Annotated in this window: 48 protein-coding genes (2 of these 48 only partly in view); 28 read left to right on the forward strand and 20 right to left on the reverse strand. The window is 66.4% G+C overall.

Annotated elements, in window-relative coordinates; genetic code table 11:
- The 10 genes from AB4089_RS03265 to AB4089_RS03310 form a co-directional block, all read right to left on the reverse strand.
- Positions 1-128 carry the 5' portion of a Flp family type IVb pilin gene (locus tag AB4089_RS03265; RefSeq protein WP_441407860.1) on the reverse strand. The gene continues 112 nt to the left of window position 1, outside the view, so 128 of the gene's 240 nt are visible here — the first part of the coding sequence; it begins with the start codon at positions 126-128; its stop codon lies off the left edge, out of view.
- A gap of 267 nt (positions 129-395) precedes the next feature.
- Entirely contained in the window at positions 396-1,793 is a 1,398-nt protein-coding gene (locus AB4089_RS03270) for a pilus assembly protein TadG-related protein (protein WP_441407861.1), read from the reverse strand.
- 53 nt (positions 1,794-1,846) lie between these two features.
- Positions 1,847-2,362: a TadE/TadG family type IV pilus assembly protein gene (locus tag AB4089_RS03275; RefSeq protein WP_441407862.1), complete on the reverse strand. Its 516-nt coding sequence runs from the start codon at positions 2,360-2,362 to the stop codon at positions 1,847-1,849.
- Positions 2,363-2,415: 53 nt separating this feature from the next.
- Positions 2,416-3,306: a type II secretion system F family protein gene (locus AB4089_RS03280; RefSeq protein ID WP_441407863.1), complete on the reverse strand. Its 891-nt coding sequence runs from the start codon at positions 3,304-3,306 to the stop codon at positions 2,416-2,418.
- Between the two features lie 11 nt (positions 3,307-3,317).
- Entirely contained in the window at positions 3,318-4,265 is a 948-nt protein-coding gene (locus tag AB4089_RS03285; protein ID WP_441407864.1) for a type II secretion system F family protein, read from the reverse strand.
- Positions 4,262-5,602 carry a CpaF family protein gene (locus AB4089_RS03290; protein ID WP_441407942.1) on the reverse strand — a complete coding sequence of 447 codons (1,341 nt, stop codon included), beginning with the start codon at positions 5,600-5,602 and terminating at the stop codon, positions 4,262-4,264. Before AB4089_RS03290 ends, AB4089_RS03285 begins: the two co-directional genes overlap by 4 nt.
- A 98-nt stretch (positions 5,603-5,700) precedes the next feature.
- Positions 5,701-6,897, reverse strand: coding sequence for an AAA family ATPase (locus AB4089_RS03295; protein ID WP_441407865.1), 1,197 nt, complete (start codon positions 6,895-6,897; stop codon positions 5,701-5,703).
- Entirely contained in the window at positions 6,894-7,409 is a 516-nt protein-coding gene (locus AB4089_RS03300; protein ID WP_441407866.1) for an RcpC/CpaB family pilus assembly protein, read from the reverse strand. The genes AB4089_RS03295 and AB4089_RS03300 overlap by 4 nt, the downstream gene beginning before the upstream one ends.
- A gap of 579 nt (positions 7,410-7,988) precedes the next feature.
- Positions 7,989-8,183, reverse strand: coding sequence for a Flp family type IVb pilin (locus AB4089_RS03305; RefSeq protein WP_441407867.1), 195 nt, complete (start codon positions 8,181-8,183; stop codon positions 7,989-7,991).
- A 268-nt stretch (positions 8,184-8,451) separates the two neighbouring features.
- A complete protein-coding gene (locus AB4089_RS03310) occupies positions 8,452-9,153 on the reverse strand; it encodes a prepilin peptidase (protein WP_441407868.1) in 702 nt (233 codons plus the stop codon).
- Between the two features lie 320 nt (positions 9,154-9,473).
- Between AB4089_RS03310 and rplM the strand changes: the two genes are divergently transcribed.
- Both rplM and rpsI read left to right on the forward strand, forming a co-directional pair.
- On the forward strand, positions 9,474-9,917 hold the full coding sequence (gene rplM / locus AB4089_RS03315) for a 50S ribosomal protein L13 (RefSeq protein ID WP_015937805.1): 444 nt from the start codon (positions 9,474-9,476) through the stop codon (positions 9,915-9,917).
- A 36-nt stretch (positions 9,918-9,953) separates the two neighbouring features.
- Entirely contained in the window at positions 9,954-10,463 is a 510-nt protein-coding gene (rpsI, locus tag AB4089_RS03320; RefSeq protein WP_018773707.1) for a 30S ribosomal protein S9, read from the forward strand.
- 65 nt (positions 10,464-10,528) lie between these two features.
- Here rpsI and AB4089_RS03325 read toward each other — a convergent pair whose 3' ends face one another.
- The gene (locus AB4089_RS03325) at positions 10,529-12,451 is read right to left on the reverse strand and encodes a glycosyltransferase family 39 protein (RefSeq protein WP_441407869.1); all 1,923 of its coding nucleotides are present in this window, start codon (positions 12,449-12,451) and stop codon (positions 10,529-10,531) included.
- Positions 12,448-13,665: a glycosyltransferase gene (locus AB4089_RS03330; protein WP_441407870.1), complete on the reverse strand. Its 1,218-nt coding sequence runs from the start codon at positions 13,663-13,665 to the stop codon at positions 12,448-12,450. The genes AB4089_RS03325 and AB4089_RS03330 overlap by 4 nt, the downstream gene beginning before the upstream one ends.
- 226 nt (positions 13,666-13,891) lie before the next feature.
- Here AB4089_RS03330 and AB4089_RS03335 point away from each other — a divergent pair, with 226 nt between their 5' ends.
- Together AB4089_RS03335 and glmM are read left to right on the forward strand one after the other, a co-directional pair.
- Positions 13,892-15,031, forward strand: a complete 1,140-nt coding sequence (locus AB4089_RS03335; RefSeq protein WP_441407871.1) for a hypothetical protein — start codon at positions 13,892-13,894, stop codon at positions 15,029-15,031.
- 188 nt (positions 15,032-15,219) lie between these two features.
- Positions 15,220-16,581 (forward strand): phosphoglucosamine mutase, encoded by a 1,362-nt coding sequence (gene glmM / locus AB4089_RS03340; protein WP_441407872.1) that lies wholly within the window; start codon positions 15,220-15,222, stop codon positions 16,579-16,581.
- A 220-nt stretch (positions 16,582-16,801) separates the two neighbouring features.
- Here glmM and AB4089_RS03345 read toward each other — a convergent pair whose 3' ends face one another.
- Complete coding sequence (locus tag AB4089_RS03345) at positions 16,802-17,371, reverse strand: M15 family metallopeptidase (protein ID WP_441407873.1); 570 nt, start codon at positions 17,369-17,371, stop codon at positions 16,802-16,804.
- On the opposite strand from AB4089_RS03345, the gene AB4089_RS03350 reads away from it, so the two are divergent.
- Positions 17,361-17,627: a hypothetical protein gene (locus tag AB4089_RS03350; protein WP_441407874.1), complete on the forward strand. Its 267-nt coding sequence runs from the start codon at positions 17,361-17,363 to the stop codon at positions 17,625-17,627. The genes AB4089_RS03345 and AB4089_RS03350 overlap by 11 nt on opposite strands.
- A gap of 142 nt (positions 17,628-17,769) precedes the next feature.
- On the opposite strand, the gene coaA is transcribed toward AB4089_RS03350, so the two are convergent.
- Positions 17,770-18,735, reverse strand: a complete 966-nt coding sequence (gene coaA / locus AB4089_RS03355) for a type I pantothenate kinase (protein WP_441407875.1) — start codon at positions 18,733-18,735, stop codon at positions 17,770-17,772.
- Positions 18,736-18,915: 180 nt separating this feature from the next.
- Between coaA and glmS the strand changes: the two genes are divergently transcribed.
- The 8 genes from glmS (at position 18,916) to AB4089_RS03395 (ending at position 31,775) form a co-directional block, all read left to right on the forward strand.
- Positions 18,916-20,808, forward strand: coding sequence for a glutamine--fructose-6-phosphate transaminase (isomerizing) (gene glmS, locus AB4089_RS03360; RefSeq protein ID WP_441407876.1), 1,893 nt, complete (start codon positions 18,916-18,918; stop codon positions 20,806-20,808).
- Positions 20,809-20,812: 4 nt separating this feature from the next.
- Positions 20,813-21,160: a holo-ACP synthase gene (locus AB4089_RS03365; protein WP_011692749.1), complete on the forward strand. Its 348-nt coding sequence runs from the start codon at positions 20,813-20,815 to the stop codon at positions 21,158-21,160.
- 68 nt (positions 21,161-21,228) lie between these two features.
- The gene (locus tag AB4089_RS03370; protein WP_441407877.1) at positions 21,229-22,770 is read left to right on the forward strand and encodes an NAD(P)H-hydrate epimerase; all 1,542 of its coding nucleotides are present in this window, start codon (positions 21,229-21,231) and stop codon (positions 22,768-22,770) included.
- Between the two features lie 88 nt (positions 22,771-22,858).
- The gene (glgX, locus tag AB4089_RS03375; RefSeq protein WP_441407878.1) at positions 22,859-25,321 is read left to right on the forward strand and encodes a glycogen debranching protein GlgX; all 2,463 of its coding nucleotides are present in this window, start codon (positions 22,859-22,861) and stop codon (positions 25,319-25,321) included.
- Entirely contained in the window at positions 25,318-27,642 is a 2,325-nt protein-coding gene (gene treY, locus AB4089_RS03380) for a malto-oligosyltrehalose synthase (protein WP_441407879.1), read from the forward strand. The genes glgX and treY overlap by 4 nt, the downstream gene beginning before the upstream one ends.
- A gap of 45 nt (positions 27,643-27,687) precedes the next feature.
- Positions 27,688-29,460 carry a malto-oligosyltrehalose trehalohydrolase gene (treZ, locus tag AB4089_RS03385; RefSeq protein ID WP_441407880.1) on the forward strand — a complete coding sequence of 591 codons (1,773 nt, stop codon included), beginning with the start codon at positions 27,688-27,690 and terminating at the stop codon, positions 29,458-29,460.
- A gap of 27 nt (positions 29,461-29,487) precedes the next feature.
- Positions 29,488-30,525 (forward strand): L-glyceraldehyde 3-phosphate reductase, encoded by a 1,038-nt coding sequence (gene mgrA / locus AB4089_RS03390; protein WP_441407881.1) that lies wholly within the window; start codon positions 29,488-29,490, stop codon positions 30,523-30,525.
- A gap of 164 nt (positions 30,526-30,689) precedes the next feature.
- Positions 30,690-31,775, forward strand: coding sequence for an inositol-3-phosphate synthase (locus tag AB4089_RS03395; RefSeq protein WP_441407882.1), 1,086 nt, complete (start codon positions 30,690-30,692; stop codon positions 31,773-31,775).
- A 108-nt stretch (positions 31,776-31,883) separates the two neighbouring features.
- Here AB4089_RS03395 and AB4089_RS03400 read toward each other — a convergent pair whose 3' ends face one another.
- The 3 genes from AB4089_RS03400 to mshA form a co-directional block, all read right to left on the reverse strand.
- Positions 31,884-32,801: a DUF559 domain-containing protein gene (locus tag AB4089_RS03400; protein ID WP_441407883.1), complete on the reverse strand. Its 918-nt coding sequence runs from the start codon at positions 32,799-32,801 to the stop codon at positions 31,884-31,886.
- Positions 32,802-32,933: 132 nt separating this feature from the next.
- A complete protein-coding gene (locus AB4089_RS03405; RefSeq protein ID WP_441407884.1) occupies positions 32,934-34,646 on the reverse strand; it encodes a formate--tetrahydrofolate ligase in 1,713 nt (570 codons plus the stop codon).
- Positions 34,647-34,723: 77 nt separating this feature from the next.
- Complete coding sequence (mshA, locus tag AB4089_RS03410) at positions 34,724-35,989, reverse strand: D-inositol-3-phosphate glycosyltransferase (RefSeq protein WP_441407885.1); 1,266 nt, start codon at positions 35,987-35,989, stop codon at positions 34,724-34,726.
- A 156-nt stretch (positions 35,990-36,145) separates the two neighbouring features.
- Here mshA and AB4089_RS03415 point away from each other — a divergent pair, with 156 nt between their 5' ends.
- Positions 36,146-36,742: a GNAT family N-acetyltransferase gene (locus AB4089_RS03415; RefSeq protein WP_441407886.1), complete on the forward strand. Its 597-nt coding sequence runs from the start codon at positions 36,146-36,148 to the stop codon at positions 36,740-36,742.
- A 59-nt stretch (positions 36,743-36,801) separates the two neighbouring features.
- On the opposite strand, the gene AB4089_RS03420 is transcribed toward AB4089_RS03415, so the two are convergent.
- Positions 36,802-38,223 (reverse strand): family 4 glycosyl hydrolase, encoded by a 1,422-nt coding sequence (locus AB4089_RS03420; protein ID WP_441407887.1) that lies wholly within the window; start codon positions 38,221-38,223, stop codon positions 36,802-36,804.
- 81 nt (positions 38,224-38,304) lie between these two features.
- On the opposite strand from AB4089_RS03420, the gene AB4089_RS03425 reads away from it, so the two are divergent.
- The 6 genes from AB4089_RS03425 to tsaD all read left to right on the forward strand — a co-directional run bounded on the left by AB4089_RS03425 (position 38,305) and on the right by tsaD (position 44,063).
- Positions 38,305-39,396 (forward strand): carbohydrate kinase family protein, encoded by a 1,092-nt coding sequence (locus tag AB4089_RS03425; protein ID WP_441407888.1) that lies wholly within the window; start codon positions 38,305-38,307, stop codon positions 39,394-39,396.
- A gap of 456 nt (positions 39,397-39,852) precedes the next feature.
- Entirely contained in the window at positions 39,853-41,073 is a 1,221-nt protein-coding gene (alr, locus tag AB4089_RS03430) for an alanine racemase (protein ID WP_441407889.1), read from the forward strand.
- Positions 41,070-41,759, forward strand: coding sequence for a tRNA (adenosine(37)-N6)-threonylcarbamoyltransferase complex ATPase subunit type 1 TsaE (gene tsaE / locus AB4089_RS03435; protein WP_441407890.1), 690 nt, complete (start codon positions 41,070-41,072; stop codon positions 41,757-41,759). Before alr ends, tsaE begins: the two co-directional genes overlap by 4 nt.
- Positions 41,759-42,430, forward strand: a complete 672-nt coding sequence (gene tsaB / locus AB4089_RS03440) for a tRNA (adenosine(37)-N6)-threonylcarbamoyltransferase complex dimerization subunit type 1 TsaB (RefSeq protein WP_441407891.1) — start codon at positions 41,759-41,761, stop codon at positions 42,428-42,430. The genes tsaE and tsaB overlap by 1 nt, the downstream gene beginning before the upstream one ends.
- Before the next feature lie 53 nt (positions 42,431-42,483).
- Positions 42,484-42,951, forward strand: coding sequence for a ribosomal protein S18-alanine N-acetyltransferase (gene rimI, locus AB4089_RS03445; RefSeq protein ID WP_441407943.1), 468 nt, complete (start codon positions 42,484-42,486; stop codon positions 42,949-42,951).
- Positions 42,948-44,063 (forward strand): tRNA (adenosine(37)-N6)-threonylcarbamoyltransferase complex transferase subunit TsaD, encoded by a 1,116-nt coding sequence (tsaD, locus tag AB4089_RS03450; protein WP_441407892.1) that lies wholly within the window; start codon positions 42,948-42,950, stop codon positions 44,061-44,063. Before rimI ends, tsaD begins: the two co-directional genes overlap by 4 nt.
- A gap of 69 nt (positions 44,064-44,132) precedes the next feature.
- Here the strand turns inward: tsaD and AB4089_RS03455 are convergent, their stop codons facing one another.
- Positions 44,133-45,284 carry a glutamate--cysteine ligase gene (locus tag AB4089_RS03455; RefSeq protein ID WP_441407893.1) on the reverse strand — a complete coding sequence of 384 codons (1,152 nt, stop codon included), beginning with the start codon at positions 45,282-45,284 and terminating at the stop codon, positions 44,133-44,135.
- 296 nt (positions 45,285-45,580) lie between these two features.
- Between AB4089_RS03455 and AB4089_RS03460 the strand changes: the two genes are divergently transcribed.
- The gene (locus AB4089_RS03460) at positions 45,581-46,414 is read left to right on the forward strand and encodes a shikimate 5-dehydrogenase (RefSeq protein WP_441407894.1); all 834 of its coding nucleotides are present in this window, start codon (positions 45,581-45,583) and stop codon (positions 46,412-46,414) included.
- Between the two features lie 44 nt (positions 46,415-46,458).
- Here AB4089_RS03460 and AB4089_RS03465 read toward each other — a convergent pair whose 3' ends face one another.
- Positions 46,459-47,691: a THUMP-like domain-containing protein gene (locus AB4089_RS03465; RefSeq protein WP_441407895.1), complete on the reverse strand. Its 1,233-nt coding sequence runs from the start codon at positions 47,689-47,691 to the stop codon at positions 46,459-46,461.
- A 66-nt stretch (positions 47,692-47,757) separates the two neighbouring features.
- On the opposite strand from AB4089_RS03465, the gene AB4089_RS03470 reads away from it, so the two are divergent.
- The 7 genes from AB4089_RS03470 to AB4089_RS03500 all read left to right on the forward strand — a co-directional run.
- Entirely contained in the window at positions 47,758-48,192 is a 435-nt protein-coding gene (locus AB4089_RS03470; RefSeq protein ID WP_441407896.1) for a hypothetical protein, read from the forward strand.
- Between the two features lie 451 nt (positions 48,193-48,643).
- Positions 48,644-48,940, forward strand: coding sequence for a co-chaperone GroES (groES, locus tag AB4089_RS03475; protein ID WP_028275747.1), 297 nt, complete (start codon positions 48,644-48,646; stop codon positions 48,938-48,940).
- Positions 48,941-49,020: 80 nt separating this feature from the next.
- Positions 49,021-50,631, forward strand: coding sequence for a chaperonin GroEL (gene groL / locus AB4089_RS03480; protein WP_223980133.1), 1,611 nt, complete (start codon positions 49,021-49,023; stop codon positions 50,629-50,631).
- Positions 50,632-50,883: 252 nt separating this feature from the next.
- The gene (locus AB4089_RS03485; RefSeq protein WP_441407897.1) at positions 50,884-52,971 is read left to right on the forward strand and encodes an acyltransferase family protein; all 2,088 of its coding nucleotides are present in this window, start codon (positions 50,884-50,886) and stop codon (positions 52,969-52,971) included.
- A gap of 257 nt (positions 52,972-53,228) precedes the next feature.
- Positions 53,229-55,313 (forward strand): acyltransferase family protein, encoded by a 2,085-nt coding sequence (locus AB4089_RS03490; protein WP_441407898.1) that lies wholly within the window; start codon positions 53,229-53,231, stop codon positions 55,311-55,313.
- Positions 55,314-55,527: 214 nt separating this feature from the next.
- Positions 55,528-57,039, forward strand: a complete 1,512-nt coding sequence (guaB, locus tag AB4089_RS03495; protein WP_441407899.1) for an IMP dehydrogenase — start codon at positions 55,528-55,530, stop codon at positions 57,037-57,039.
- A gap of 153 nt (positions 57,040-57,192) precedes the next feature.
- Positions 57,193-57,671: the beginning of an ABC transporter ATP-binding protein gene (locus tag AB4089_RS03500; protein ID WP_441407900.1), read on the forward strand. Its footprint extends 1,372 nt past the window's final position; 479 of the gene's 1,851 nt are visible here — the first part of the coding sequence; the start codon lies at positions 57,193-57,195; the stop codon falls past the right edge of the window.

A 57,671-nucleotide genomic window follows, 5' to 3' on the forward strand; every position in this document is an offset into this window, starting at 1 on the left:
CCGAGGAGCGTCACGGCGACGATGATGACGACGGCGATGAGGGAGACCATAATGCCGTATTCGACGGCGGTGGCGCCTCGCTGATCTCGGCGAAGGCGGGCTGCGAAGCTGGAGAAAATGGAACGCATTGGTGACTCCTGAGCGAGTTGGGAGGCTGGTCCTGCRCCAGCGCTGAGAGGAACTTAGCAATCGACGACACGCCGAGGATTCGTGCTTGACGCATCCTGTGCCAAGGCTTCCCAAACTGCACGTTTCCTGTACATTCCCTGCGCTCATCTTGCGCTGGGCGCGCCGAAGGACCCCCTTGGCTCTGGTCCAAGGGGGTCCGGTATCTGGGCTGTCAGCCGAGGTCGGCGGCCTCCAGCAGGCGGCTGGCCGACAGGCCAGCCGAACACTCAGTCTGGGATTCGCATCAACCTGGAGTGGGCGCTGATCGCATTGATTGCTGAGACAAAGATTGGTCCAAGGTCCGCTCCGTCTGCGGCGCAGAAGAAGTAATCTCCATCAGAGTTCTCAGCAGCTGTTTGCGCCGCCGTCCCGCAGGCATTGCTGGCGCTGGGGACCCCCGAGGACTTCTCGGAGGCAGCGGAGGCGAGGACATCGCGCACGTACGCTGAGCTGCTACCCCCGCATCGGGCGGAAGTCGCCGCGTTGTACGCGACCGTGATGATCAGGATTCCCCTCGCCTTGGCGTCGGCCGCGACGGCCTTCAGGTTGCTGCAGGCAGTTGGACCGTCGGAGTTCTTGATGTCGCCGGAGACGCCCACGGAGGTGTCGCCCCCGCTGCCGGTCTCGTTCGGTTGGCCGTCTGTCTCCAGGATGATGGCCTTGCGGGGCGTCCCTGCACGTGCCGGCAGACTCGTCAGGTTGTTGGCGTCCAAGCCAAGCAGATACCGGGCCGCGGCTTTCATCGGCGAGGCGAGGTAAGTGCCGGTGCTCGATGAAGGCAGGCATTGAACACCCTTGACGAGCGGGCTGCTGTTGTTGAGCAAGGGCGGCGCGCCTGAAGTGGTGTAGTCATTCGAGAACGGTACGGACATCCATGTGCCACTCGTAACCAAGCTCGAGGCGGTGGTGCTACAGCCGGACGTGGAGCTGCTGGGGCCGATGGTGCCCAGGGCCACGTACTGCTGTTCCTTCGTCATGGTGGTGAGTGTGCTCTGAATGGCGGCCTTCATGTTGGCGAGGTCAGTGGTGCTCATACTGCTGGTCCGGTCAGCGACCAGGGCGATATCCATGGGGTTCGGGACCAGGGTGCCGCACGAGCCCTTGCACGCGTTGGCGGCAAGCGAGCCGGTGTTGCCGGTATTGACCCCTATCGCTGGCGCGAACAGGTAGGGGACGTCTTTGTCATCGGTCACGGTGATTGTGTTGCAGGTCCGGCCGCCGCCCGTGATGCACGGGATCGCACAGATCGTCTCGTTGCATTTGGCCCCGGCGGTGGTTCCCGGATTGCAGACTCCGGGGACTTGACCGCTGGCCACGGTCTTGGAGGCGCCGGTGGAGGCGACCACGCACCAGAACGTGACCGCGGGGTCCGCCTGGGCATCGTTGGCCTTGGCATAGGCGACCGCGGCGTTCCGGGCGGCGACGGGGTCGTCCGGGAGCGAGGTCGCACCAGCGAGCGCGGCAGCATCCAAGGCGTTGCTAAGCTGCTGGTGCTCGTACACCAACCGGCCGACGTCGAGAGCCATGGCCAGCACCCCAAAGAGCACGGGAACCAGCAAGGCAAAGAGGACCGCTGTTGCTCCCCGTTCTCTGGACTTACCGTCCCGAGGATCCACCCTGCTCATTCGCTTCTCGTCTCGCTCGGTATTCAGTTCGGGATCGTGCCGCGACTCTGGCGCTACGGAGTGCATGACCCACCTGCCCAGTTCTGTGCCCCGGACGTCACGGGCACGGTCCCTTCCATTTTCATGACGGCCTTGGCCTCGAAGACCCCCGTCAGAGCCCAGGCGTAGAAGCCCGACAAAGACGACTGCGGGTAACGCAGGCAGACGACCATGACGCCGGGGGCGCCTCCGGACGTGTCCACGACGAACTTCACCTGGAGTTTGGCATTGTCCAGTTCGCGTCCCCGGGCATTGTTGGCGGACGCGATGACGTTGCCTTCGGTCACCCCCTGTCGGGCGCTCTCACGTGCGGCGGCCTGCAAGTTGATGCTTTGGCCGAAAGCCATCCCAAAGTCGATCACCCCAAGCAGCATGGACAGGAGCAAAGGAACAACGAGGGCGAATTCAACTGCTGCCGCCCCCCGCTGGCGATCAGACCGATTCCGGCGATTTGCGGTCCGCAGCTTGAAACGCTCGGCCGTGCCGCGCCGGCTGTCTCGCCGTGGTTGGAAAATCCTTAACAAACTCATGGCCCCTCGCTGTTCCGGTTAAGACCTCTAATGAATTGGGGAAGAACCCTGCGCTAGAAAGCGCCAGTGAAGTTCTTCATGACGCTGATGACGGCGGGACCGATGATGACGATGAAGAGCACTGGAAGGATGCAGAACATAAGTGGAAACAGCACCTTCACTGGCAGCTTCATGGCCTTTTCTTCCGCACGCTGACGTCGCTTGATGCGCATCTGCTTCGCCTGGGTACGGAGGATAGTGGCGAGGGCGATTCCGTATTGGTCCGCCTGCACCACGGAGCGGACGAAACTCCGGAGATCCGGTGAGCCGGCCCTTTCGGACATGGCAAGGTAGGCATCTTTTCGGCTTCGCCCGACCTGCATGTCCTGAAGAGTGCGGACGAGTTCTTCGGCCAACGGACCCTTGCCGTTGTGGCCGGCACGCGCCATCGCCGCTTCGAATCCCAAACCGGCCTCCACCGAGATCAGCATCTGGTCAAGGGTGTTGGGCAATTCCAGTTCAATGGCCTTTTGGCGCTCCGCGCCGCGGCCATGGACGAGGATGTCCGGAACGAAATAGGCAAGCACCGGCAGCAACATCAAGACCAGAACGGTGATACCGGTCGGCGACTTTGCAGCGAACAGCAAGCTGACGAATGCTGCCACGAGTGCCAGCGCCGGCTTGGCGATCAGAAGGCGCTCCAGGGGCATGGCAGCGGGACGGCCCGCCTTCGCCAGGAGTTTGTCCAGCCACCCCGCATATCCCTTGGGCGTCACTCGCACACCGAAGCCCATCAGACCCTTCGATCCGGCCGAGGCTGTGCCTTCCTCCACGAAGCGGACGCCCCGCCCAAGGTTGCTTCGGACGGCAGCCAGACCTTGACGGTCAACAGAGATGAATGACCAGACCATCGCAGAAATTGGGACGATGATAAGCCCGATAATTAGCCACGCCGTTACACTCATGACGATCCTTCCTAGAACTTGATCTTTACGACGCGGCTCAGCCACCAGGAACCAACGGCGAGCAGTACCACGGAGAGGCCGATCATTACCCAGCCAAGGAAATTCGTGTACAAGGCGCCCATGTAGGTCGGACTGGCTACGCTCAGATAGAGGAACATTCCCACGGGAAGGGCTACCAAGATGTACGCGGAGATTTTTCCTTCGGCGCTCAGAGACTGAACCTGCCCCTTGATCTCGGATCGCTCCCGGATGGTTTCTCCCACCTGATCGAGAACCTCAGCCAGGTCACCGCCCACCTCGCGGTGGATTTCGATTGCTTGGCCAGTCCAGTCGAAATCATCGCTTTTGAGGCGATGGGCGGCATCAATCATCGAATCCTTCAAGTCGCGGCCCAGCCTTGTTTCATTAACCAACCTGGCAAATTCCTCGGAGGTTGGGGAGTCGGCCTCCTGTGACACGGCATCGACTGAACGCAAGAGGCTATGTCCAGCCCGCAGCCCTCCGGCCAGCATCTGCAACGTGTCCCCAAGCTGATCTTCAAATTTTGCCCGTCGGCGGCTGGCCATGATGTTGAGGACGACCATTGCGATGAACGGGGTGAGGACCGTGAGCAGGAGCCCAATGAAGATGCCCCCCAGGAGGAACCCAACGAGGCCCACCGTGACGCCAACGCAGCAAACCAGAAGGACGAAATCAGCCTGCCGAAGGCGCAGTCCTGCCCGCTCCAGGGATTCCTTTGTGCCGAAGCTGGCATTCCGGCCGACGCGGCGGTCCACGAACGCCAGCGTAGTGTCCGTCATGCGAGTCAGAAATGACGGCTCGTCGACGACGCCTGGCCGCCGCCGGGACAAGGCGATGCCGGACCTGCCTGCACCAAGCGTCGAAAACAGCAAGATGGCCAGCGCCACAAGACACAGCCCAATGCCAAACGCGAAATATAAAGGGTTTGTTGTGTTCACCTGTAGCCACCCCCTTGGGGAACGCTTCCGAATACGGCTGGTGACAAATGGATACCAAGCTCGGCAAAGTGGTCGGCGAACCGGGGCCTCACCCCGGTAGCCCTCGGGCTTCCGAGGAACCGGCCGTCGGCATCCATCCCGGCGCTGTAGTCGAAGATGAAGGCATCCTGGAGCGTGACGATGTCCCCTTCCATTCCCTGAACTTCCGTGACGTGTGTGACGCGGCGGGTCCCGTCCCGGAGACGGGAGATGTGGACGATGAGGTTGACGGCCGACGCGATCTGTTCCCGAATTGCTTTAAGGGGCAGGTCCATTCCAGCCATGAGCACCAGGGTTTCAAGGCGAGCGATTGCATCCCGGGGCGAGTTGGCGTGCACGGTGGAGATCGAACCATCGTGGCCCGTGTTCATGGCCTGCAGCATATCGAGCGACTCACCGCCGCGGACTTCGCCGATGACAATCCGGTCCGGGCGCATGCGAAGCGAATTTCGGACCAGCTCCCTGATTGAGACCTCGCCCTTGCCTTCAATGTTGCGCGGCCGGCTTTCAAGCCTTACCACGTGCTCCTGCTGCAGCTGGAGTTCCACGGCGTCTTCGATGGTGACGATGCGTTCATCAGCCGGCAGGAACGACGACAGGACATTCAGGAGGGTGGTCTTCCCTGTGCCAGTACCTCCTGAGACCAGGATGTTGAGCCGGGCAAGGACGCATGCCTGTAAGAGTTCCGCCATTTCCGGGGACAGGGTCCCGAACGAAATGAGGTTATCGACAGTCAGGGGTACCTGCCCAAACTTTCGAATCGTCAGCGAAGATCCGTTGACGGCGAGCGGGGGGATTATCGCGTTGACACGCGATCCGTCGGAAAGCCGGGCGTCCACCATGGGAGATGACTCGTCGATCCGCCGCCCAACCTTCGTGACGATGCGTTCGATAATCCTGCGCAGGTGTTCTTCCGAACTGAACCTTGCATTGGTCAGGGATAGTTTGCCGTCACGTTCTACGTAGACCTTGTCCGGCCCGTTGACCATGACTTCCGTGACTGCCGCGTCATTCAGGAACTTCTGCAGCGGCCCTAGTCCCAGGACGTCGTCGATAATTTCCTGGACAAGGCGGTGCCTTTCCGGCGCCGTCAATGGAATCTCATCTTCTTCTACAATGGCCCGGAGCTCGTCTTTGACGTACTTCTGAAGTTCGGATTCGTCCAGGGCGGCATCGGTGATACGGCTGCCCATGCGTTCGTACAGGGCGGCGCCCGCGCGATCTTTGACGGCGTTCAAGGCATCGTTTGCCTCCGCGGCGGCTCTGTGTTCCGTTACTGTGACCGGCGAGTCGACCATTTCTGCTGCGCCGCCTGCCCACGGGCCGCTGGCATCGCGGTGCTTGCCGGTAGATTCTGTGGCTACTCCCCGGAGGGATTCCAAACGCTCGGCGAGGTTCATTGGACTACAGCCCTTCTACTAACGTTCTTGTGGGGATGCGGCTCCAAGTCGGTGCTGAACCTTTCCACAAGTCGACGAAGCCCCTTTGTGAACGGATCCCTGGCCCCCTCCTGCAACAGCGGAATGCCTTTGTTCGTGGAATATGGCACGGCGCGCGACCGCGGTAGAACCACATCCACGGGACCGCCTATGACGGCTTCAACGTCGCTCAAGGTGAGCCCGGACCGCCGATCCGCGAAATTGAGGATCAAGTGGCGGTGTTCTGGAACGAGGTCGAGTTCGTCCAGGACGTTGAATCCTGCACGAAGTCCCCGGATGCTGGGTATGTCCATTCCGCAGACCCACACCGCATCTGTGGCCAGCTCCAACGTCGCCAGTACGTGTTCGCCGAGTCCGGGTGCCGAATCCACGATGACGAAACGGAATTCGTTGGATAGCTGGCTCAACAGGCGCCCGACCTGTTCACCGGATATTTGATCGGCTTCCGTTGGGTTGAGCGGAGCGCAAAGCGCGTAAATGCCTGACGAGTGGAGAGTCAGGTACGACTTCAGCACCACGCTGTCCTGGACGGCAGCGCCAACTACTGCGTCAGCCAGCGTCCTTTCGGGTTCCAGCAGCAATCCCGATGCAACGTCTCCGAATTGGAGGTCCAGGTCAACCACCACAACGTCGGTGGGAGAGTCCTTTCCCAAGCCCACGGCGAGGTTGGTTGTAATCGTTGTTTTCCCGACCCCGCCTTTCGGAGACATGACCGCGATAATGCGGCCACTCATTGGCTGTCCTTCGAGGGCGCTGCCGAGTCCACGGCGACGGCCGGCGGAAGCGAGGCTCGCCCGCTCGAGCAGGCCGCGAATGGTGTTCACATCCGAATCCGGTGGCAGCAAATCCCTAATGCCGGCCCGCATGGCGGGGAGAGCCACCTCCGCATCATTGCCGGTCACGAGGACGATGCTGATTTCCGGATACTGGAGATCAAAGAGACTGGCCAGACGGATCGCATCGTCCGGTGGCAGACCTGGCCCCAGCAAGATGACTTCGACCAAATCGCCGCCCAGCACCCGCAGCACATCATCCGGACCTGCCGGAAGGAAATCTGCCACGATGGCATGGAATTTCCCGTGCAGGCTGGCGGCGGCCTGCCTTACGCGTCGTTCAAAATCATGATCTGACGTGATCAGCACGAAGCGGCTCATCGGAACAGCTCCGGCTTCTTGACCACCAGGGGGGCACCTTCTGTGGCCGTTGCGGGCTCCTTTGTGAGCCACAGGCTCCCAAAATGTGCACCAAAGGCGATCTTCGTGGCATCAGCGTCATTCCGGGCGAAGGTTACCAGCAACTGTCCAGTTGGCAACTCGGTGTTGGCTTGTTCGGCGGCATCGGTACTCGTGCCCGTGGCCCCGGCAGTTTTCGCGACGGAACGCTGGACGCTGGTCACCAGGACCTTGTGAAACACCTCCTGGCCGGTTTCCACGTCAGGTGCGTCCTTCAGCGCACCCTTGTCGAACAGGACGACGATGCCTACGGTATCGCCGGCGGCGATACGCCCGCCGACCACCCGCTGGGCCTCCAGCTGCACCGAGATCTCCTGCATTCCCTTGGGCACAGCAACCGATCCCGGTGCCGAGAGCGTGGCGGGATCCGCAAGTCGCGCGCCCAACAATGCCTCGCCGGGCAGGAGTTCTATGGCGGCTACTTTTCCGTCCATCCCGTCCAGGCTCTTCAATGCCCCGTTCGGGACCGACGCCGCAGGGAGCGCTGTCAGTTTGACGGCCGACTTGATCGCTTGAATGTCAGATCCCTGAGGGACCTGTTGTTGCACTACCAATACATCGACGGGGCTCAGGCCCTCCTGGGCCCTAGCCTCAGTTCCTTGAACATATGAGACCAGAAGCAGTGTGCCAGCTATCGCAAGCACAAGTGCGACGATGCCTCCCAGCAGGCGTGTTTTCACTTTCATGCCTTTCAATGACGGCTCAGGACTTACGCGAGCCAATTTTCTAAGTTGGATCCCTGCGGCTCCGTAGGTCGCGGAGGCCTATCGGGCCGGCCTCCGCGAGCGAATCGTGGCGGACGAGATTGCCGACGAGACCGTTGTCGGCATTCTTCACGTTCAGCGCTGTGTTCTTTCCTGGGCATCACGCCGCAGCCATGGAATGCTGCCGCCGACATGCCCTCCCTCGTGGGAAATACGATTCAATGTTGAAAGCCCAAGGGCGGGTGCGGTGGCAGCGGATCTGTCTCCCGAACTGCCGCCGCACCCGCCCTGGGGTTTCTCGAAAGTGGATTAGAGCTGCAGCGAGATCTTGCTGAAAGCGCTGTTGATTTGCCCGCCGAGGGCAGCGACGACGACGACAATTACCGCTGCGATCAGCGCGACAAGCAGCCCGTATTCCACTGCGGTTGCGCCCTTCTCTTCACCAGTGAGCTTGTCCTTGACGCCGGCGACGAAAGCGAGCATTGAGACCATGAGACCAGTCATTTTATTATCCTTTTCCAGAGTTGTGAATAAAGAACGAATTTCCGACAAATCCCCTTTGCCTATTTGCTGGAGCTTCGTTGGAACAACATTTGCACGGCCGTTATCGGCGGCGCAATGAATGCGGATACTCGACTTTTGGAAGGAAAATGTGGGCATCACCTGCCCGCAAATGAGAGGTGTACTCAGTTTCCAGGTAGGGGCAGGGCTCGACTACTTGGTTTGATAAGCGGTCTTACTGAAAGAGCGTCCGCGCGTAGGCGGAGACCACTTAGGGGAGCAGGAGGATGACGGCCAGGCCGGCTGCCAGCATGGACGGCCCGTAGGCCACTTCCTTTGGCTTGTTTCCGCGGTTTCTCAGCATAATGACGGCCGAAGCGAGGCCGCCGGCGACGAATCCCAGGGCCCCGCCGTAGAACAAGTGGGACCAGCCTAGGTAGCCCAAGTACAGGCCAAGTGGCGCGGCGAGCTTCACATCACCCATTCCGAGGCCGTTTCGGCTGGTCAGGGCAAGAAAGAGGTACAAAACGAACAAAATTAAGGCGCCGACAGCTCCGCGTAGCAGGCTACCTGCCTCGCCGGACACCCCTGCGGCGACCCCGAGGAGAGCCAGGCCGGCCCCCAGCAGGGGCAAAACCATCCGGTTCGGCAGCAAATGGTGCAAAAGGTCAATCCGCGCCAGCTGGACGCCGGCAATCGCCAGCAAGATGTAGGCGGGAAGTTCGGGCGTGGGTCCGAAGCGCCAGGCCAGCAGTGCGCAGAGCCCAAAGGTGGCCGCCGCCGTCGTAATTCTCAGTCGTACGGTCAGCGGTCCGCCGAGGTGGGGGAGTGCGCGCCCGATGAGGAGCTCTGCCAGCTGGCCCAGGCACGCTCCCACGAGGCCAATGCCGGCTATGAAGAGGATCCCGGTTGACGGTCCGGTCGGCGGCACGGAGAGCAGGGAGATGGAGCCGGCGGTGACGAGGTGGGACACGGTTCCTCCAGGGATGCGGCGGGCCGGCACGGGACAGTCTGCGCAATGAGGGGGCAGACAGGATGCATCCGGACACCCCATTTTGACCCAAGAGGCCGCAGTCGGCTATTCTTGGTAGTCGTTGTGCGTGTCCTATCTCGATGGTGCGTGCCCGCTTGAGAATCCGGTTGCAGGATAGCTACTCAACGTGCACATTCGAGACCTCAGGATGACTGGTTACATAGAGCCCTCACCTCTGTTCCGGTAGCGCATAGATAGTAGGTGCACCGTAAGAGTGACGCCTAAAACAAGAACGCCAGAACAAGAACGAGGCAAACACCGTGCGTACGTACACCCCGAAGCCCGGCGATATCAACCGCCAGTGGCACGTCATTGACGCCACCGACGTTGTCCTTGGTCGTCTTGCCAGCCAGACCGCAATCCTGCTGCGCGGCAAGCACAAGGCCACCTTTGCGTCCCACATGGACATGGGCGACTTCGTCATCATCATCAACGCTGAAAAGGTTGCCCTCACCGGCGCCAAGCTGGAGCAGAAGCGCGCATACCGCCACTCCGGCTACCCGGGCGGCCTGACCTCCGTCAACTACGCGGAGCTGCTTGAGTCCAACCCGGTTCGCGCCGTGGAGAAGGCCATCAAGGGCATGCTCCCGAAGAACTCCCTCGCTGCACAGCAGCTGGGCAAGCTGAAGGTGTACCGCGGTGCAGAGCACCCCCACGCCGCCCAGCAGCCCAAGACTTTCGAAATCACCCAGGTCGCCCAGTAGTCCTGGCCACCAACCAACTTTTTATCAAGGAGAATCGTGGCTCAGAACGAAGAACTGACCACCGAAGCCGTTGAGGCTGAGGAAAACCTGACCAGCTACACCTCGGAGAGCGGTGCTGCAGAAGCAGCTGCGCCGAAGAAGGAACGCCCGGCACTGACCGTTGCCGGCGCTGCAGTTGGCCGTCGCAAGGAAGCCGTCGCACGCGTTCGCGTTGTGCCGGGCTCCGGCAAGTGGACCATCAATGGCCGCGAGCTGGCGAACTACTTCCCGAACAAGCTGCACCAGCAGGATGTCAACGAGCCCTTCAAGATCCTTGATCTTGACGGCGCTTACGACGTCATCGCCCGTATCCACGGTGGCGGCATCTCCGGCCAGGCCGGTGCACTGCGCCTCGGCATCGCCCGTTCACTGAACGAGATCGACACCGAGAACAACCGCGCCACCCTGAAGAAGGCCGGTTACCTGCGCCGTGACGCCCGCGTCATCGAGCGTAAGAAGGCCGGTCTCAAGAAGGCCCGCAAGGCTCAGCAGTACTCCAAGCGCTAAAAATCGCTTGCACGAAAGCCCGTCCCGCCACTCGGCGGGGCGGGCTTTCGCCGTTAGAGACCTTGCTACTTGATGAGTTGGAAGTATTGGGCTCCGTCCACGTTCTCAGGAACGAATTGCTGTCTGACCCACGCGACTATTCGGGCGGACTCGCCTCGGCCTTCAAGAGTGAGCGGAGGAAGACCTTGGATAACGACTGATCCGATACGCCCGTCTGCCACAAGAACTTTGAACTGCTCCAGGGTTGGAAACGGGTCCGAACCATCGAAGCCGCCGATCGGCAACACCGCGCGGCCAAGTTCCAATTGATAGTTGGCCGCCGTCTCAGAGCCCACCACAGCCGCCGCCCAKGCGGCGGACGACGACTGGCGGAGACGCTCCAGCAGCGTCGTTGACGGCAGATCGCCGTGCATGACCGACAGATAGCTTGGCGGCGTGTCGGGAGACGCGCGGGACCGGTCATCGGTCCGCATCCCAAAAATTCCGGGTCCGGCAATCACGCCTGCTCCCGTATGCGGGTTCAGGACTGTATTCAGTGACCAGATGATGGGGCCGGCGAGCAGGGTGGCGATGAGTAAGGCTGCCGTCGTCCTGGCCACTCCGGGGCTGGGCGGCCGGACCACGACTCCCGCAAGGACTAGTCCCCACATTGCGAGCATGGCTGCGGGAAGCCACGGGTATTCATCCACGGAACGGGAGGCGGACACGAACGCGAATACCATGCTCGCCAGCAGGACGAAGCCGGTCAGAAGTCGGACTCTGACAGTCTGTACGCGGCGCAGAAGGTGCATCAAAGCGAACGCAGCCAGAAAACACAATGGAGGAACCGCGGTGAGCACGTAATAGGGGTGCACGATTCCTGACATGAATGCGAGCACAGTTGCCGCGCAGGCAAACCAGATGGAGCAGGCCAGCAGAAGCGCGCGCGCCGAGGGGCTTCCGTGGCGCCGCCAAAGAAGCCAGGCGCCGAGGCACAGACCCGCAACAGCTAATGGAAGAAACCACCCGCTTTGGCCGGAGAACTGTGGCTGGAGGAATCGCTGGAAGCCGGCGTCCAGTTTGTCAGCCGTCCCGGCACCGGGAGCCATGGTTCTACTGGCGTCCTCGCCCGTGAGGCGATCAAGCCCGTTATATCCCAATGTCAGTTCGATGACGCTATTGTTCCTGGATCCGCCAATGAAGGGTCGGTTGGCGGGGTTGGTGAGCTGAACAGCCAGCAGCCACCATCCCCCGGCCACGACGGCCGCCGCCAGCGCTCCCAACAGGTGCAGGAAACGTCTCGTCACCGGGGTGCGTGCAAAGACCAAGTAAGTCAACCCTACCGAGGGAAGGACCAGGAGAACTTGGAGTTGCTTGGTAAGGAACGCCGCGCCGGCTAGAGCTCCCGCCAGCAGTAGCCACCGAAACCGGGAGCTGTCCACAGCTTTGAGTGTCAGGTAGACAATGCCGATCATTAGCAGCGTCAACAGCGCATCGGGGTTGTTGTAGCGAAACATCACAGTGGCAACCGGGATGGCGGCCAAGAAGGACGCGGACAGGAGTGCAGTAGCCGCATCGAAGCGCTTGCGGACCATGCGGTAGAGGAGGTAGACGCTGATGACGCCCATGAGGGCCTGGGGGAGGAGCAGGCTCCAGGAGTTGAGCCCGAAGATCCGGACCGACAGCGACATGACCCAGAGGCTGAGCGGCGGCTTGTCCACACTTATGGCATTGTTCGGATCGGACGATCCGAACATGAATGCGGTCCAGTCGAGCGAGCCGGACATCGCAGCCGCTGAATAGAACGAGTTCGCCCACCCGTTACGGTCCAGCCCCCAGGTGTAGAGAAGCGTCGAAAACGCAATGAGCACCAACAGTGCCGGCCGTTCCCAGACGGGATCCACCAAGCGGCCGCGCAGAAATTTGGCCAGAAGTTCCGGCGTCCGGCGCTCTGACCGGACGCCGCGTGTACCGTTTGCATTCGCGGATTCAACTGCAGCGCGGCTCAACGGGTTGTCCCTTGGGCCGGCGCCAGGGCGAGTGCGACGGTCCGGCCGCCGCTTCGACGGTCGCGGAATACCCAGACTCGCAGCAGCACGAATCTCATCATGGTTGCAAGAATATTTGCCCCGGTAAGGATTATTAGTTCAATGTTGGGAGCGGCGTCGGCGTTGACCGTGTGGAGGATGGCCAGCGATGACGACGTCATGGTCCACGCGAGCAGGAACACGACCAGACCCTGGATTTGCTGTGTGAACAGCTTGACTGGCCCGCTAATGCCAAACGTAAAACGACGGTTGGCCGCTGTGTTGCCGATGGCAGTCAGCAACAAGGCCATGAAATTGGCCTGCTGCGCACCGAATGGCGCCTGCAGGACAAGGTACAGCAGCGCAAAGGCGATCGTTGATACTGCCCCGACGACTCCGAACCGGAGTACTTGGCCGAAGAAGCTGGGCCGTCCCGGAGGAGCGATCGGCCTGCGCCCCAGTTCTGCATAGATGGCTTGAACCGGGATGGTCCCCTTGAAAAGAGCTCCGGCAACGCGTACCAGGCCACGCAGATCATCCAAAGCAGTCTGTTTGATATCGACTCGGCTGTCGGGGTCGTCAATCCAGTCCACGGGAATTTCGTGGATCCGCAGGCCGGAGCGCTCGGCGATGATCAGCATTTCCGTGTCGAAGAACCAGCCGTTGTCCTCGATGTGGGGGAGAAGCCTCCTGGCTACGTCTGCGCGGAGGGCTTTGAATCCACATTGAGCGTCGGAGAACTTCACCTGCATGGTTCGTCGGAGCAGATAGTTGTAGGACCGTGAAATGAACTCGCGCTTTGGGCCGCGGCTGACACGGGAACTCTGCCCCAGTCTGGTTCCGATGGAAATGTCCGAGTGGCCCGACAGCAGCGGAGCTACGAGTGGGGGCAGGGCGGCGAGGTCCGTTGACAAATCGACGTCGAGGTATGCGACGACGTTGGCCGAAGATGCGCTCCACGCATCCCTCAGCGCGAACCCGCGTCCCTTGACCTCAAGCCTTCGGTGAACAACATTTGGCAACTGCGCCGCTAAGCGTTGGGCAATAGTCGAAGTATTGTCCGTGCTTGCATTGTCCGCAATTGTAATCTGCCACGTCGAAGGCATTTCTTGCGATAAGTAATTCGCGAGCTTAGTGATGCTGCTTTCGAGTACGGCCTGTTCATTAAAGACCGGTACTACGATTTCGAGCGCCAAGCCCCCAGAGCTAGGTTTCATGCCACGAAGCCTAAACGCATCCTGGAAAAGGCAGTAGGTTTTTGGGGAAAGTAGAGTACAAGAAACTTCAAAACCAAGTAGTCTCCCGATCTTTCAACCTGACTTGGGTCGGCCCGGGCTGGGTAGAGGCTTCCTCGAATATTGGCAATGGAATGGGGTATGTTCGCCGAAGAGCGGTAGCACCGTGTGAACGAGGGGGKATCGTATGCCGGAGCCCGGTGTTGAGGTTGTGTGGGGTGCGTTAGAGCGGGCGTGGCGGAAGGCCGAGTACGAGGAGCTGTGGCTGCAGTTCCGGCCCCGCGGGTCGAAGGATGTTTTTGACGCGGTAGAGGCCTCGGTCCAGGCCGCGAACCAGGACGTCGAGGACGCCGGGTGGGGCGACGACGTGTTCACCGAGGGGGTCTCGGACTCCGATGCCGGACCGGTGGCGCTGATGAGCAGGGCCGGCCCCGAGGAGGGGGTGCGGACCTGGCTGGACGCCTTCGCCCAGCATCTGCAGGCGCTGGGGAAGTCCGGGAAGGTCACCGCCGCACCGGAAGCGTTTTTCCCGGACTGGTTGAACGGCGAAGTCGAGCTGCCAGGGCAGCTCACGGCCTTCGTGTCGTACCAGACCAATGATCTGGCCCTGCTGGACGCAGACGAACAGCGACGGGCCTGGCATGTCCCGGCCGAGTTGACGGCGAAGATCGCCGACGCCGCCACAGCATGGGGCCGCTTCGACGGCGCCGACGTGTACCTGCTGCGCAACATCCACCAGACCCGCACGAAGAACCCCGACGTAGGACCGGCGCTGGCGGACGGCGTCGCGAAATTCTCGATGGCTCGTGTGGCCTTCCTGCGGTCCCAACCGCGCCGGCTTATTTGGGCGTCGCAGGGCACCTTGGGTCGGGCCTGCTACGGGGTCATGGACGACACCACGTCCTGGCAGGGCCGGCTGGCCCAGGTTGTCCAGGCCATGGTTGCGTTCCCCGGGGACACCGATCTCGCGTTTGTGCGGTACAGCAACGCCCTCACAATCGACTGGGACAGTGGCGGTACACCGCCGCTGCCCTATGTGGAGGAATACCAGGTCCGCTACAACAGGCACCTGAACGGGCAGTACATCCCCGACGCGCACGGACTGCAGCTCCTCACCGACGCCCACCTCGCGCACGCGAACGACCTGTCCGATTGGATCATCGAACCTCTCGGCGCGGGCAAACACCTCGTGCAGGCCAAAGACCTGGAGCCCTGGTACGCCACCATCGACCCGGACCCGGCAACACTGGCGAAGGCGCGCGCCGACTTCGGAGGCATGCTCCTCACCCCCGAGATCATCGCGGCCAACCCGCCACCCTGGGCCTGATCAAGTCATGGCGTCAGCTAAACGATGGAGGCGGCGTAAGCGTGGATCGCCCTTGTCGTCGCGAATCTGTGAAAAACGCCATTCCGAACGAATAGTCGCACGTCCAGCCCTCGGGCACGGCTGAGTCAACGGGTGGTCGATCCCCGCGCACCTCCTTGTGCGGCCGGCCATCGACTAAGCTTGGTCCGATGTCTAGATTATTTGGAACCGATGGAGTACGCGGTCTGGCGAACGGGTTGCTGACCGCCGAGCTCGCATTGCAGCTGGCTCAGGCCGCCGCCGTCGTACTTGGCCATGACCGCAACACGACCGGAAAGCGGCCGATCGCCGTGGTCGCACGCGACCCCCGGGCCAGCGGCGAGTTCCTCGCGGCTGCCGTGGAGGCCGGCCTCTCAAGCTCGGGAATCGACGTCTACGACGCCGGTGTTCTTCCCACCCCGGCCGCCGCCTACCTCGTGGCAGACCTCGACGCCGACTTCGGCGTCATGATCTCGGCCTCCCACAATCCCGCGCCGGACAACGGGATTAAATTCTTCGCCCGCGGCGGCCAGAAGCTGCCCGACGACGTCGAGGACGCCATCGAAGAGCAGCTGGACAAGGAACCCTTCCGGCCCGTCGGCGGTGAGGTGGGGCGGATCCAGCGCTTCTCCGACGCCGAGGACCGCTACATCGTTCACCTGCTCGGCACGCTTCCTTACCGCCTGGACGGCCTGAAGGTAGTGCTCGACTGCGCGCACGGCGCAGCCAGCGGCTGCTCCCCGCAAGTGTTCAAGGACGCCGGCGCCAACGTGGTGGTCATCGGCGCCGAACCGGACGGCCTCAATATCAACGAAGGTGTCGGCTCCACCCATCTGGGCCCGCTCAAGCAAGCTGTCCTGGACCACGGGGCGGATCTCGGAATCGCCCACGACGGCGACGCCGACCGTTGCCTCGCCGTGGATCACGAGGGCAACGAGGTGGACGGCGACCAGATCATGGCCATCCTTGCGGTGGCACTCAAAGCCTCCGGAAAGCTCAAGGACGATGTCCTGGTGGCCACCGTCATGAGCAACCTCGGCCTGAAGCTCGCCCTGCGCGACGCCGGAATCAGCCTGCGTGAAACCGGGGTGGGGGACCGCTACGTCCTCGAGGAAATGCGCAACGGCGGCTTCAGCCTGGGTGGCGAGCAGTCCGGGCACGTGATTTTTGCCGACCACGCCACCACCGGCGACGGCGTGCTGACCGGGCTTCAGATCGCCGCTCAGGTGGCCCTCACGGGGCGCCCGCTCAAGGAGCTGGCCACGGTGATGACCAAGCTGCCCCAGGTCCTCATCAACGTCAAGGGCGTGGACCGCACCCGTGTGCAAGGCGATGAAGTAGTCGCGGCGGCCGTTTCCGTGGCCGAAGCCGAACTGGGCGACACCGGACGTGTCCTTTTGCGGCCCTCCGGCACCGAGCCGGTGGTGCGCGTGATGGTGGAAGCCGGAGACCACGAAACCGCCCAGGGCGTCGCGGAGCGGCTGGCCCAGGTGGTCCGGACCGAACTGGCACTGGCTCTCGTCCCCGAATAGCCCGGCCCGAATAGCCCGGCACCCAATAGTCAGCCTGCGGTTCCGTGGGCGCGTCGTTGTGGCCGGCGCCGGGTTTCCCCACGTATGGCGGCGGCCGACGGCGTGTCGGCCCTTTGCGTCGGGGTGTCCCGGCGTTGGGGTGCCAAAGGCGGGGAAAATCCGGCGCGGTCTTACATCCAGGCAGACGTAGGACTCAGGCTTGGGACCTTGCGATGGGGCCCTACAAATATGCCGGCGCCGGCTCCAGACCGAAGTACTCCTCCAGCGTGCCGATGCCGCGGGTGGACATGTCCATGGCCGCCTCGGTGCCGATGAAGCGCAGGTGCCAGGGCTCGTAGTAATACCCGGTGATTTCGTGCAGCATCCACGGGTAGCGGACCACGAAGCCGAAGCGGTGGGCGTTCGCCTTGGCCCAGATTGCCGCCGGCCGGTCCTTGAACTGTGGCGTGAAGCTGTCCGCCCCGCTGCCGTCGCCGATGTCGAAGGCCCACCCCGTCTGGTGCTCCGAAAAGCCGGGCCGGGCGGAGGCAGTGTCGGCCTCGGCCCTGCCCCGGGAGTTCACGTAACTGCCGTAGGTCGCCCGCTGGGTCGTAAAGGAACGGTATCCGCTGGCCAGGGTGATGATGACGCCGTCGGCGGCCGCCGCTGCGAACATCTTTTCCGCCGCGGCCGCCGTCGTGCTGTTCAGCAAGGCCGCCTCGCCGGAGGTGGCCAACCGGACGGCCGGCCGGACCAGATCCGGCGGCACAAACGTGGCGGGGGAGAGCGGGCGGTGCTTGTTGACGATCACCCAGGGGCTGGTGGGGTCCGAGAGTGAATGCTGCGGCCCCGGCGCTGCGGCTGAAGGCGGGCGTGCTGCGGCTGAAGGCGGGCGTGCCGCGGCCGAAGGAGGGGGTGCCACGGCCGACGGCGGGACGGCCGCCGCCGACGCCGGGGTCGCTGAGRGTGAGTCTGCCGGCGAGCTGGATGCCGCCGCGGCGGCTGGCGGCGTGGCGCTGCCGATGCGCGGGGCCGGCGTCGGTCCCGGCGTGCCGGATGGCGTGTAGGGCTGGGCCGGTGTGCAGGCGGACAGCGCAGCCAGGCTGGTGCCCGTCAGCAGGAGGCGGCTGAAGGCCCGGCGGCTGGGCGATTCCGGGCCGGCCGCCGGCCGTCCCAACGCTCCGTCTCCGCCGTCGTAGCACATCTGTGCTAGACCTTCCTCAGCAGCATTCGCCGGATGGAGTGGTCCGCGTCCTTGGTAAGCACCAGCTGCGCGCGGCCCCGGGTCGGGAGGACGTTTTCCTCGAGGTTGGGCTCGTTGATGCGCTTCCAGATCTCACGCGCGGTCTGTTCGGCCTCGGTGTCGGAGAGGGTTGCGTACCGGTGGAAGTACGATTCCGGCTGGGCGAAGGCCGTGCTCCGCAGTTTGCGGAACCGGTCCACGTACCACTCCTCGATGTACGAGGTCTTCGCGTCGACGTAGATGGAGAAGTCGAAGAAATCACTCAGGGCAAGGCCCTGCCGGCCGTCCTGCCGCGGCCGGGCCGGCGCCAGGACGTTCAGGCCCTCGACAATCAGCACGTCCGGCCGGCGTACCACCACTTCCCTCCCGGGGACGATGTCGTAGGTGACGTGGGAGTACCAAGGGGCGCGGACTTCCTCGGCGCCGCTCTTGATCTCGCTCACGAAGCGCAGCAGGGCCCGGCGGTCGTACGACTCCGGAAAGCCCTTGCGTTCCAGCAACTGCCGGCGCTTGAGTTCGGCGAGAGGGTAGAGGAATCCATCCGTGGTGATGAGCTCCACGTTGGGAGTGCCCGGCCAGCGCCGAAGCATCTCCCGCAGGACACGGGCGATGGTGGACTTGCCGACGGCCACCGAGCCGGCCACGCCGATCACGAATGGAGTGCGCTGGGTGCTCTCGCCGAGGAAGGTGGTGGTTGCCGAGTGCAGTTGCCCTGCGGCTTCCACATAGAGGTGGAGGAGCCTGGACAGGGGCAGGTAGACCTCGCGCACTTCCTTGATGTCGAGGGGATCCCCGAGGCCACGGAGACGGAACACGTCCTCTTCATTAAGGGGCTGCTCCATCTGGGCAGCGAGCCGGGACCAGGTCTGCCGATCCAGCTCCACGAACGGTGAGACACCTTCCCCGTTCGCTTCATTGCGTTGCAAAGTCACCCTAGAGATTCTGCCCTTCACGGCGCTGAGAGCGAAATGGACGGGCCGGTGGGAGCCCGAATGGGCCCACCGCAGGCCGGTGCCCGGGCCAGTGCCCGGGTCCGCCGCAGCCGCCCGCAGGGGCGTCCGCACGCCGCCGTCCCACGTCCTCCCTCCGGGAAACCCGCTAGGCTTATGACCATGTGTGGAATCGTTGGATATGTGGGCCACTCAGATGGCCGGGTAAATGCTGGACACAATGCCTTGGACGTTGTCCTTGAAGGATTGCGGCGCCTGGAGTACCGCGGCTATGACTCCGCTGGCATTGCAGTGGTTGCCGACGGGACCATTTCCTCCCGGAAGAAGTCGGGCAAACTGAGCAACCTCATCGGGGAGCTGGAGACCCGCCCGCTGCCGGATTCCCTGACGGGCATCGGCCACACGCGCTGGGCGACGCACGGCGGCCCGACGGACCAGAACGCCCACCCGCACCTGGCCGACGACGGCAAGCTGGCCCTGATCCACAACGGCATCATCGAGAACTTCGCCGAGCTCAAGCTGGAGCTCCTGCGCAAGGGCGTCATCTTCGCCTCCGAGACCGACACGGAGGTAGCCGCAGCCCTCCTGGGCGACATCTACCGCAACCAGCTCGGCGGTGACACGGTCAATGGCGGCCTTACCCGGGCCATGCAGCTCGCCTGCCAGCGGCTCGAGGGCGCCTTCACGCTGCTCGCCGTCCATGCCGACCAGCCGGACGTGGTAGTCGCAGCCCGCCGCAACTCCCCGCTGGTCGTCGGCCTCGGCGAGGGCGAGAACTTCCTCGGCTCCGACGTCTCCGGCTTCATCGACTACACCCGGCGTGCCGTGGAACTCGGCCAGGACCAGATCGTCACGATCACCGCCGACGCCGTGGAGATCACGGACTTTTACGGCGCCCCCGCCGAGGGCAAGGAATACCACGTCAACTGGGACCCTGCCTCCGCCGAAAAGGGCGGCTTCCCGTCCTTCATGGAAAAGGAAATCCACGACCAGCCGGACGCCGTGCTGCAGACCTTGCTGGGCCGCTCTGACATCCACGGCAAGCTGACGCTGGATGAACTCCGTGTCGATCCGGAGCTGCTCAAGAGCGTCGACAAGATCATCGTCCTGGCCTGCGGCACCTCCGCCTATGCCGGCCAGGTTGCGAAGTACGCCATTGAGCACTGGTGCCGGATCCCCACCGAGGTCGAACTCTCGCACGAATTCCGCTACCGGGATCCGATCGTGGACAAGAACACGCTGATTGTCTCCATCTCCCAGTCCGGCGAGACCATGGACACCCTCATGGCCGTCCGCTACGCCAAGGAGCAGGGCGCCAAGACGGTCTCGATCTGCAACACCAACGGGTCCACCATCCCGCGGGAATCCGACGCAGTGCTGTACACGCACGCCGGACCCGAAATCGCCGTGGCCTCCACCAAGGCCTTCCTGGCCCAGATCACGGCCGCTTACCTGCTGGGCCTTTATTTGGCACAGCTGCGCGGCAACAAGTTCCAGGGCGAGATCAAGGACATCCTGGCCGACCTGGGCAAGATTCCCGCCAAGATCCAGCACATCCTCGACAACGAGGCCCAGATCAAGGAACTCGGCGTCTCCATGGCCGACTCCAAGTCGGTGCTGTTCCTGGGCCGCCACGTCGGATTCCCGGTGGCGATGGAAGGTGCGCTCAAGCTTAAGGAGCTCGCGTACATCCACGCCGAGGGCTTCGCCGCCGGCGAGCTCAAGCACGGCCCGATCGCCCTGATCGAGGAAGGCCAGCCCGTCTTCGTGGTGGTCCCCTCCCCGCGCGGCCGCGACTCGCTGCACTCCAAGGTGGTCTCCAATATCCAGGAAGTCCGCGCCCGCGGCGCCCGGACGATCGTGATCGCGGAAGAGGGAGACGAGGCCGTGAAGGCGTACGCCGAGCACGTCTTCTACATCCCGGAGACCCCCACGCTCCTGGCACCGCTGCTCGCGACGGTTCCGCTGCAGATCTTCGCCCTCGCACTCGCCTCGGCCAAGGGTTACGACGTGGACCAGCCACGCAACCTGGCCAAGAGCGTGACCGTAGAATAACGCCATGATCGTTGGCATAGGCGTAGACGTCGTAGACATTGAACGGTTCGGCCGGCAGCTCGAGCGCACCCCCGGGCTGCGCGACAGGCTGTTCGTCCCCGCCGAACGGGAACTGAACACGCGCTCCCTCGCCGCGCGGTTCGCGGCGAAGGAAGCCGTGGCCAAGGTGCTTGGGGCGCCGGCGGGCATGAACTGGCAGGACTGCTGGATCGGGCTGGACCAAAACGGGCCCACCATCCAGGTCAAGGGCACCGTGCTGGCCGTAGCGGAGTCGAAGGGCGTCAAACGCTGGCACCTGTCGATGAGCCATGACGGCGGGATTGCCACTGCGACGGTTCTCGCCGAAGGCTGAGGCGGCCGTCCACGCAACACCGGCCCAAGCGCCAGGCATTCCCCAGCGACCGCGAATGGACTGAAACCATGATCAGCGCCTACACCGGAACCCAGGTACGAGACGCCGAGAAGCCATTTCTCGACGACACCTTGGGCTCCGGTGCGGGCGCTGTTCTCATGCAGCGGGCCGCGTACGGCCTCGCCAACGCCGTGATCAACAGCCTGCGCGGCCGCGGGCAGCGGCTGTACGGCTCCAGCGTGGCCGTGCTGGCGGGCAAGGGCAACAACGGCGGAGACGGGCTGTTCGCCGCCGCGCTGCTGGCCGGCCGCGGCATGCGGACGACGGCGGTGCTCACCGCCGGCTCGGCCCACGACGCCGGGCTGGCCGCGTTCCGGAAGGCCGGTGGCCACGCCGTCGCCCTCGCCGCGGATAACGTGACCGAACTCGCCGCGCTGGCCGGCGGCGCCGACGTCGTGATCGACGCAATCCTCGGGACCGGAGCCCAAGGCGGGCTGCGGGGACCGTCCGCCGAGCTGATCAACGCCCTGGAACGTTCCCGGCCGGGCTCCAGTTCCCCCTTGGTGGTGGCCTGCGACATCCCCAGCGGCGTCGACGCGGACACCGGGGAGGCGAACGCGCCAGTTCTGGCCGCGGACATGACGGTCACCTTTGGTGCCGCCAAGGCAGGCCTGCTGGCAGACCCAGGAGCGGACTTCGCAGGCCGCGTACAGGTCATTCCGATCGGCATCGAAGGAGTGCTGCCATGGCCGGCCCTGCGGCGCCTCGAGGCGGCAGACCTTTCCGCATTGCTGCCCCGCCCGGCGCGGCGGGCGCACAAGTACACCAGGGGAGTGCTCGGGGTAGTTGCAGGCACCGGCGCATATCCCGGCGCCGCGGTGCTGGCCTGCAGGGGCGCCCTGGCCGCCGGCGTCGGCATGGTGCGCTATCTGGGTCCGCCGGACGTCGCCGACCTGGTCCGGCAGGCCTGCCCCGAGGTGGTGTGCAGCACCGGCACCGTGGCCGATACACACGTGCAGGCCTGGCTCGTGGGCTCCGGGCTGGATGACTCCGATGAGCAGCAGCTCCAGCGCGCCCGCGACGCCGCAGACTCGGGCCTGCCCACGATCGCCGACGCCGGTGCACTGCCCGCCCTGCCAGAGGTGCTGGCCCCGCAAGTGATCCTGACACCCCACGCCGGCGAACTGTCAGCGTTGCTTCAGCGCCTCGGGGTCGCACTGGACCGCTCGGCGGTAGAGGCATCCACGCTCAGCGCGGTGCGGCAGGCCGCCGGCCTGACCGAAGCAACGGTGCTGCTCAAGGGCGCCACCACACTCGTGGCCTCGCCCTATCAGGACTTCTACAGCCAGGCCGAGGGCACGCCCTGGATCGCCACGGCCGGCAGCGGCGACGTCCTGGCGGGAATTATCGGTGCGCTGCTTGCGCAACTGGGTGCCGACGTCGGGCGCTTCGGTGACCACGGCATCGACCCGGACGCCAGGTGGGCAGCGATCGCCGCGATGGCAGCGAGCCTCCACGGTCACGCCGGAGCCCTGGCCTCCCGAGGGGGGCCCGTGACGGCAACGGCCATCGCCCGAGCGGTTCCGGAGGTGATGCGGGAGCTGTCATAAACCGGCGCGCTCAGTGCGGCCGAGCAAATACTAACCATACTTACAAGTAGTCTGTCTAGAGAATATTCGTCACGCACGAGGAGTACACATGGAAGTCTGGCCCGGAACGGCTTACCCGCTGGGAGCCACTTTTGACGGCACTGGCACCAACTTTGCCCTGTTCAGCGAACGCGCCGAACGCGTGGAACTGTGCCTCCTGGCTGACGACCTGTCCGAAACCCGGATCGAACTGACCGAGGTGGACGGGTACGTGTGGCACTGCTACCTGCCGCAGGTCCAGCCCGGACAGAAGTACGGCTACCGCGTCCACGGCGAATACGAGCCGGACAACGGCAACCGGTTCAATGCCAGCAAGCTGCTGCTGGACCCGTACGCCAAGGCCATCCAGGGCGAGATCGACTGGGACCCCGCGTTGTTTTCCTATAACTTCGGCGACCCCATGTCCCGCAATGACGCCGACTCGGCTCCGCACACCATGCACGGCGTCGTCATCAACCCCTTCTTTGACTGGGACGGCGACCGCCAGCCGCGCATCCCGTACCACGAGTCCGTCATCTATGAAGCCCACGTCAAGGGCTTGACCGAGCTGCACCCGGAAGTCCCGGAGGAGCAGCGCGGCACGTACGCCGGCGTGGCGCATCCCGCCGTCGTGGAGCACCTGAAGAAACTCGGCGTTACCGCGGTGGAATTGATGCCCGTGCACCAGTTCGTCAACGACGGCACGCTCGTGGAGAAGGGTCTCAACAACTACTGGGGCTACAACACGATCGGCTTCTTCGCCCCGCAGAACACCTACAGCTCCTCGGGGGACGTCGGGCACCAGGTGCAGGAATTCAAGGCCATGGTCCGGGACCTGCACAAGGCCGGCATGGAAGTGATCCTGGACGTGGTCTACAACCACACCGCCGAGGGCAACCACCTGGGCCCCACCCTGTCCTTCAAGGGCATCGACAACGCCGCCTACTACCGGCTGGTGGACGATGACCTGAAGCACTACATGGACTACACCGGCACCGGCAATTCACTCAACGTCCGGCACCCGCACTCCCTCCAGCTGCTCATGGATTCCCTGCGCTACTGGGTCACCGAGATGCACGTGGACGGGTTCCGCTTCGACCTCGCCTCCACCCTGGCCCGGGAGTTCTACGACGTCGACAAGCTCTCCACCTTCTTCGAACTGATCCAGCAGGACCCGATCGTCTCCCAGGTCAAGCTGATTGCCGAGCCGTGGGACGTGGGCCCCGGCGGCTACCAGGTGGGTAACTTCCCGCCGCAGTGGACCGAATGGAACGGCAAATACCGCGACACCGTCCGTGACTTCTGGCGCGGCGAACCGTCCACGCTCGGCGAATTCGCCTCGCGCCTGACCGGCTCGGCCGACCTCTACGAGAGCTCCGCCCGGCGTCCGGTGGCGTCCATCAACTTCGTCACCGCCCACGACGGCTTCACCATGCGCGACCTCGTGTCCTACAACGAGAAGCACAACGACGCCAACGGCGAAGGAAACAACGACGGCGAATCGCACAACCGCTCCTGGAACTGTGGCGCGGAAGGCGAAACCGAGGACGACGCCGTGCTGACGCTGCGCGCCCGCCAGCAGCGCAACTTCATCGCCACCCTCCTGCTCTCCCAAGGCGTCCCGATGCTTCTGCACGGCGACGAGATGGGCCGCACCCAGCAGGGCAACAACAACACCTACTGCCAGGACTCCGAACTCAGCTGGGTGCACTGGGACGCCATGGACCAGCCGCTCGTGGAGTTCACGGCCGTGGTCAACAAGATCCGCCGCGACCACCCCACCTTCCGGCGCAGCCGCTTCTTCGACGGCCGCCCGGTACGCCGCGGCGAGGGCGAGAAACTGCCGGACATCGTCTGGCTCAACACCGACGGCAAGGAAATGCTGCCGGAGGACTGGGACAGCGGGTTCGGCCGGACCATCGGCGTGTTCTACAACGGCCACGGCATCCAGGAACAGGACTCCCGCGGACGCCGCATCACCGACGACAGTTTCCTGCTGGCGTTCAACGCCCACGACGACAACGTCGACTTCCTGCTCCCGGCCGAGGAATACACCCCGTTCTGGGACCTCCTCGTGGACACCGCCGACTCGGCGGACACCGGCCAGCCGCTCAAGGCCGGCAGCGTCCTGAAACTGGCGGCAAAGTCCCTCGTGGTGTTGCGCGCCTACTCGGGCCCGGAGGTGGAGGTGGACTACTCTGCCGCCGCATCCCTGGCCGCTCGGGCCGAGGCTCCGGCGGAAGCGCCTCTGGCTGCGCAGGCTGAGCAAGTGGCCGAGGTTACCGAGGTTCCCGCCTCTGCTGAGTCACCTGCCCAGGCCGCTCCTGCTGAGGCGGTTCCTGCTGAGCCTGAGACGGCCCCTGAGCCGGCCCCTGCACCTGAGCCCGCACCCGAGCCCGAGACGGCCCCCGAGCCCGAGCCGGCCCCCGAGCCTGCACCCGAGCCGGCGAAGCGTGCCCCGGGCAAGCGTGCCCCGGCCGGGAACTCGAAGGGCGCCAAGAAGCCGCGGTCCAAAAAGGGCCCGGCCTCATGAGGTCGCCCGTCTCGACGTACCGGCTGCAGATCCGTCCCGGCTTCACGCTGCAGGACGCCGCGCAGACGGTGCCGTACCTGAAGTCGCTGGGTGTGGACTGGATCTACTTGTCGCCGATCCTCACGGCGGAGCGGGGTTCGGACCACGGCTATGACGTCACGGATCCCTCCGCCATCGATCCGGACCGGGGCGGCGCGGACGGGCTGCTGGCGGTCTCGACCGCCGCGCGGGAGGCCGGCATGGGCGTGCTGGTCGACATTGTGCCCAACCATGTAGGCGTCGCCACACCGGTCCAGAACCCGTGGTGGTGGTCCCTCCTGAAAGAGGGGCGGCAGTCCCGCTACGCGCAGGCGTTCGACGTCGACTGGGACTTTGGCAGCGGCCGCGTGCGGATCCCGGTGCTGGGGGCGGACTCGGACGTGGACGCACTCCAGATCACGGACGGGGAGCTGCGCTACTACGACCACCGCTTCCCGCTCGCCGAGGGCAGCTACACCGCAGGGGACGATCCGCGCGAGGTCCACGACCGGCAGCACTACGAACTGGTCGGCTGGCGCCGGGCGGACACGGACCTGAACTACCGCCGGTTCTTCGCCGTCAACAGCCTGGCCGGGATCCGGGTGGAACTTCCCGAGGTCTTCGATGAAGCCCACGCGGAGGTTGTGCGCTGGTTCCGGGAAGGGCTCGTCGACGGGCTGCGGATCGACCACCCGGACGGCCTCGCCGATCCGGAGGGATACCTGCACCGGCTGCGCGAAGTCACGGGCGGCAGTTACCTGCTGATCGAGAAGATCCTGGAACCGGGCGAAACCCTGCCGGCCGGCTTTGAGTGCGAGGGCACCACCGGCTACGACGCCCTCGCGGACGTGGACCGGGTGTTCGTCGACGCCGCCGGTCAGGGACCGCTCGACGCGCTCGACGCCGAACTGCGCGGCGGCGCCGCCGACTACGAGGAGATGATCCGGGGCACCAAGCGAGGGATCACGGACGGGATCCTGCATTCGGAAATGCTCCGGCTGGCACGCCTGGTCCCGGCCGGAGCAGGGCTGGCCCAGGACGCCGCGGCGGACGCGTTGTCCGAGATCATCGCCGCGTTCCCGGTCTACCGCAGCTACCTGCCGGAAGGTGCGGACGTCCTAAAGGAGGCCTGCGAACTCGCTGTCCGCCGGCGCCCCGAACTGGAAGACCCCGTCGGCGTGCTCCTTCCGCTCCTGCTCGATGCTGGTCCTGACGCTGGCGCGGAGCTGGGGATCCGCTTCCAGCAGACCTCCGGGATGGTCATGGCCAAGGGCGTGGAGGACACCGCGTTCTTCCGCTACACCCGCCTGGGTACCCTGACCGAGGTCGGGGCGGACCCCACTGAGTTTGCCGTGGCGCCGGAGGAATTCCACGCCCGGATGGCCCGCCGCCAGGCCGAGCTGCCGCTGTCCATGACGACCCTCAGCACCCACGACACCAAGCGCAGCGAGGACACCCGAGCCCGGATTTCGGTCCTCGCGGAACTCGCGCCGGAATGGCAGGCCTCGCTGCAGCGGCTGCAGAAACTGGCGCCGCTGCCGGACGGGCCGCTTGCCAACCTGCTGTGGCAGGCCATCGCGGGCGTCTGGCCCGCGGACCGCGACCGGTTGCAGTCCTACGCGCAAAAAGCCGCCCGGGAAGCCGGTAACTCGACCAACTGGTTCGATCCGGACGAGGCCTTCGAGGCGAAACTTGTCGACGCCGTCGACGCCGCCTTCGACATCCCGGAGGTGACGGCGGAGCTGGAGTCCCTCGTGGCCCTGCTGGAGCCGTACGGGGCCGTCAACTCCCTCGGCGCCAAGCTCGTGCAGCTGACCATGCCCGGGGTGCCGGACGTGTACCAGGGCACCGAATTCTGGGACCGCTCGCTGACCGATCCGGATAACCGGCGGCCGTTCGACTTCGGCGCCCGCCGGCGCGCCCTCGCCGCGCTCGACGCCGGCGAGCGTCCGGCGTCGTTCCTGGACGAGGCAGCGAAACTCCTCGTCACCTCGCGGGCCCTGCGCCTGCGGCGGGACCGGCCGCAGCTGTTCACGGGGTACACGCCGGTCACGGCCTCGGGCGCCGCCGCCGCGCACCTGCTCGCCTTTGACCGCGGAACCACCGGCGCCCCGGGCGCGCTGACGCTCGCCACCCGGCTGCCGCGCGGTCTGGAGCAGCGCGGCGGCTGGCAGGACACGACCATCGAACTCGCCGCGGCCATGGCCGATGAACTGACCGGTTCCACGCACGGTCCGGGCACTGTAGCCGTGGGGGAGATCCTGCGGGACTACCCGGTGGCCCTCCTGGTGCCCACCGCGTAGAAGACGGCCTGGAAGCACGCACAGAACCACCGATAGGGGACGGACATGAACACGCCTGGACACGACAGCGCACGCTTTGATCTCTGGGCGCCGGAGGCGGGCACCGTCACCCTGCTCGCCGACGGCCAGGAATACCCCATGAGCCGGCGCAGCGGTGAGCACGGCGGCTGGTGGACCGCTGCCGGGGCGCCGGCCGCCGGGGACGTGGACTACGGCTACCTGGTGGACGGAGACCCCACGCCGCTGCCGGACCCCCGGTCCCGGCGCCAGCCCGCGGGCGTCCACGCGCTCTCCCGCACGTTCGACGCCGGTCACCACCAATGGGCCGACGGCCAGTGGACGGGACGGGAGCTGAAGGGCGCCGTCATCTACGAACTCCACATGGGCACGTTCACCCCGGAGGGAACTCTGGACGCCGCCGTCGGGAAGCTGCAGTACCTGGCGGACCTCGGCATCGACTTCGTGGAGTTGCTGCCGGTCAACGGGTTCAACGGCACCCACAACTGGGGATACGACGGCGTGCTCTGGTACACAGTGCACGAGGGCTACGGCGGGCCCGCGGCGTACCAGCGCTTCGTGGACGCGGCCCACGCCGCGGGCCTGGGCGTCATCCAGGACGTGGTCTACAACCACCTCGGCCCCAGCGGCAACTACCTTTCCCGGTTCGGGCCGTACCTGAAATCGGGGGAAGGCAACACCTGGGGCGACTCCGTGAACCTGGACGGCCCGGAATCGGACGAGGTCCGCCGCTACATCCTGGACAACGCCGCGATGTGGCTCCGGGACTACCACGTGGACGGCCTGCGGCTGGACGCCGTGCACGCCTTCAAGGACGAGCGCGCCGTGCACCTGTTGGAAGACTTCGGTGCCCTCGCGGACCACATCTTCGCCGAGACAGGACGCCCGGCCACCATGATCGCGGAATCGGACCTGAACAACCCGCGCCTGCTCTACCCGCGGGATGCCAACGGTTACGGGCTGGCCGGGCAGTGGAGCGATGACTTCCACCACGCCGTGCACGTCAACGTCAGCGGCGAGAGCACCGGCTACTACGCCGACTTCGACTCGCTGGCGGCGCTGGCCAAGGTCCTGAAGCGCGGATTCTTCCACGACGGCAGCTACTCCAGCTTCCGCGCCCGCCACCACGGCCGGCCCATCGACAGCGAGCTGGTCCACCCTGCCGCCCTGGTGGTGTGCAGCCAGAACCACGACCAGATCGGCAACCGGGCCACCGGGGACAGGCTGTCCCAGACCCTGGGCTACGGGCAGCTCGCGCTCGCCGCCGTCGCCACCCTGACCTCGCCGTTCACTCCCATGCTGTTCATGGGCGAGGAGTACGGCGCAACGACGCCGTGGCAGTTCTTCACCTCGCACCCGGAACCGGAGCTTGGCAAGGCCACGGCCGAGGGGCGGATCCGGGAGTTTGAGCGGATGGGCTGGGACCCCGCCGTCGTTCCCGATCCGCAGGATCCCGAGACGTTCACCCGGTCCAAACTCAACTGGGCCGAGGCCGCCGACGGGGACCATGCCCGGCTGCTGGAGCTGTACCGGGCGCTGATCGCACTGCGCCGCGCCACCCCGGACCTGACGGAACCCGGCTTCGGCGACACCGGGGTGGACTTCAGCGAGGACGAGGGCTGGCTGGTGCTGCGGCGCGGCAAGGTCCAAGTGGCGCTGAACTTCTCCGGCGTGCCGCGCCGCGTCGCCGTCCGCGGCACCGCCCTGCTGCTGGCCACAGACGACGCCGTGCGGCCGGAAGCCGTAGCTGCAGGCCACCTCGACCTCCCCGGCCACAGTGCCGCCATCGTTTCCGAATAAGTATTCGAATAAGGCAGGATATGACGTATGACATATTTGGCAGCTGACACCCGCTACGACTCCATGCCCTACCGCCGCGTGGGACGCAGCGGCTTGAAACTCCCGGCCATCTCCCTTGGCCTGTGGCACAACTTCGGCGATGACAAGCCGTTCGAGGTCCAGCGCGCCATCCTGCGCCGCGCCTTCGACCTCGGCGTCACCCACTTCGACCTCGCCAACAACTACGGCCCGCCCTACGGCACCGCCGAGACCAACTTCGGCCGTCACTTCAAGGACGACTTCGCCCCGTACCGCGACGAACTGATCATCTCCACCAAGGCCGGCTACGACATGTGGCCGGGCCCCTATGGCAACTTCGGTTCCCGCAAGTACCTGCTGGCCAGCCTGGACCAGTCGCTGGGCCGGATGGGCCTGGACTACGTGGACATCTTCTACAGCCACCGCCCGGACCCCGAGACGCCGATGGAAGAGACCATGGGCGCCCTGGACCAGGCCGTGCGTTCCGGCAAGGCCCTCTACGCCGGCATCTCCTCCTACACGCCGGAACAGACCCTCGAGGCGGCCCGGATCCTCAAGGACCTCGGCACCCCGCTGCTGATCCACCAGCCCAGCTACTCCATGCTCAACCGCTGGACCGAGAACGGCAGCCCGAACCTCTACGAGGCGCTGGAGCAGGTGGGCGCAGGGTCCATCGCGTTCTCGCCGCTGGCACAGGGCATGCTCACCGACCGCTACTTGCAGGGCATCCCGGCCGACTCCCGCGCCGCGCAGCACAAGTCCCTCGGCGAATCCATGATCACCGAGGACAAGCTGAGCCGCGTGCGCGGACTCAACAAGGTCGCCGAGGGCCGCGGGCAGACGCTCGCGCAGCTGGCCATCGCCTGGATCCTGCGCGAGCAGGGCAAGGGCTCGTCCGTCACGTCCGCCCTGGTCGGCGCATCCAGCGTCCGGCAGCTCGAGGACACCCTGGCCGCCGTCCAGAACCTGGATTTCACGGCCGAGGAGCTGGACGCGATCGACGAGTTCGCCGTCGAATCCGACATCAACCTGTGGGCCCAGAAGTAACCGGACCCTCCACCTGTCACAGAAAGCCGGGGCCGCGGGAACAACCGCGGCCCCGGCAGTGTTGACTAGACTACTAAGGGCGCCTAGCGGCGCCGTGTCCGCCTGCCGCAGGAGCACAACAGAGTGCTGCCGCGCCGGGCACCCTTGTTCTCAAAAGGAGTTCCGTGTCTTCACATCCGATTCGTGTTGCAATCGTCGGCGTAGGTAACTGCGCCACCTCGCTGGTCCAGGGCGTCCAGTACTACAAAGATGCCGACCCCAAGGCCACGATTCCGGGCCTGATGCACGTGGAGTTCGGCCAGTACCACGTCGGCGACGTCGAGTTCGTTGCAGCGTTCGACGTCGACGGTAAGAAGGTGGGTCAGGACCTGTCCGCCGCCATCCTGGCCAGCGAAAACAACACCATCAAGATCGCCGACGTCCCGCCGACCGGTGTCACCGTCCAGCGCGGCCACACCCTGGACGGCCTCGGCAAGTACTACCTCGAGACCATCGAGCAGTCCCCGGAGGAGCCGGTCGACGTCGTCCAGGCCCTCAAGGACGCCAAGGTTGACGTCATGGTCTGCTACCTGCCGGTCGGCTCGCAGGAAGCAGCCGAGTTCTACGCCCAGTGCGCGATCGACGCCGGCGTGGCGTTCGTCAACGCCCTGCCGGTGTTCCTGGCCGGCACCAAGGAGTGGGCGGACAAGTTCACCGCCGCGGGCGTGCCGATCGTGGGCGATGACATCAAGAGCCAGATCGGTGCAACCATCACGCACCGCGTCATGGCCAAGCTGTTCGAGGACCGCGGCGTCACCCTGGACCGCACGTACCAGCTGAACGTCGGTGGCAACATGGACTTCAAGAACATGCTCGAACGCGACCGCCTCGAGTCCAAGAAGATCTCCAAGACCCAGGCCGTGACCTCCAACGTCGAGGCTGAGCTCGCCGCCAAGGACGTCCACATCGGCCCGTCGGACTACGTCCAGTGGCTCGATGACCGCAAGTGGGCCTTCGTCCGCCTCGAAGGCCGCAACTTCGGCGACGCCCCGGTGTCCCTGGAATACAAGCTCGAAGTCTGGGACTCGCCCAACTCCGCCGGCGTGATCATCGACGCCATCCGCGCCGCCAAGATCGGCCTGGACCGCGGCATCGGCGGCCCGCTGGTTTCCGCGTCGAGCTACTTCATGAAGTCCCCGCCGGAGCAGTTCAACGACGACCTCGCCCGGGAAAAGGTCGAGGCCTTCATCCGCGGCGACCTGGAGCGCTAAACCCGCCCCGCCTCCCGCACCCGTTCCCCCCGGTTGCCCTATCACTTACGGCTCCCAAACCTCTGGTTTGGCCGCTGTAAGTGATAGGGCAACCGGCGTTTAAGGGGGTTAACGGGGACGAAGGGCGGACCGGACTCTTTGGGCCGCGCCGCGGAAGTCATCTGCAAGATCGTCGGCGTTAAATTTGAAATACCGCCAGCCAGCCGCGTTGAACGTTTCGTCGCGGCGGTTGTCCCGGGACTGCTGTTCGCGGGTCAGGTGGTGGCCGCCGTCGTACTGGATGGCCACCCGCTGCCGGCGGTAGCCGAGGTCCGCGGCGGGGGAGTAGGGGTCTTCCGGCACAATCCGGAGCTGCAACTCCGGCTCCGGCAACCCGGCTGCGGTCAGCGCCAAGCGCAGGAATGTCTCGGGGGCAGAGTCGGCGCCGGGCCGGATCAGTGCCGTCGCCTCACGAGCTCTCACGATCCCCTTCAGCTTTGGGTGGCGCTTCAACATCGTGTTCAGCTCGGGAAGGGTTGCCCACGGCTCCGCGCGGTTCTCCAGTTCAGGGCGGGGACGCCGCACCAGCTGATCGCCCACCGCCACGAGATCCTCCAGCGGCAGGATGCGGGCAAGGTCCAGCCAGGTCCGGGCGGGTGTTGAAATTCGGATTCCGTCCAGGACCATGAGCTCGTCGTCGAACGCAAGAACGGTATGCCCAACCACGCCCGCACGCCGGACCGGCGGCAGGGCACGGCACTTGCTCAGATGCAGTTCGCGGCAGCCGAGGTACCAGGACGGAAGCCACAGCCCCAGCAGTACAGCCGCCGTGAGGTGCGAAATCCACGCGCCCGGCGTAGCAGCAGACAGGGCACGGGCCAGGCTTCGGATTTCAAACTCCCAACCCGTCGGCACATGGATCAGCCGGCCCGCCGAGCTGAGGTCGGAGGAACGGAGCCGGGCACTGCCCAGGCTGGCGGCTCGCGCCTCATAGACCGTGAACGGGGCGGCGGAAAGGTGGGCCGGCAGGGGTGCTGGTGGGTGCATGCGGACCATTCTGGTCCGAACGCCGGGTCCCCGCTCCGGTTATCCACAGGGCCCCGGTTGCGCTATCACTTGGAGCGGTCAACAGCGGTCAAAGGACCGAAATGGCAGCCCAAAGTGATAGCGCAACGGGGGTTAGAACAGGCCGACCGGGTTGCCGGCGTCGTCGACGTCCATCCGCATCGCGGCCGGGACCTTGGGCAGGCCGGGCATGGTCATGACCGCGCCGGTGAGGGCCACGATAAAGCCGGCCCCGGTCTTGGGGATGAGGTCCCGGACGTGGATGGTGAAGCCCTTGGGGGCGCCGAGCCGGGTGGCGTCGTCGGTGAAGGAATACTGGGTCTTCGCCATGCACACCGGCATCCCGGACCAGCCGTTTTTCTCGATCTCCGCCAGCAGTTTGAGCGCGGGCACCGAGAAGTCCACGCCGTCGGCACCGTAGACCTCCTGCACGATGGTCCGGATCTTGTCCTCAACGGACATGTCCAGCGGGTACAGGTGGCGGAAGCTGTGCGGGGTGTCGATCGCTGCGGCTACCTTCGCCGCGAGCTCGTCCCCGCCGTCGCCGCCCCCGCCGCGGCCCCAGACGTCGGCCACAGCGGCCTGCACACCCTCGGCGGCGCACCACTCGAGCAGCCAGTCCAGTTCCTCGGCGGTGTCCGTGCCGAATTTGTTGACCGCCACCACCGGGATGATGCCGAACTTCTCGACGTTGCGGATGTGGCGCTGCAGGTTGGCGACGCCGGCGGCGAGGGCTTCGACGTTGGGTTCGGTGAGCCGGTCCTTCGGCACGCCGCCGTGCATCTTGAGCGCCCGGACGGTGGCGACGATGACGACGGCGGACGGGGCGACGTCGGCTATCCGCGACTTGATGTCCATGTACTTTTCGGCACCGAGGTCCGCGCCAAAGCCTGCCTCGGTGACCACGATGTCCGCAAGGCTGCGGGCCGTCTGCGTGGCGATGAGGGAGTTGCAGCCGTGGGCGATGTTGGCGAAGGGCCCGCCGTGCACAAGGGCCGGGGTGCCGGCGATGGTCTGCACGAGGTTGGGCTTGATGGCGTCCTTGAGCAGCATGGTCAGGGCGCCCTGCACGCCGAGATCGGCCACTGTGACGGGCCGGCGGTCATAGGTGTAGCCGAAGGTGATCCGGCCCAGCCGTTCGCGCAGATCGTTGAGGTCCGTGGCGAGGCAGAACACCGCCATGATCTCCGAGGCCACGGTGATGTCGAAGCCGTCCTGCCGCGGCGTGCCCTGGGCCGGTCCGCCGAGCCCGATCACGACCTCCCGGAGAGACCGGTCGTTCATGTCCAGGACCCGTTTGAAGGTCATCCGGCGCGGGTCGATGTTGAGCTCGTTGCCTTGGAAGATGTGGTTGTCCACGAGGGCCATGAGGGCGTTGTTCGCGGAGGTGATGGCGTGGAAGTCGCCGGTGAAGTGCAGGTTGATCTGGTCCATCGGCAGCACCTGGGAGTACCCGCCGCCGGTGGCGCCGCCCTTCATGCCCAGGATGGGTCCGAGGGAGGGTTCGCGCAGGGCGATCATCACCTTGTGCCCGGCCCGGGCCAGGGAATCGGCGAGGCCGACCGTGGTGGTGGACTTGCCCTCGCCCGCCGGGGTGGGGGACATGGCCGAGACCAGCACGACCTTGCCGGAGGCCCGTACGGGGGCGCCAGCCGGAACGGTCAGCTTCGCGGGATCGATCTTGGCCTTATAGGGCCCGTAGAGTTCCAGCGCGTCCGGGTTGATGCCGGCGGCCGCGGCAATCTCCACGATCGGCTTCATGACGGCCCGCTGGGCAATTTCAAGGTCGCTGGGCACGTTGTTCCCGGCAGTGGTGGTCTCAGACATCGTTGTCCTTCGGCTCGTGGCTTCGGCGGGTTTGTCCCGCTCCGGTGTTGCCGGGCGGGGGTCGGGGCGGATCCGGTTCAGGGCGTGTGGCCCACCGGGATGGTCAGGCTTCCAAAATACTGGCTCACGGCAGTGTGATAGCTCTCCAGCGTTATCGCGGCGGTGCGCTGCCAGCCGAAGTCCTGGGCGTGGATCGCGGCGGCGCGCCCCATATCCGTGCGCGTTTGGGTGTCATCGAAGAGCGCTTCGAGGGCGTCCGCCCAGTCGCTGGCCTTGTGGCCCTCGATCAGCATCCCCGTGCGCCCGTCCTGCACGGCGCGGGAGAGGCCACCCACCTTCGTGGCCAGGACGGGCGTGCCGCAGGCCTGTGCTTCCAGGGCCACCAGACCGAAGGACTCGCTATAGGAGGGCATCACCACGACGTCGGCCGACCGGTACCAGCCGGCCAGCTCCGGGGCGTTCACGGGCGGGTGGTGCGTGGCGACGTCGTCCATTCCGGCGGCGCTGATCAGCGACTTGAGGTTGAAGTCCTTGGCGCCGCTGACGGCCCCCAGAATGGTCAGTTGCAGGTCGATGTCCGGGCGCCGGGAACGCAGGAGCGCGGCAGCCTTGACCAGGATCTGCGGGCCCTTCAGCCGCTGGATCCTGCCCGCGAACAGCAGGTGGAACTTGCCCGGGGCAATGCCATGCTGGGCCCTGGCACGGTTCCTGAAGGCCGGCGTGAAGACCGCCAGGTCTACGCCCGGCGGGGCGACGTCGATGCGGTCGATGTCTGCGTTGTAGTGCGAGACCAGCTCGGCCGCCTCGGTGCCGGTATTGGCGACCAGCCGGGACGCGCCGTCGACAATCCGCTGCTCGCCGTCCTCGCGCCGCCGCGGCTCGGGCTGCTCGCCGGACTCCAGGAGCTGGTTCTTGACCTTGGCCATCGTGTGCATGGTGTGGATGAGGGGCAGCTGCCACAGCTCCGCGAGCTCCAGCCCGGCCACCCCGGACACCCAGTAGTGGGAATGGATGACGTCATACCGGCCGTGCGGCTGGAGGTGCCGGATGCGGTCGATCTCGGCGACCATGCTGTGCAGCAGCTCCGGCAGCTCCTCCTTGGGCAGCTTCCGCGGCGGGCCGGCGAGGACGTTGTGCACGCACACGCCCGGGGAGGGGTGTTCGACGGCGGGCTGCGAGGCTGAGGTGGACCGGGTGAAGATCTCCACTTCCACGCCCGTCTCGGCCAGGGCCGCCGCCAGCGCCCGCACGTACACGTTCATTCCGCCGGCGTCACCGGAGCCGGGCTGCTCCATGGGCGAAGTGTGCAGGGAAAGGAATGCGACGCGGCGGATCAGCGACACGGTTCCCCTTTCCCTTTCGGAGTGCATTGTCTTGCACAATTTCCACTGCAAAATGCGTTTCGATAAAACACTACTCCTGAAGTGCCGGCCGGTTCACGGGTCACGCTTTGACCCATACCGGGCGGCAACCATGATCGTGCTGCTAACGTGGCCGCTGTGAGCGCATCTGCAGAATCTGGTCCGGCAGCCGGGTGGACAATCCGGGAGGCCCGCCCGGAGGACTGGCCGGGCATCTGGGCGATCCTGGAACCCGTCATCCGGGCCGGGGAGACTTTTACGTGGGACCGGGACACCGCCGAGGACGAGGCCCGCGGGCGCTGGTTCAAGCAGGCGCCGGGGCAGACCTTCGTCGCGGTCGCCGTCGGGCCCGACGACCTGGCCGGTGACGCGCCCGGCGATGTGTCCGGTGACCTGGCTGGTGACGGCGAGCCGGCAGCGGGCGCCGTCCTTGGCACCGGCGAGCTGCACCCGAACCAGGGCGGCGGCGGCAGCCATGTCGCCAACGCCGGCTACATGGTCCACCCCGCCCAGGCCGGCCGTGGACTGGCCCGGGCCCTCTGCGCCTATTCGCTAGAGGCCGCGCGTGAAGCCGGCTTCCGGGCCATGCAGTTCAACGCGGTCGTTGAGAGCAACGTCCGGGCGGTTGCGGCCTGGAAGTCCATGGGTTTCGAAGTGCTCGCGACCATTCCCGAGGCGTTCAACCACCCGGAGCTGGGCTATGTGGGACTGCACGTGATGTACCGGAAGCTGTAGGGGACTGCCCGCTGATGGCGGGCCGCTCCTGCTGGCGGGCCGCTACTGGCCACCGGTCGTTACCGGCCGCCCTGCCAGAGGCGGCCCAGCTCCGGGAACGCGGATTCGTAGCCGGCGAGCAGTTTGCCGGCCAGGTCCGCCGAATCCACGAGCGGATGCCGGGCGAAGGCCGCGAGGGCTGCCTCCCGCCGACCCGTGGTCGCCGCCTCCACGACGAGCCGCTCGACGTCCTTGACACGCCGCATCAGTTCCAGTTGCGCCGGGCCGGGACGATCCTGCGGGACCGGCGCGGCGCCGTCGGGTGTCACCCTGCACGGAACCTCGACGACGGCGTCCGCCGGCAGTCCCGGGACGGCCGGCACCGCCGGCGCCGCAGACCCCGCACCGGCATCACGCGCCGGGCCGGTGGCGCCGCGGACCGTGTTGAGGGTGTTGAGGATCAGGCTGGCCGTGCCGCCTCCGGACAGGGCCCGCATGGCCGCCAGGGCCACCCGCTCGTAGCCGCCGCCGGCGAGGTCGGTCTCGTCACGGTGTTCGCCCGAGGCGCGGGCCTCCGCGAGATAGCCTTCCTCGCGGGACCGGCGGGCCGCATCCCAGAGGGCGAAAGCGTTGGGTCCCGCGGCAGCCAGCCGGGGATAGAGATCCGCTTGCTGACGGGCGATGGATTCCCCGCGGGTCAGGTCCGCACCACGCATGCCGGCGACAGCCCGGGCGGTGCAGTAGTAGTAGAAGAGGTACTCGTTGGGCAGGCAGCCAAGGCCGGCGAGCATCTCCGGCGGGAACAACCGCCCTTCTTCGAATCCGGCCAGCGCCGCAGGGTTCGCGAGCAGCTCCGGGAGGGCGTCCCGGCCTCCGGCCTCGAGCCGGTACAGCCAGCCGAGGTGGTTCAGGCCGTAGTAGCCCACGCCGTCGAGCGTGCCCTCCGGCAGTGCGACGCCGGCAGCCCGCGCCGCGCGGTGCACCAGGCCGCTGGCTGAGTCGCAGATCCCGATCACCCGGTGCCCGAGCACCGGGACGAGGGCCTCGGTGACCATGCCGGCCGGGTTGGTGAAGTTCAGCAGCCACGCCTCGGGGCAGCGGCGGCGCATCTCCTCGGCGAGATGCAGCATCGGCGGAATGGACCGCAGCGCGTAGGAGATGCCGCCGGCGCCGGTGGTTTCCTGGCCCAGGAGCCCGAGGTCCAGGGCCACCCGCTCGTCGGCGGTCCGCCCGGCGGTGCCCCCTGGCCGGATCGCGGCGAAGACCATGTCGGCGCCGTCGAGGGCCTCGGGGAGGGAGGACACGGCACGGACACTCGGGCCGGAACCGGGCGGGCCGTGCCGGGCCAGGGAGGCCAGGACCGCCTCGATGGCCGCCAGCCGGGCCGGGTCGACGTCGTAAAGCACCAGCTCCCGCACCAGCCCCGCGAACGGGCCGGCAGAGAGCGCCCGGTAGACCAGCGGGACCCGGAACCCGCCCCCGCCGGCGATCGTGAGCCGCATGCGGAACAGTCTATTCCCCGCTGGTCACGGCCCGGCTTCCCGCAGTATCCCTCGACGGACGTACAGCGTAGTGTGCCGTATATGGACGCGAACCCGACGCGGCGTTTTGACCCGCTGTCCGCCGTCCGCAGCCCCGCCGCGGACGGGTTCGACCTGCTCCTGACCGGCACCGTGTTCCAGGACATCATCTTCACCGGGCTGCCCCACGCGCCCGAGCCCGGGACGGAAATCTGGAGCGACGGGATGGGCAGCTGCCCCGGGGGTGTCGCCAACCAGGCGATCGCCGCGTCCCGGCTGGGGCTGCGGACCGGCCTGGCCGCCGTGTTCGGCGACGACGGCTACGGCGACTACAACTGGAAGATCCTGGCCGCCCAGGAACATGTGGACCTGTCCCTCTCGCGGCGCGTGCCGGGCTGGCATTCGCCCGTCACGGTGTCCTTAAGCGTGGAGAAAGACCGGTCCATGGTGACGCACGGGCACCCGGCACCGGTGTCCTCCAGCGAACTGGTCGGCTGTCCGCCGCCGGCGCTCGCAGCCGTTGCCGAGCTGGGGGAGGAACTCGAACCGTGGGCCGTCGATGCGCAGAAGAATGGCGTCCGGCTGTTCGGCGACGTCGGCTGGGATCCCACCGGCGCGTGGTCCTCGTCCCGGCTGGACAACCTGAGGTATTTCCACGCCTTCATGCCGAACCAGCATGAAGCCATGAACTTCACCGGCCGCGACGACCCGTGGTCCGCGTTGTATTCGCTCGCGGACCGGGTCCCGGTGGCGGTGGTCACGCTCGGCGCCCAGGGGTCCATGGCCGTCGATTCCGAAACCGGGGAGGAGGAGTGGGTCCCGTCCCTGCCTGTCCGCGCATACGATCCCACGGGTGCCGGGGACTGCTTCGGCGCGGCGTTCATTGTCGGGTCCCTGGCCGGCTGGCCGCTGGGCGACCGGCTCCGCTTCGCCAATCTGTGCGCCGCCCTGGCTGTACAGGAGGTTGGCGGCTCACTTGCAGCACCCGGTTGGGGGGACATTGCCGACTGGTGGCAGCGGGCCAACGCCCGGAAGGAACGCCAAGGCAGTCAATGGCTGCGCCGCTACCGCTTCCTGGAGGACATTGTGCGCGATGTTCCGCCCGGGGCGCAGCGGCGGGCGACGGCGACCATCGCGCACCTGTCCGACGCGTAGCTGCGCCACCGGAGCATGGCCTGGCGGTTCCCCGGGTTCGTGCCACCACAGGACATGTCCCGCGACGGGGCTGGGGCGTGGGCAGGTATCTGTTGTGCCCCGTGGTTGGTGTGAAGAATGGGCATGTCCCGCGGGGGAGTGCCGGTGGTGGGTCTCCGGGGTTCCGCCACCACTGGACATGTCCCCTGACGGGGCTGGGGCGTGGGCAGGTACGTGTTGTGCCCCGTGGTTGGTGTGAGGAATGGGCATGTCCCGCGGGGGAGCGCCGGTGGTGGGTCTCCGGGGTTCCGCCACCACTGGACATGTCCCCTGGCGGGGCCGGGGCGTGGGCAGGTATGTGTTGTGCCCCGTGGTTGGTGTGAGGAATGGGCATGTCCCGCGGGAAGGGAGGGCATGTCCAGCGGTGGACCTGCCCGCGGATTATTCGGCCCGCGGCGCCGCGCCTAGAATCGTTAAGTGACTTACCAAGCATCAACAGGCGAACTCCTGCCCGGTTCGGCGGCAGTGCCGGCCCACGCTGAGGAACGCTCGGCAGTAATCGACCTCGACGCCATCCGGCACAACGTCCGCCACATCGCTGCAGTGGCCTCACCCGCGCAGGTGATGGCCGTGGTCAAGGCCGACGCCTACGGGCACGGCGCCGTCCAGGTGGCCCGGGCGGCACTCGGCGCGGGCGCCAGCTGGCTGGGCGTCGCCCACATTTCCGAGGCCCTCGCCCTGCGCGCCGCCGGGATTGAGGCGCCGCTGCTGGCCTGGCTGCACACCCCGGACAGCAACTTCGGCGCCGCGGTGGCCGCAGGCATCGACATCGGCTGCTCGGGCTGGGAGCTGGACCGGATTGTCGCCGCCGCCCGCGAACAGGAACGGCCCGCCCGCGTCCACCTGAAGGTCGACACCGGGCTCGGCCGCAACGGCGCCACTCTTGACACCTGGGACAGCCTGGTGGGCGAGGCCATGGAATACCAGGACCAGGGCCTGCTCCGGGTCGTGGGGATCTTCTCCCACCTGGCCGTCGCCGACGAACCGGAACGGCCCGAAACCGATGACCAGCTCGCCGCGTTCCGGCAGGTCCTCGCCATCGCCCAGGACGCCGGTGTGGACCCCGAGGTCCGCCACCTGGCCAACACCCCGGCCACCCTCTCCCGGCCGGACACCCATTTTGACCTGGTCCGCGTGGGGCTGGGCCTGTACGGGCTGTCCCCCTTCGAGGGTCAACGCCCGGCCGAACTCGGGCTGCGCCCGGCCATGACCGTCCGCACCGTGGTGTCGCACTGCAAGGACGTGCCCGCCGGGCAGGGCGTTTCCTACGGGCTGAACTACCGCACCGACGGGGTCAGCACCCTCGGACTCATCCCGCTGGGCTACGCCGACGGCGTGCCGCGCATCGCCACCGGCGGCCCGGTCCGGGTCGAGGGCGTGAACTATCCGGTGGTGGGGCGTATCGCGATGGACCAGATGGTGATCGACCTCGGACCGCGMCATGTGGCGTCCGGGGGCCAGAGCCTCCTCGGGGCCGAGGCGGTGCTGTTCGGCGACGGCGCCGACGGCGGACCCACGGCCGATGACTGGGCCCGGGCCGCCGGCACCAACAACTACGAAATCGTCACCCGGATCAGCCCCCGGGTGCCGCGCCGCTACCTTCACGAAGAGCCCTCCACCGTCGAAGAGCGGCCGTGAGCGGGCCAGCGTGGGAACTAGGCCTTGAGGTACGGACGGCGGCCGAGACGCACGCGCTCGCCGCAGCCCTCGGCGCCGTCCTGGAACCGGGCGACCTGCTGGTCCTGACCGGCGAACTCGGTGCCGGCAAGACCACCTTCACGCAGGGGCTGGGGGAGGGGCTGGGCGTGCGGTCAGGCATCATTTCGCCGACGTTCGTCCTGGTGCGCATCCACCCCAATCTGCCTGGCGGACCCCGGCCCGGTGGTCCGGACCTGGTGCATGTGGACGCCTACCGGCTGGAGTCGGCCGCCGAAATCGATGACATCGACCTTGAAAACACCATGGACAGTGCCGTGACGGTGGTCGAGTGGGGCCGCGGCCGGGTTGAACACCTGAGCGACAGCCGGCTTGAGGTGGAGCTGCATCGCCCCCGCGGGGGCGCCGCCGGCGTGCCCGCCGTGACGCACCCCGCCGGCGCCCCCCTGGCGCCCGCCGATCCCAGCGTGCTGGACTTTGACACGGACGACGACGACGAACCACGGTCCGTCGTGATCCGCGGCTTCGGCCCGCGCTGGGCCCAAGCCCCGGCCCTGCCCGGCGTCGAGACGCTGTCGAAGGGCGGTTCGCTGCCCGGCGTCGAGACCCTGCCTGAGCCGCAGCCAGACCCGCTGACCGCGCCCCAGACCCCGGAACGGAATTCCTGATGCTCATTCTCGCCATCGACACCTCGGCCGTCGCCAGCGCCGCGCTGGTCTCCGATGACGCGCCGGAATCGGTGCTGGCCAGCTTCGCCACCGAGGATACACGTACCCACGCTGAGGTCCTGGCCCCGGGGATCGACGGGCTCCTGGCCGAGGCCGGAGTCAGCGGGAGCGACGTCGACGCAATCGTCACCGGCGTGGGTCCCGGACCGTTCACGGGGCTGCGCTCCGGGATCGTCACCGCCCGCACGCTTGCCTTTGTCTGGGGGAAGCCGCTGTACGGGGTCATGAGCCTGGACGCGATCGCCCTGGAAGTGGCCGAATCCACCGACTCGGCCGCGGAGTTCATTGTGGCCACCGATGCGCGCCGCAAGGAGGTGTACTGGGCCCGGTACACCTTCGCCGATGCCCAGCTGCCGCACCTGGCAGACGGCCCGCACGTGGGCTTCGCCGCGGATCTGCCGGATCTGCCGGTCTACGGCGCCGGGGCCGGAATCTACTCCGACGTCGTCAAGGCGGTCGCCGAATTCAGCACCCGGCAGCCGGAGGCCCTCTCCCTGGGCCAGTTCGCACTCGCCCGGTTCGCCGCGGGCGAACAGCTCCTGGACTCCACGCCCCTGTACCTGCGCGAGTCCGACGCCCAGGTGCCCGGACCCCGGAAGCGTGCCCTGTGAGCGCGGAACACACCACACCGCCGAGGCTGCCCGGCGGGGTCACCCTGCGCGACATGGACGCCGCGGACATCCCCGCCGTCCACGAACTGGAGCGCCGGCTGTTTCCCGTGGATGCCTGGCCGCTGCAGATGTTCCACGACGAGTTGGCGCAGGCGGACACCCGCCGCTATCTCGTGGCGGAGATCCAGGGCGGGATCGTGGGCTACGCCGGGCTCATGTGCATCGAACCGATCTCCGACGTCCAGACCATCGCCGTCGTGCCCGAGCAGGAAGGCAAGGGCATCGGCTCGGCGCTGCTCACCGAGCTGATCGTGGAGAGCAAACGCCGACGCGCCCAGGACGTGCTGCTGGAGGTCAGGGCGGACAACCCCCGCGCCCAGCAGCTCTACCGGCGCTTCGGTTTTGAACAGATCCACATCCGCCCCCGCTACTACCGCGACGGCGTCGACGCCCTGATCATGCGGCTCCAGCTGCCCCGCGAACCGCTCAGCCCCCAGCCAGAGGAAGCAGGCCGACCTTGAACCGCACCCAGCCGCTCGTGCTCGGCATCGAGTCCTCCTGTGACGAAACCGGCGTCGGCATCGTCCGGGGGACCGCCCTGCTGACGAACACCGTCTCGTCCTCCATGGACGAGCACGTCCGCTTCGGCGGCGTGATTCCCGAGATCGCCTCCCGCGCCCACCTCGACGCATTCGTCCCCACCCTCGAGGAAGCGCTGGCGGAGGCGGCCGTGTCGCTGGCCGACATTGACGCGATCGCCGTCACCTCCGGGCCTGGCCTGGCAGGGGCGCTGATGGTGGGGGTGTGCGCGGCCAAGGCGCTCGCCGTCGCCACCGGAAAACCGCTTTACGCCATCAACCACCTGGTCGCGCATGTCGGCGTCGGGCTCCTCCAGAACGGCGCCGGCACAATGGCGCAGTCCGGCGAACCGTCCCAGCAGCCGCCGCTGGCGCTGCCGGAGAACATGGGCGCGCTCCTGGTGTCCGGCGGCCACACCGAGATCCTGCGGATCAGGAGCATCACGGACGACGTCGAGTTGCTGGGGTCCACGATCGACGACGCCGCCGGCGAAGCCTACGACAAGGTGGCGCGGCTCCTGGGCCTGGGCTATCCGGGCGGCCCGGCCATCGACAAGCTCGCGCGCACCGGCAACGCGAAGGCCATCCGGTTCCCGCGCGGCCTGACCCAGCCCAAGTACATGGGGACCGCCGAGGAGCCCGGGCCGCACCGCTACGACTGGTCCTTCAGCGGGCTCAAGACCGCCGTCGCCCGCTGCGTGGAGCAGTTCGAGGCCCGCGGCGAGGCCGTTCCCGTCGCGGACATCGCCGCGGCTTTCCAGGAAGCCGTGGTGGACGTCATTACCTCCAAGGCGGTGCTGGCCTGCCGCGAAAACGGCATCACCGAGGTCCTCCTGGGCGGTGGCGTCGCCGCGAACTCGCGGCTGCGCCAGCTCACCGAACAGCGCTGCCGTGCCGCCGGGATCCGGCTGACGGTGCCGCCGCTGCCGCTGTGCACGGACAACGGCGCCATGGTGGCCGCACTCGGGGCACAACTGGTCATGGCCGGGGTGGAACCGAGCGGGATCGGGTTTGCCCCGGACTCCTCGATGCCGGTCACGACGGTTTCCGCCTGATCCTTCGATCGACCGGAGCTTCGACCGGCTGAAACGCCGCCTCCATGGAGGCAGTTGGGCGCGCCGAACCTAGGCGTCGGGGCCCTGCCGCATCTGCTTGACCAGATCCAGGACGACGGCGCGCAGGTCCCCGCCGTGCTCGGCGGCCACCCGGCGCTGCCGCTGGTAGCCGGCGCCGCGCTCGATGATCTTCTCGACGTCGGCCAGCTCGGCGCTGCAGCCCAGCTTCGCCGCGACGGGCTCAAGCCGCTTGAGGGTCTCGCGCAGGTGCTCCGTGACGAGCTGCTCGTTGCCTTCGGCGTCGAGGATGATGATTGCCTCCAGGCCGTACCGGGCCGCCCGCCACTTGTTTTCCTGGACGTGCCACGGCGGCATGGTGGGAATGGTGCCGCCGTTCTCCAGCGTGGTGGAAAATTCGTCGACAAGGCACTGCGTCAATGCAGCGATGGCCCCGACGTCCTCCAGGGTCGCCAGGCCGTCGCAGATGCGCATCTCGATGGTGCCGAGGGCCGGGACGGGACGGATGTCCCAGCGGATCTCGGAGAGCGTGTCGATCACCCCTGTGGTGAACATGTCCTGCACGTAGGACTCGTAGTCCTCCCAGCTGGCGAACTGGAACGGCAGCCCGGCGGTGGGCAGCTGCTGGAACATCAGCGCACGGTGCGAGGCGTAGCCGGTGTCCTCGCCGCCCCAGAACGGGCTGGAGGCCGAGAGCGCCTGGAAGTGCGGGAAGTAGTTGACCAGGCCGTCCAGAACCGGAAGGACCTTGTCCCGGCTGTCCAGCCCGACGTGCACGTGGACGCCATAGATGACCATCTGCCGGCCCCACCACTGGGTCCGGTCAATGAGCTTGGCGTAGCGTTCCTTGTCCGTGACGGGCTGCAGCTGGGGCGGGCTGAACGGATGGCTTCCGGCGCAGAAGACCTCCACGCCCATGGGATCGGTGACATCCCGGACAGCCGCGAGGGAGCTGTTCAGGTCCGCCTTGGCTTCGGCGACGGTGGTGCAGATGCCCGTGACGAGTTCCACGGTGTTCAGCAGCAGTTCCTGCTTGATGTGCGGGTGCTCGTCGTCTTCGTTGAGTTCGGGGTGCCGGGAAGCGACTCCGCGGAGCACCTGGTTCGCCACGGAGGCCAGTTCGCCGGTTTCGGCGTCGACGAGCGCGAGCTCCCATTCCACGCCCAGAGTCGACTGCTTGGATGAAGCGAACTCGATCTTCATGTGGTCCCTTCACTGTTTTGCTGTCACTGGCCGTGGTCCTGATGGGACATGCGCTGGCTGATACCCTCGGACGCGCCCCTGGACGTGCCACCGGCGGTGCCACATGCCATTCCCACACCAGGGCGCCGGCCGGGAGGGCTGGCAGGGCTACGGGTGGTCCAAGTCTAGTGCAGGGGCAGCCCCGGGACGGTGCCTAAGTTACCGCTGATGCGTGAGTGTGTTCACAAACGTGGCTGGATACTGACGGTTTGCGTGGCGGCCGCGGGACCGGACCCGTCCTGGCGTTTAATGGAGCTGTGCCCATTCTGAACAAAGACATGACCCTGTGTATCTCGCTCTCGGCCCGGCCCAGCAACAACGGGACGCGCTTCCATAACCACCTGTATGAGCAGTTGGGCCTGAACTGGATCTACAAGGCCTTCGCCCCCACCGACCTCGCCCAGGCGATCGCCGGCGTGCGCGGCCTCGGCATCCGCGGCTGCGCGGTGTCCATGCCCTACAAAGAAGACGTGATCGCCCTCGTGGACGTCATGGACCCTTCGGCGAAGGCCATCGATTCGGTCAACACCATCGTCAACGACGCCGCCCGGCTCACGGCCTACAACACCGACTACACGGCAATTGAGCAGCTCCTGCAGCGCAACGCCGTCCCCACCGACTACTCGGTGCTGGTCTTGGGCTCCGGCGGCATGGCCAAGGCCACCGTGGCTGCGCTGCGGGATGCCGGCTTCAAGGACGTGACCGTCGTTGCCCGCAACGAAGCCTCCGGCCGCGCCCTGGCCGACCAGTACGGATTCGGCTGGAGCGCGGAACTGGGCTCCGCCAAGTCCGGCAAAGGCACGGCCGACATGATCATCAACATAACCCCGATCGGTATGGCCGGCGGACCGGACGCCGCGTCGTTGTCCTTCCCGCAGGAAGCGATCGACGCCGCGAAGGTGGTGTTCGACGTCGTCGCCCTCCCGGCCGAGACACCGCTCATCAAGGCCGCCCGCGCGGCCGGCAAGAGGGTGATCACGGGCGCCGAGGTGGCGACGATCCAGGCGCTGGAGCAGTTCGTGCTCTACACCGGGATCCGTCCCACGGATGAGCAGGTCAGGGCCGCCGAGGACTTCATGCGGGCCCAGTAGCTGCCGTGTCGCCCAAACCCGGCGGCCGGGCGGGCCGGCGGGGGCTAGACGGGCTCCACCGAGATGGCCACCCGGTCCTCGCCGATCCTGGTGAGGACCAGGGTGGCTGATTTCTTGCCCTTGCCCTTGGAACCGGCCGGTTTTCCGCCGGGCAGGAGCTGCTTGCGCAGCTCCTCCGGCGTGACGGCCGTGCCGCGCTTCTTGATGTCCAGGACTCCGATTCCTTGTTCCTTGACCCAGGACTTGAGGGCCTTGACGTTGAAGGGCATCACCTCGAGGACCTTGTAGGCCTTGGCGAACGGCGTATCGCGCAGATCCGGGGCGCAGATGTAGGCAATGTGCTCGTCCACGAGGTGCCCGCCCAGCTGGAGGGCGACGTCGGCCACCAGCCCGGCGCGGATGACCGCGCCGTCGGGCTCGTACAGATACCCCTCCACGGGACCCACGGGCGCCGCTGGGCCGCCGTCGAAGTCCTCGTCGCTGGTGAGTTCGGAAGCCCCCTGCGGGCCGAGCAGGAGGGCCGCGCGCCGCACACCGGGACGCCGCACCGCGTTGAACCACAGGGCCACCTCGGTCACGTCCCCGCCGACCGAGACCCACTGGGCCTCGCAACCCGCGGGCACGGAATCGTGCGGCATGCCCGGCCCCATCTTCACGCCCACGGCGCGGCCGGAGCCGGCCAGCGACTCCGCGAAGGACAGCGGAGGGGAGAAATCCTCCGGATCCCAGATCCGTTTGGTTCCCGATGTCGACGTGGTGCGCCGGGCCGGGTCGAGCCAGACGCCGTCGACCCCGTCGAGCGGCACCGTGGTGGCATCCGAATGGACCACCGTGGCATTGCGGAATGGGATCAGGTTCATGGTGGCGCAGGCGGCCGTGGCCTCGTCCATTTCCACTGCGGTGACTACCAGATCCAGTGACGCCAGGGCCATCGCATCGGCCCCCAGCCCGCAGCCCAGGTCAGCGACGTGGCCGATCCCGGCCTCCGCGAACCGCTGCGCGTGCCGTGCCGCGACGGTGAGCCTGGTGGCCTGCTCCAGGCCGGCCTTGGTGAAGATCATCTGCCGGGCGAATTCGCCGAATTTGGCCTCGGCCTTGGTCCGCAGCCGGGATTGCGTGAGCACGGCCGAGACGAGCTCGGGGGAGTGCCCGGCCTTGCGCAGTGCGGCGGTGAGGCGGAAGGCCTCGTCCTCGCGGTACGGGCCCAGCGACGCCAGCAGCTCCCAGCCCTCCGGGGTGAGGATCGGGGCAATATTTTCCTGCGGCGCGTCAGTCATGCCATCCAGCGTAGTTGAGCCCCGCCGGCACCCTGTGACCGGAACACGGGGGCTAGGCTTGACGGCATGGAAGACAGCGGCACAGGCGACAGCATCTCAGAGGACACAGCCGGGCAGGACACAGCCGGATACGACGACGACGGGCAGGAGCGCACGAGCCCGCAGGGGCTGGCCCGCTACGCCAAGCCGGCGCTGATCGCCGGCGCTGTGATCGCCGTCGTCTGCATCGCCTTGCTGGTGATCATCTTCTTCCTCGATTCCTTCAATGCCACCGTGTATTCGGTGGGCGGCAGGAACGTCCAGGACGCCACGGACGAGGCGCGGGCCATCCGCGACACCTATTCCGGTGCCCGGCTCGGCGGCATCATCTTCCTGATYGCGGGCGTGCTCCTCGCGGCTGCCGGCGCCGTGCTGACGTACCGGCACCGAARCGATGAGGGCCAGGACACCGACCCGGACGACGGCGAGGACGTCGACTTCGAAGACCTCGCCGGCCATTAGCCGCAGGCCGGATCCCGCGTCCGGGGTGGTGCTCACGCGCATCCCCAGGCGGGACATGCCCGTTCCTCGGCTCGAGTAATGGGCATGTCCCCCGTGGCAGGGCTACTGCGTTGCACATGTCCACGGCCCGGCTCTACCAATGAGCATGATGCCCGGGTGCCCACGGGCCGCGGCGAAGAATGGGCATGTCCCGCAGGGAGGCCCGGACCTGGCAGCCATGAATGGGCATGTCCCGCTGGGAAACATGTTCACCCGGAACGAATTTCTGGCACTCGCCTTGACCGAGTGCTAACCATGTACATAGAGTCGTCATTAGCACTCTCCCTAGGAGGGTGCTAACACATGAAGCGCGTTCCGCCAGGCTCGCTGCCGGCACCGCGACGACGGTCTGTGCGCCATGGCATCGCCGCTTCATAGTCCACGAATTTGCTGACGAAAAGGAGAGGTCCGAGTGTCGGTCTCTATTAAGCCTCTTGAGGATCGTATTGTTGTCCGCCCGCTCGAAGCCGAGCAGACCACGGCTTCCGGCCTGGTTATCCCGGACTCCGCGCAGGAGAAGCCGCAGGAAGGCGAAGTTGTTGCAGTAGGCCCCGGCCGCTTCGATGACAACGGCAACCGCGTTCCCGTTGACGTTGCCGTCGGCGACGTCGTCATTTACTCCAAGTACGGTGGAACCGAAGTCAAGACCGGCGGCACCGAGTACCTCGTGCTCTCCGCCCGCGACGTTCTGGCGATCGTCGTAAAGTAACTCTCTTGGACCCCCGCGCAGCCGATCCTTCGCATTGAATGGATCAGTTGCGCGGGGTTCTGTCTTGAAAGGACAAAACCATGGCAAAGCAGCTTGCGTTTAACGACGCTGCCCGCCGGTCGCTTGAAGCCGGCATCGATAAGCTCGCCAACACCGTCAAGGTCACGCTGGGCCCGCGTGGCCGCAACGTCGTACTGGACAAGAAGTGGGGCGCCCCCACGATCACCAACGACGGCGTGACGATCGCCCGTGAAATCGAGCTGGACGACCCCTACGAGAACCTTGGCGCGCAGCTTGCCAAGGAGGTCGCCACCAAGACCAACGATGTTGCCGGTGACGGCACCACCACCGCCACCGTTCTGGCCCAGGCCCTGGTCAAGGAAGGCCTGCGCAACGTGGCTGCAGGCGCCGCACCGGGCGAGATCAAGCGCGGCATTGAGGTTTCGGTCGAGGCCGTTGCCGCCCGCCTGCTGGAGAACGCGCGCCCCGTCGAAGGCACGCAGGTTGCCAACGTTGCCGCCATCTCCGCCCAGAGCGACGAGGTCGGCGAGCTGCTGGCCGAGGCGTTCGGCAAGGTCGGCAAGGATGGTGTGATCACCATTGAGGAATCCTCCACCACGCAGACCGAACTGGTCCTCACCGAGGGCATGCAGTTCGACAAGGGCTACCTGTCCCCGTACTTCGTCACCGACGCGGAACGCCAGGAGGCAGTCCTCGAGGACGCCCTGATCCTGATCAACCAGGGCAAGATCTCCTCGGTGCAGGACTTCCTGCCGCTGCTGGAAAAGGCGCTGCAGAGCTCCAAGCCGCTCTTCATCATCGCCGAAGACGTCGAGGGCGAGGCCCTGTCCACGCTGATCGTCAACCGCATCCGCGGCACCCTGAACGTCGTCGCCGTCAAGGCGCCGGGCTTCGGCGACCGCCGCAAGGCCATGCTGCAGGACATCGCCACGCTCACCGGCGCCCAGGTTGTCTCCCCGGAGCTGGGCCTGAGCCTGGACACCGTTGGCCTTGAGGTGCTGGGCACCGCACGCCGCATCACGGTCACCAAGGACAACACCACGATCGTCGACGGCGCCGGTTCGGCCGAGGACGTCGCCGCCCGTGTCGCCCAGCTGCGCGCCGAGCTGACCCGCACCGATTCGGACTGGGACAAGGAAAAGCTGCAGGAACGCCTGGCCAAGCTGGCCGGCGGCATCGGCGTGATCAAGGTCGGCGCTGCCACCGAGGTTGAGCTGAAGGAAAAGAAGCACCGCATCGAAGATGCCGTGTCCTCGACCCGCGCTGCCCTCGAAGAAGGCATCGTGGCCGGCGGAGGCTCCGCCCTCATCCACGCGCTGAAGGCGCTTGACGAGGACGCTGCGGTCCAGGCCCTCGAAGGCGACGCGGCTGCCGCCGTCGGCATCGTCCGCCGGGCCCTGACCCAGCCGCTGCGCTGGATCGCCCAGAACGCCGGCTTCGACGGCTATGTTGTCGTTGCCAAGGTGGCCGAATCCGCCGTGAACCAGGGCTTCAACGCCAAGTCCGGCGAATACGAAGACCTGATCGCCGCCGGCGTGATCGACCCCGTCAAGGTGACGCGTGCGGCTCTGCGCAACGCGGCCTCCATCGCGGCCCTGGTCCTCACCACGGAAACCCTCGTGGTGGAGAAGCCGGCTGACGAAGACGAGCACGCAGGGCACAAGCACTAAGCTCAGCCCGAGTAGAAGGGACGGCCCGGCATCCTTGCCGGGCCGTCCTTTTTTCTGCCGCCGCATCTTCGGCGTCGCCGGGCTCGCGTTAGCCCCACCCCCCGCCTCGACGCCTCCCCTTCGCCAGGCCTTCACTGGAAATTCCCAACTTGGCATGCCTCAATGGAGGTCTATGGCCTCGACGACGATTGGCCATGAAAATTACGTTTTGGTAACATGGACGCTTTGGTTATCTGGTTGAGGGGTTGTTCTATGACACAGCAAAGGACCCTGCCCCTGCCTGCCCGCCACAGTGCTGCGCACGGGGCCGGCCGAAACGCCGCGCCCAAGGCGGGCCGCAAATCCACCTTCAGGCCCGAAATTCAAGGTCTGCGGTCCCTGGCCGTGCTGATGGTCATGAGCTATCACATCTGGCTGGGCCGGGTCTCCGGTGGCGTGGACGTTTTTCTGTTGATCTCGGCGTTCCTCATGACGCTGCAGTTCGTCGGCCGCTACGAGCAGGGCCGGCCCATGGCCCTCCTCAAACATTGGCTGCACCTGTTCCGTCGCCTCGTCCCGGCTGCCGTCACCGTTCTGCTGGCGATTCTCGCAGCCACGCTCCTGTTCCTGCCMCGGACGCGCTGGCTGGATGTGATCTCCCAGGGCTGGGCCTCATTGTTCTATGTCGAGAACTGGCTCCTGCAGTCCCAAGCCACGAACTACTACGCATCGGACCACAGCCAGGCCAGCCCCTTCCAGCACTTCTGGTCCCTCTCGATCCAGGGGCAGATCTTTATCCTCTGGCCGCTTATTTTCGCAGGAGCGGCCATCCTCGCCAAGCGCTTCAAGCTTGGCTACCGCGTGCTGCTCTGCTACATATTCGCCGTCGTTTTCCTGGCTTCCCTGGCCTACTCAATCGTCTTCACCCAGGCGAGCCAGACGGAGGCGTACTTTGATACCGGCGCACGGCTGTGGGAGTTTGCCCTCGGCACCCTCGTGGCTTTGGCCCTTCCCTCCCTGCGGTTGTCCCGGAGCTGGCGGCTGGCACTTGGCTGGCTGGGTATTGTGGCCATGCTCAGCTGCGGCATCCTCCTGAATGTCCAGGCCTCCTTCCCCGGGTTCGTTGCACTCTGGCCCACCTTGGCCGCCGCGTGTGTCATCGCCGCCGGTCAGTCCGGCAGCAAGCTCGGCGTTGACCGGATCCTCAGCTCGAAGCCCCTGGTCCGGCTGGGCGACATCTCGTACGCCCTGTACCTGTGGCACTGGCCGGTCCTGGTCATCGCGCTTGCCGCGACGGACAGGGACCATGCAGGGCCATTCTCCGGCGCCGTCATAGTCGCCGTTTCACTCGTGCTCGCCTATGTCACCACCCGCATGATTGAGAAACCCTGGCGCGAGTGGCAGTGGCCCGAGGTGCGGCGGCGCCGCGCAGCCGTTGCCATTGCTGCGGCCGTGGCCACCGCCGCAGTGCCGCTGGCAGCGATCCAGATCCAGCAACACCTGGAAAGCGAGGCCGTACTGGCCCAGGCCCCGAAGAACAACCCGGGCGCCTTGGCTCTGGTGCCCGGCTTCGTGGACCAAGCCGACGCCAACGCCGTGCTCCTGCCCACTCCGCAGACGCTGCCGGAGGACTGGGCCAGCCTTCCCAATTCGTGTTCCGGAGACTTGCAACCGAAAGAGGAGAAGCTCCGGAAGGACTGCTTCGAGAACAATCAGACCGACAGCGGGGCGAAGAAGGTCCTCGTGGTAGGCGATTCCCATGCCCAGCAGTGGCTGGCCTCCATCGGTCCTGTCAGTGACGAGAAGGGCTGGAAGCTCTACGCGATGCTCAAGGGCGCCTGCAAGCCCAGCACGGCACCCCAGCACGTCTCGGCGGACTGCGACAGTTTCAACGCCTCGGTCGCTGCGGAGGTCAAGAACAACCCGCCGGATGCCATCATCATCGTGGGCACGGCGGCTGCGCCTTCATCCCCGCAGGAAACCCTGATCCCGGGCTTCGAGAACACAGTGAAGACTTGGGCGGATGCCGGCATCAAGGTTGTCGCCATCCGGGACAACCCGCGCTTCGATTTCGACATGGCGGAGTGCGTAGCTACCAAGGGAGCTGACGCCGATGACTGCCGTCCCCCTGAACAGGGCCTGCTTGCCGCATCGAATCCCTTTGCGGCCCTGAACGGCAAAATGCCGGGCGTGGGCTTCGTGGACATGACCGACCGGATCTGTAACGGCACGGAATGCCCGGGCGTTGTCGGGAACACCTTCGTTTACCTGGACAACAACCACCTCAGCCGAAGCTACACCGCCAGCATGGCTCCCATGTTCCGCGAGAGACTGCTGGCGGCGACGGGCTGGGGCTCGTAAGCCCGGGCGGCAGCCGCTAGGTCACCATCCGGCAGGACTGCAGAACCCCGACGGCGGTCAGCCGTCGGGTGCCCGGCCAGGCGGCCCTGCGGAGGCCCCGGGATACCCCGGGGACGTGCCCTGACCGGGCCTTGGAGGCCCCCGGTGATGTGCCCTGACCAGGCCCCGCCCAGGCTTCCGCGGGCATCCGGCAATTGGCCAAGAAAGTTACAGTTCGGTAACATTGCTGTTTTGGAAGCCGGCCTGAAGGGTTACTAGTGTCGATCTCGCGAACCACAGCCACCCCGCCAACAGCGGATGCGGGTTCAGGGACGAGCCGGAAAACAGGTTACCGTCCCGAGGTCCAGGGCCTGCGCGCCCTCGCGGTGCTCATGGTTGTCACCTACCACGTGTGGCTGGGCCGGGTCTCCGGCGGCGTGGACATCTTCCTGCTCATTTCGGCATTCCTGATGACGCTCAGCTTCACGCGGAAGGTCGAAAGCGGTGCGCCGCTCCGGCTGCTGCACCACTGGCTGCATCTGCTCAAGCGCCTCCTTCCCGCCGTCGTCGTGGTGGTTCTCGGCGTCCTCGCCGGCACCTGGGCCATCCTGCCGCAGAGCCGCTGGCCCGACGTCCTTGACCAGGCCTGGGCCTCCCTGCTGTACCGGCAGAACTGGYTCCTGGCCGACAGTGCCGTGGACTACTACGCCCAGGACCATTCCGGCGCGAGCCCGCTGCAGCACTTCTGGTCGCTCTCGATCCAAGGCCAGGTGTTCGTGCTCTGGCCGCTCGTGTTCGCCGGCACGGGACTTCTTGCCGGCCTGCTCCGGCGCCGGACCGGCCAGGTCCATGTCCTGCTGCGTTACCGCTCGCTGCTGGCCGCGGCCTTCGGCGCCATCTTTGCGGTGTCCCTCGCCTACTCGATCCAGCAGACCGCCACCAACCAGGCCCACGCCTACTTCGATACCGGCGCCCGGCTCTGGGAGTTTGCCCTCGGCTCGCTGCTGGCCCTCGCCCTTCCGTACCTGAAGCCGGGCAGGATCCTGCGCGTGGTGCTGGGGTGGGCCGGCCTGGTGGCCATGCTCTCCTGCGGGCTCCTGCTGACCGTGGACCGTTCGTTCCCCGGATTCATCGCGCTGTGGCCCACGCTGGCCGCCGCCGCGATCATCACCGCCGGTCAGAGCGGCAGCCGCTTCGGCGTCGACCGCTTCCTGACCTGGAAACCCCTGGTGGCACTGGGGGACAACTCCTATGCGCTCTACCTTTGGCACTGGCCGCTGCTGGTCCTGGCCCTCGCGGGGGCCGGCATCACGGCGCCTAACCTGTTCCAGGGGCTGTGCATCGTGGCCGCATCCCTGGTCCTGGCAGTGCTCACCACGCGCTTTGTCGAGAAGCCGCTGCGCGAGTGGCACTGGCCGAAGCGGCGCGCCTGGCGTACCGCCGTCGTGATTGCCGCCTGCGGTGCCTTGATGGCGGGCCCGGTCTCGGTGTGGCAGAGCCAGCTCGTCGCCGACGAGGCGGAGGCGGCCTCCCAACCCAGGGAACTGACCCCCGGCGCTGCCGCCCTGGCGCCGGAAAACGCCGGCAAGCCCACGCCGGAGGCGAAGATCATCCCCGCGCCGGCGGCGATGAAGAATGAGTGGGCCGACATCGATGGCCTGTGCACGGACGAAAACACCACCAGCGACCCGCTGCTGCAGGGCTGCCTGCAGAACAACAAGCCGGACAAGGTCAAGAAACGGATCGTGGTGCTCGGCGACTCGCACGCCCAGCAGTACATGGCCGCGCTCGGACCCATCGCGAAAAGCCACGACTGGGAAGTGGTCACGCTCCTGAAGGGCAACTGCCGCTTCGGCGGGGAGGCCCCGGAACGGGACGCTGACTGCAACGCCTTCAACAAGGCCAGCACGCAGTACGCCCTGGACCACCGCCCCGACGCCGTGTTCACGGTGGCGTCCCTGACGCACAAGGATGCGCCGTTCGAGACCGAAGTGCCGCAATACCTGGAGGGCATCAAACCCTTCACCGACGCCGGCATGGACGTGGTGGGCATCCGCGACAACCCCCGCTTCAATATCAACATGCCTGAGTGCGTCCAGAAGAACGGCAAGGACGCCACGGAATGCAAAGTGCCGGTGCAGGAATCGCTTGCGGGGTCCTCTCCACTGGATGCCTACCGCGGCCAGGTGCCCCGGCTGTCCCTCATGGACATGAGCGATTTCATCTGCGCCGACGGGACCTGCCCCGCGGTGGTCGGCAACGTGTACGTCTACAAGGACGACAACCACCTGACCAAGACCTACGTGCAGACCATGATCCCCATGTTCGAAAAAAGGCTGCTCGCCGCCACCGGCTGGAAATAGGCCCCGGCGCTCCCGGGGGAGCCTGGCGGGCATGGGACTGCTCACATTCGCGCCCACATTACCGCCCCGGAATATGGCTATCGCCGCCAAGGTTCTACTATTTATTCAACACTTCTGCATGACCTTCTGCACAGGCCAGACCCGTAATGACGGGCTGGTCATCAGTTGCAACCCCTACCCGTGAACCCCGTAACCCAAGGTAAGAGGCGCACTCATGACCGAGCCCGAACACAATCCCTTCGCCCTCATCGGCCTGACCTACGACGACGTCCTGCTCCTGCCAGGCCACACCAACGTGATCCCCTCGGAGGCGGACACGTCCTCGCGCATCTCCAAGCGCATCACCGTCCAGACCCCGCTGCTTTCGGCCGCGATGGACACCGTCACGGAGTCCCGCATGGCCATCGCCATGGCACGCCAGGGCGGCCTCGGCGTCGTGCACCGCAACCTCTCCATCGCCGACCAGGCCGACCAGGTGGACCGGGTCAAGCGCAGCGAATCCGGCATGATCACCAACCCGCTGACTATCGGCCCCGAGGCCACGCTCGCCGAGCTGGACGAGATCTGCGCCCGCTACCGCGTCTCCGGCCTGCCGGTCGTGGACGAAGGCAACAGGCTCCTGGGTATCGTCACCAACCGCGACACCCGCTTCGTGCCCGAATCCGACTTCCCGCTTCGGCTGGTCAGCGACGTCATGACCAAGATGCCGCTCGTCACCGGACACGTCGGCATCAGCCGCGAGGAAGCCTCGCACAAGCTGGCGACGAACAAGATCGAAAAGCTCCCGCTCGTTGACGAGCAGGGCCGGCTCAAGGGCCTGATTACCACCAAGGACTTCACCAAGGCCGAGCAATACCCGCTCGCCACCAAGGACGAGGAAGGGCGCCTGCGCGTCGGCGCCGCGATCGGCTTCTTCGGCGACGGCTGGGAGCGCGCCATGACGCTCATCGACGCCGGCGTGGACGCCCTCTTCGTTGACACCGCCAACGGCCACTCCCAGGGCGTGCTGGAGATGATCCGCCGGCTCAAGTCCGATCCCGTAGCCGCGCACGTGGACATCATCGGCGGCCAGGCCGCCACCCGCGAAGGCGCCCAGGCCCTGATCGACGCCGGTGCCGACGGCATCAAGGTCGGCGTCGGTCCCGGGTCCATCTGCACCACCCGCGTGGTGGCAGGCGTCGGTGTCCCGCAGATCACCGCCATCTACGAGTCCGCGAAGGCGGCCATCCCGGCTGGCGTGCCGCTGATCGCCGACGGCGGCCTGCAGTACTCCGGCGACATCGGCAAGGCGCTCGTCGCCGGCGCCGATACCGTGATGCTCGGCTCCCTCCTGGCCGGTTGCGACGAATCCCCAGGCGACCTGATCTTCGTCAACGGCAAACAGTTCAAGAGCTACCGCGGCATGGGCTCCCTGGGCGCCATGCAGACCCGCGGCAAGAACACCTCCTACTCCAAGGACCGCTATTTCCAGGCCGACGTCTCCGGCGATGACAAACTCATCCCCGAAGGCATCGAGGGCCGGGTCGCCTACCGCGGGCCGCTGTCGTCCGTGGCGTACCAGCTGGTCGGCGGCCTTCGCCAGACCATGTTCTACACCGGGGCCCCGACAATCCCCGAGCTGAAGGCACGCGGCAAGTTCGTCCGCATCACCGCCGCCGGGCTCAAGGAATCGCACCCGCACGACATCCAGATGACGGTCGAAGCCCCGAACTACGGTTCGCGCTAAGACCGCCTCGGCGTGAACCGGGTGAGCCCGCTGAAACCACAGTTTCGGCGGGCTCACCCGTTTCCGGGTGCGGCCGGCTCCCGCACCAACGCCTGGCCGTTCCGCCGAGGCACTGCCCGCGCCGGCCCCGGATCACGGAACTAGGCTGGAGGCATGTCCGAACTCCTGCCGGCACGTGAGCCCAAACGCAAGCTCGCGCTCAGGCCCTACGCCCGGGCCGTGGCCCAGGTTCTGCGCGTGAGCTTCCGCGCCTCTCCGGCCGCCGTCGTCATGAAGGTCCTCGGCTCGCTGATCTCTGCCGTCCTGCCGCTGGTCACGACGTACTTTGCCGCACTTACCACCACGTCCCTGGCCGCCGCCTACGCGGGCAACGCCGCCGCCGGCAGCCAGGCCATCATCTACGTCATCATCACCGCGGCACTCGGGCTCTTCTGGGGATCGTTCAGCAGCCTGGACCGCTACATCCAGCAGCTGATGAGCTTCCGGGTCGGCGCGATCGTCGGGGACCTCATGTACGAGCGCTTCCTGACCCTGGACTTCTGGCGCTACGACGACAAGGAGACCGTGGACCTGTACGACCGGGCCAAACGCTTCTCCGATTCCTATGCCCGCGTCCTGGACCGGATCGCGGC

Source organism: Arthrobacter sp. 2MCAF15 (genome assembly GCF_052115605.1).
GTDB lineage: Bacteria > Actinomycetota > Actinomycetes > Actinomycetales > Micrococcaceae > Arthrobacter.

Bases quoted from the DNA above. Each gene is read 5' to 3' on its own strand.
- AB4089_RS03420 (WP_441407887.1), bottom strand. From the start codon at position 38,223: ATGCGGCTCACGATCGCCGGCGGGGGCGGGTTCCGGGTCCCGCTGGTC.
- AB4089_RS03425 (WP_441407888.1), top strand. From the start codon at position 38,305: ATGGACGCGAACCCGACGCGGCGTTTTGACCCGCTGTCCGCCGTCCGC.
- AB4089_RS03400 (WP_441407883.1), bottom strand. From the start codon at position 32,801: ATGCACCCACCAGCACCCCTGCCGGCCCACCTTTCCGCCGCCCCGTTC.
- groL (WP_223980133.1), top strand. From the start codon at position 49,021: ATGGCAAAGCAGCTTGCGTTTAACGACGCTGCCCGCCGGTCGCTTGAA.
- AB4089_RS03290 (WP_441407942.1), bottom strand. From the start codon at position 5,602: ATGGTCGACTCGCCGGTCACAGTAACGGAACACAGAGCCGCCGCGGAG.
- AB4089_RS03365 (WP_011692749.1), top strand. From the start codon at position 20,813: ATGATCGTTGGCATAGGCGTAGACGTCGTAGACATTGAACGGTTCGGC.
- AB4089_RS03280 (WP_441407863.1), bottom strand. From the start codon at position 3,306: ATGAGTGTAACGGCGTGGCTAATTATCGGGCTTATCATCGTCCCAATT.
- AB4089_RS03270 (WP_441407861.1), bottom strand. From the start codon at position 1,793: ATGAGCAGGGTGGATCCTCGGGACGGTAAGTCCAGAGAACGGGGAGCA.
- AB4089_RS03295 (WP_441407865.1), bottom strand. From the start codon at position 6,897: ATGAGCCGCTTCGTGCTGATCACGTCAGATCATGATTTTGAACGACGC.
- glmS (WP_441407876.1), top strand. From the start codon at position 18,916: ATGTGTGGAATCGTTGGATATGTGGGCCACTCAGATGGCCGGGTAAAT.
- treZ (WP_441407880.1), top strand. From the start codon at position 27,688: ATGAACACGCCTGGACACGACAGCGCACGCTTTGATCTCTGGGCGCCG.
- AB4089_RS03300 (WP_441407866.1), bottom strand. From the start codon at position 7,409: ATGGACGGAAAAGTAGCCGCCATAGAACTCCTGCCCGGCGAGGCATTG.
- guaB (WP_441407899.1), top strand. From the start codon at position 55,528: ATGACCGAGCCCGAACACAATCCCTTCGCCCTCATCGGCCTGACCTAC.
- glmM (WP_441407872.1), top strand. From the start codon at position 15,220: ATGTCTAGATTATTTGGAACCGATGGAGTACGCGGTCTGGCGAACGGG.
- rimI (WP_441407943.1), top strand. From the start codon at position 42,484: ATGGACGCCGCGGACATCCCCGCCGTCCACGAACTGGAGCGCCGGCTG.
- AB4089_RS03455 (WP_441407893.1), bottom strand. From the start codon at position 45,284: ATGAAGATCGAGTTCGCTTCATCCAAGCAGTCGACTCTGGGCGTGGAA.
- tsaB (WP_441407891.1), top strand. From the start codon at position 41,759: ATGCTCATTCTCGCCATCGACACCTCGGCCGTCGCCAGCGCCGCGCTG.
- AB4089_RS03305 (WP_441407867.1), bottom strand. From the start codon at position 8,183: ATGACTGGTCTCATGGTCTCAATGCTCGCTTTCGTCGCCGGCGTCAAG.
- glgX (WP_441407878.1), top strand. From the start codon at position 22,859: ATGGAAGTCTGGCCCGGAACGGCTTACCCGCTGGGAGCCACTTTTGAC.
- AB4089_RS03465 (WP_441407895.1), bottom strand. From the start codon at position 47,691: ATGACTGACGCGCCGCAGGAAAATATTGCCCCGATCCTCACCCCGGAG.
- treY (WP_441407879.1), top strand. From the start codon at position 25,318: ATGAGGTCGCCCGTCTCGACGTACCGGCTGCAGATCCGTCCCGGCTTC.
- mgrA (WP_441407881.1), top strand. From the start codon at position 29,488: ATGACATATTTGGCAGCTGACACCCGCTACGACTCCATGCCCTACCGC.
- AB4089_RS03335 (WP_441407871.1), top strand. From the start codon at position 13,892: ATGCCGGAGCCCGGTGTTGAGGTTGTGTGGGGTGCGTTAGAGCGGGCG.
- AB4089_RS03370 (WP_441407877.1), top strand. From the start codon at position 21,229: ATGATCAGCGCCTACACCGGAACCCAGGTACGAGACGCCGAGAAGCCA.
- AB4089_RS03275 (WP_441407862.1), bottom strand. From the start codon at position 2,362: ATGAGTTTGTTAAGGATTTTCCAACCACGGCGAGACAGCCGGCGCGGC.
- AB4089_RS03405 (WP_441407884.1), bottom strand. From the start codon at position 34,646: ATGTCTGAGACCACCACTGCCGGGAACAACGTGCCCAGCGACCTTGAA.